Origin of the sequence: Streptomyces sp. NPDC021622, assembly GCF_040640795.1 — a bacterium.
Classification (GTDB): Bacteria; Actinomycetota; Actinomycetes; order Streptomycetales; family Streptomycetaceae; genus Streptomyces.
Genome location: NZ_JBFACK010000012.1, coordinates 1 through 56,159, shown reverse-complemented (window position 1 = coordinate 56,159; position 56,159 = coordinate 1). Strand labels below are relative to the sequence as shown.

The 56,159-nt window shown below is 69.5% G+C and carries 53 protein-coding genes, 2 pseudogenes and 1 riboswitch (1 of these 56 running past the window's edge); of the genes and pseudogenes, 24 read left to right on the top strand and 31 right to left on the bottom strand.

What is annotated here, in order from left to right:
* The 5 genes from rpsB to AB0G47_RS23825 form a co-directional block, all read left to right on the top strand.
* A protein-coding gene (gene rpsB, locus AB0G47_RS23845; protein ID WP_360773365.1) for a 30S ribosomal protein S2 crosses the window boundary here: on the top strand, positions 1-816 show its 3' portion. It extends 105 nt beyond the left edge of the window; only the last 816 of its 921 coding nucleotides appear in the window; the start codon falls outside the window, past its left edge; the stop codon is at positions 814-816.
* Positions 817-909: 93 nt separating this feature from the next.
* Positions 910-1,746, top strand: coding sequence for a translation elongation factor Ts (tsf, locus tag AB0G47_RS23840; protein ID WP_266871129.1), 837 nt, complete (start codon positions 910-912; stop codon positions 1,744-1,746).
* A 186-nt stretch (positions 1,747-1,932) separates the two neighbouring features.
* The gene (gene pyrH, locus AB0G47_RS23835; protein WP_266871130.1) at positions 1,933-2,694 is read left to right on the top strand and encodes a UMP kinase; all 762 of its coding nucleotides are present in this window, start codon (positions 1,933-1,935) and stop codon (positions 2,692-2,694) included.
* Between the two features lie 149 nt (positions 2,695-2,843).
* On the top strand, positions 2,844-3,401 hold the full coding sequence (frr, locus tag AB0G47_RS23830; RefSeq protein ID WP_360773361.1) for a ribosome recycling factor: 558 nt from the start codon (positions 2,844-2,846) through the stop codon (positions 3,399-3,401).
* A gap of 33 nt (positions 3,402-3,434) precedes the next feature.
* Positions 3,435-4,490: a phosphatidate cytidylyltransferase gene (locus AB0G47_RS23825; protein ID WP_360773359.1), complete on the top strand. Its 1,056-nt coding sequence runs from the start codon at positions 3,435-3,437 to the stop codon at positions 4,488-4,490.
* Positions 4,491-4,566: 76 nt separating this feature from the next.
* On the opposite strand, the gene AB0G47_RS23820 is transcribed toward AB0G47_RS23825, so the two are convergent.
* Positions 4,567-5,031: a hypothetical protein gene (locus AB0G47_RS23820; protein ID WP_360773356.1), complete on the bottom strand. Its 465-nt coding sequence runs from the start codon at positions 5,029-5,031 to the stop codon at positions 4,567-4,569.
* A 149-nt stretch (positions 5,032-5,180) separates the two neighbouring features.
* Here AB0G47_RS23820 and AB0G47_RS23815 point away from each other — a divergent pair, with 149 nt between their 5' ends.
* Positions 5,181-6,035 carry an endonuclease/exonuclease/phosphatase family protein gene (locus AB0G47_RS23815; RefSeq protein ID WP_360773354.1) on the top strand — a complete coding sequence of 285 codons (855 nt, stop codon included), beginning with the start codon at positions 5,181-5,183 and terminating at the stop codon, positions 6,033-6,035.
* Between the two features lie 247 nt (positions 6,036-6,282).
* Here the strand turns inward: AB0G47_RS23815 and AB0G47_RS23810 are convergent, their stop codons facing one another.
* From AB0G47_RS23810 to AB0G47_RS23735, 16 genes and pseudogenes are all read right to left on the bottom strand, one after another.
* Positions 6,283-6,603, bottom strand: coding sequence for a hypothetical protein (locus AB0G47_RS23810; RefSeq protein ID WP_360773352.1), 321 nt, complete (start codon positions 6,601-6,603; stop codon positions 6,283-6,285).
* 3 nt (positions 6,604-6,606) lie between these two features.
* Positions 6,607-6,909: a hypothetical protein gene (locus tag AB0G47_RS23805; protein WP_360773350.1), complete on the bottom strand. Its 303-nt coding sequence runs from the start codon at positions 6,907-6,909 to the stop codon at positions 6,607-6,609.
* A 158-nt stretch (positions 6,910-7,067) separates the two neighbouring features.
* Positions 7,068-8,333, bottom strand: a complete 1,266-nt coding sequence (locus tag AB0G47_RS23800; RefSeq protein WP_360773348.1) for a site-specific integrase — start codon at positions 8,331-8,333, stop codon at positions 7,068-7,070.
* Between the two features lie 88 nt (positions 8,334-8,421).
* On the bottom strand, positions 8,422-8,664 hold the full coding sequence (locus tag AB0G47_RS23795) for a helix-turn-helix domain-containing protein (RefSeq protein ID WP_360773345.1): 243 nt from the start codon (positions 8,662-8,664) through the stop codon (positions 8,422-8,424).
* A 169-nt stretch (positions 8,665-8,833) separates the two neighbouring features.
* Positions 8,834-9,979, bottom strand: coding sequence for a DUF3631 domain-containing protein (locus AB0G47_RS23790; RefSeq protein ID WP_360773343.1), 1,146 nt, complete (start codon positions 9,977-9,979; stop codon positions 8,834-8,836).
* Positions 9,976-10,404 (bottom strand): hypothetical protein, encoded by a 429-nt coding sequence (locus AB0G47_RS23785; RefSeq protein ID WP_360773340.1) that lies wholly within the window; start codon positions 10,402-10,404, stop codon positions 9,976-9,978. The genes AB0G47_RS23790 and AB0G47_RS23785 overlap by 4 nt, the downstream gene beginning before the upstream one ends.
* Positions 10,401-11,279, bottom strand: a pseudogene (locus AB0G47_RS23780) (bifunctional DNA primase/polymerase). Before AB0G47_RS23780 ends, AB0G47_RS23785 begins: the two are co-directional and overlap by 4 nt.
* A gap of 118 nt (positions 11,280-11,397) precedes the next feature.
* A complete protein-coding gene (locus tag AB0G47_RS23775) occupies positions 11,398-11,874 on the bottom strand; it encodes a hypothetical protein (RefSeq protein WP_360773338.1) in 477 nt (158 codons plus the stop codon).
* A gap of 204 nt (positions 11,875-12,078) precedes the next feature.
* A complete protein-coding gene (locus AB0G47_RS23770; RefSeq protein WP_360773336.1) occupies positions 12,079-14,208 on the bottom strand; it encodes an ATP-binding protein in 2,130 nt (709 codons plus the stop codon).
* A 68-nt stretch (positions 14,209-14,276) separates the two neighbouring features.
* Positions 14,277-14,594, bottom strand: coding sequence for a hypothetical protein (locus tag AB0G47_RS23765; protein WP_360773333.1), 318 nt, complete (start codon positions 14,592-14,594; stop codon positions 14,277-14,279).
* A 9-nt stretch (positions 14,595-14,603) separates the two neighbouring features.
* Positions 14,604-15,002: an RRQRL motif-containing zinc-binding protein gene (locus AB0G47_RS23760; protein ID WP_360773329.1), complete on the bottom strand. Its 399-nt coding sequence runs from the start codon at positions 15,000-15,002 to the stop codon at positions 14,604-14,606.
* Positions 15,002-15,895, bottom strand: a complete 894-nt coding sequence (locus AB0G47_RS23755; protein WP_360773326.1) for a DUF2637 domain-containing protein — start codon at positions 15,893-15,895, stop codon at positions 15,002-15,004. The genes AB0G47_RS23760 and AB0G47_RS23755 overlap by 1 nt, the downstream gene beginning before the upstream one ends.
* Positions 15,892-16,341 carry a Pycsar system effector family protein gene (locus AB0G47_RS23750; protein WP_360773324.1) on the bottom strand — a complete coding sequence of 150 codons (450 nt, stop codon included), beginning with the start codon at positions 16,339-16,341 and terminating at the stop codon, positions 15,892-15,894. Before AB0G47_RS23750 ends, AB0G47_RS23755 begins: the two co-directional genes overlap by 4 nt.
* A complete protein-coding gene (locus AB0G47_RS23745) occupies positions 16,338-16,601 on the bottom strand; it encodes a DUF6284 family protein (protein ID WP_360773321.1) in 264 nt (87 codons plus the stop codon). The genes AB0G47_RS23750 and AB0G47_RS23745 overlap by 4 nt, the downstream gene beginning before the upstream one ends.
* A 127-nt stretch (positions 16,602-16,728) precedes the next feature.
* Complete coding sequence (locus AB0G47_RS23740; protein WP_360773320.1) at positions 16,729-16,896, bottom strand: pRL2-8; 168 nt, start codon at positions 16,894-16,896, stop codon at positions 16,729-16,731.
* On the bottom strand, positions 16,893-17,042 hold the full coding sequence (locus AB0G47_RS23735) for a hypothetical protein (protein WP_360773317.1): 150 nt from the start codon (positions 17,040-17,042) through the stop codon (positions 16,893-16,895). Before AB0G47_RS23735 ends, AB0G47_RS23740 begins: the two co-directional genes overlap by 4 nt.
* Before the next feature lie 419 nt (positions 17,043-17,461).
* Between AB0G47_RS23735 and AB0G47_RS23730 the strand changes: the two genes are divergently transcribed.
* The gene (locus AB0G47_RS23730; RefSeq protein ID WP_360773314.1) at positions 17,462-17,854 is read left to right on the top strand and encodes a winged helix-turn-helix domain-containing protein; all 393 of its coding nucleotides are present in this window, start codon (positions 17,462-17,464) and stop codon (positions 17,852-17,854) included.
* 216 nt (positions 17,855-18,070) lie between these two features.
* On the opposite strand, the gene AB0G47_RS23725 is transcribed toward AB0G47_RS23730, so the two are convergent.
* Both AB0G47_RS23725 and AB0G47_RS23720 read right to left on the bottom strand, forming a co-directional pair.
* Positions 18,071-18,613: a flavoprotein gene (locus tag AB0G47_RS23725; protein WP_360773858.1), complete on the bottom strand. Its 543-nt coding sequence runs from the start codon at positions 18,611-18,613 to the stop codon at positions 18,071-18,073.
* 17 nt (positions 18,614-18,630) lie between these two features.
* Entirely contained in the window at positions 18,631-19,866 is a 1,236-nt protein-coding gene (locus AB0G47_RS23720) for a helix-turn-helix domain-containing protein (protein ID WP_360773311.1), read from the bottom strand.
* A 290-nt stretch (positions 19,867-20,156) separates the two neighbouring features.
* Between AB0G47_RS23720 and rlmN the strand changes: the two genes are divergently transcribed.
* The 5 genes from rlmN (at position 20,157) to AB0G47_RS23695 (ending at position 26,194) form a co-directional block, all read left to right on the top strand.
* On the top strand, positions 20,157-21,263 hold the full coding sequence (gene rlmN, locus AB0G47_RS23715; RefSeq protein WP_360773309.1) for a 23S rRNA (adenine(2503)-C(2))-methyltransferase RlmN: 1,107 nt from the start codon (positions 20,157-20,159) through the stop codon (positions 21,261-21,263).
* A 39-nt stretch (positions 21,264-21,302) separates the two neighbouring features.
* A riboswitch (TPP riboswitch) is annotated at positions 21,303-21,420 on the top strand.
* A gap of 83 nt (positions 21,421-21,503) precedes the next feature.
* The gene (locus AB0G47_RS23710) at positions 21,504-22,592 is read left to right on the top strand and encodes a thiamine ABC transporter substrate-binding protein (RefSeq protein WP_360773306.1); all 1,089 of its coding nucleotides are present in this window, start codon (positions 21,504-21,506) and stop codon (positions 22,590-22,592) included.
* A complete protein-coding gene (locus tag AB0G47_RS23705; RefSeq protein WP_360773303.1) occupies positions 22,568-24,256 on the top strand; it encodes an iron ABC transporter permease in 1,689 nt (562 codons plus the stop codon). The genes AB0G47_RS23710 and AB0G47_RS23705 overlap by 25 nt, the downstream gene beginning before the upstream one ends.
* Positions 24,256-25,320, top strand: coding sequence for an ABC transporter ATP-binding protein (locus AB0G47_RS23700; protein WP_360773301.1), 1,065 nt, complete (start codon positions 24,256-24,258; stop codon positions 25,318-25,320). Before AB0G47_RS23705 ends, AB0G47_RS23700 begins: the two co-directional genes overlap by 1 nt.
* Positions 25,321-25,402: 82 nt before the next feature.
* Complete coding sequence (locus AB0G47_RS23695; protein ID WP_360773298.1) at positions 25,403-26,194, top strand: maleylpyruvate isomerase family mycothiol-dependent enzyme; 792 nt, start codon at positions 25,403-25,405, stop codon at positions 26,192-26,194.
* A 237-nt stretch (positions 26,195-26,431) separates the two neighbouring features.
* Here the strand turns inward: AB0G47_RS23695 and AB0G47_RS23690 are convergent, their stop codons facing one another.
* The 6 genes from AB0G47_RS23690 to AB0G47_RS23665 all read right to left on the bottom strand — a co-directional run bounded on the left by AB0G47_RS23690 (position 26,432) and on the right by AB0G47_RS23665 (position 32,207).
* On the bottom strand, positions 26,432-27,604 hold the full coding sequence (locus tag AB0G47_RS23690; protein ID WP_360773295.1) for an LOG family protein: 1,173 nt from the start codon (positions 27,602-27,604) through the stop codon (positions 26,432-26,434).
* A gap of 37 nt (positions 27,605-27,641) precedes the next feature.
* On the bottom strand, positions 27,642-28,046 hold the full coding sequence (locus AB0G47_RS23685; RefSeq protein ID WP_266871149.1) for a VOC family protein: 405 nt from the start codon (positions 28,044-28,046) through the stop codon (positions 27,642-27,644).
* 128 nt (positions 28,047-28,174) lie between these two features.
* Positions 28,175-29,353, bottom strand: a complete 1,179-nt coding sequence (locus AB0G47_RS23680; protein WP_360773292.1) for a hypothetical protein — start codon at positions 29,351-29,353, stop codon at positions 28,175-28,177.
* Complete coding sequence (locus AB0G47_RS23675; RefSeq protein WP_360773289.1) at positions 29,335-30,150, bottom strand: ATP-binding cassette domain-containing protein; 816 nt, start codon at positions 30,148-30,150, stop codon at positions 29,335-29,337. Before AB0G47_RS23675 ends, AB0G47_RS23680 begins: the two co-directional genes overlap by 19 nt.
* 180 nt (positions 30,151-30,330) lie before the next feature.
* Positions 30,331-31,710: an aspartate aminotransferase family protein gene (locus AB0G47_RS23670; protein WP_360773287.1), complete on the bottom strand. Its 1,380-nt coding sequence runs from the start codon at positions 31,708-31,710 to the stop codon at positions 30,331-30,333.
* Positions 31,695-32,207 carry an Lrp/AsnC family transcriptional regulator gene (locus AB0G47_RS23665; RefSeq protein ID WP_360773284.1) on the bottom strand — a complete coding sequence of 171 codons (513 nt, stop codon included), beginning with the start codon at positions 32,205-32,207 and terminating at the stop codon, positions 31,695-31,697. The genes AB0G47_RS23670 and AB0G47_RS23665 overlap by 16 nt, the downstream gene beginning before the upstream one ends.
* A 157-nt stretch (positions 32,208-32,364) precedes the next feature.
* Between AB0G47_RS23665 and AB0G47_RS23660 the strand changes: the two genes are divergently transcribed.
* From AB0G47_RS23660 to AB0G47_RS23640, 5 genes are all read left to right on the top strand, one after another.
* Positions 32,365-33,804: a gamma-aminobutyraldehyde dehydrogenase gene (locus AB0G47_RS23660; protein WP_360773280.1), complete on the top strand. Its 1,440-nt coding sequence runs from the start codon at positions 32,365-32,367 to the stop codon at positions 33,802-33,804.
* A gap of 272 nt (positions 33,805-34,076) precedes the next feature.
* Positions 34,077-36,716, top strand: coding sequence for an MXAN_6230/SCO0854 family RING domain-containing protein (locus AB0G47_RS23655; protein ID WP_360773277.1), 2,640 nt, complete (start codon positions 34,077-34,079; stop codon positions 36,714-36,716).
* Between the two features lie 128 nt (positions 36,717-36,844).
* Positions 36,845-38,008: a spermidine/putrescine ABC transporter substrate-binding protein gene (locus AB0G47_RS23650; protein WP_360773275.1), complete on the top strand. Its 1,164-nt coding sequence runs from the start codon at positions 36,845-36,847 to the stop codon at positions 38,006-38,008.
* Positions 38,009-38,179: 171 nt separating this feature from the next.
* Positions 38,180-39,004, top strand: coding sequence for a hypothetical protein (locus AB0G47_RS23645; RefSeq protein ID WP_360773272.1), 825 nt, complete (start codon positions 38,180-38,182; stop codon positions 39,002-39,004).
* A complete protein-coding gene (locus AB0G47_RS23640) occupies positions 39,001-39,678 on the top strand; it encodes a class F sortase (protein WP_360773269.1) in 678 nt (225 codons plus the stop codon). The genes AB0G47_RS23645 and AB0G47_RS23640 overlap by 4 nt, the downstream gene beginning before the upstream one ends.
* Positions 39,679-39,717: 39 nt before the next feature.
* Here the strand turns inward: AB0G47_RS23640 and AB0G47_RS23635 are convergent, their stop codons facing one another.
* From AB0G47_RS23635 to AB0G47_RS23615, 5 genes and pseudogenes are all read right to left on the bottom strand, one after another.
* Entirely contained in the window at positions 39,718-40,182 is a 465-nt protein-coding gene (locus AB0G47_RS23635; RefSeq protein WP_360773267.1) for a hypothetical protein, read from the bottom strand.
* A 28-nt stretch (positions 40,183-40,210) separates the two neighbouring features.
* Entirely contained in the window at positions 40,211-44,761 is a 4,551-nt protein-coding gene (locus tag AB0G47_RS23630; RefSeq protein ID WP_360773264.1) for a DUF6531 domain-containing protein, read from the bottom strand.
* Positions 44,762-44,978: 217 nt separating this feature from the next.
* Positions 44,979-45,125, bottom strand: a pseudogene (locus AB0G47_RS23625) (winged helix-turn-helix transcriptional regulator); the annotation flags it as partial.
* Between the two features lie 240 nt (positions 45,126-45,365).
* Positions 45,366-46,052, bottom strand: a complete 687-nt coding sequence (locus AB0G47_RS23620) for a glycerophosphodiester phosphodiesterase (protein WP_360773262.1) — start codon at positions 46,050-46,052, stop codon at positions 45,366-45,368.
* Between the two features lie 33 nt (positions 46,053-46,085).
* The gene (locus tag AB0G47_RS23615; RefSeq protein ID WP_360773259.1) at positions 46,086-47,144 is read right to left on the bottom strand and encodes an adenosine deaminase; all 1,059 of its coding nucleotides are present in this window, start codon (positions 47,142-47,144) and stop codon (positions 46,086-46,088) included.
* A 291-nt stretch (positions 47,145-47,435) separates the two neighbouring features.
* Between AB0G47_RS23615 and AB0G47_RS23610 the strand changes: the two genes are divergently transcribed.
* Positions 47,436-48,095 carry a DUF4190 domain-containing protein gene (locus tag AB0G47_RS23610; protein ID WP_360773257.1) on the top strand — a complete coding sequence of 220 codons (660 nt, stop codon included), beginning with the start codon at positions 47,436-47,438 and terminating at the stop codon, positions 48,093-48,095.
* A 9-nt stretch (positions 48,096-48,104) separates the two neighbouring features.
* Here the strand turns inward: AB0G47_RS23610 and AB0G47_RS23605 are convergent, their stop codons facing one another.
* On the bottom strand, positions 48,105-48,662 hold the full coding sequence (locus AB0G47_RS23605) for an NADAR family protein (protein WP_360773255.1): 558 nt from the start codon (positions 48,660-48,662) through the stop codon (positions 48,105-48,107).
* 207 nt (positions 48,663-48,869) lie between these two features.
* On the opposite strand from AB0G47_RS23605, the gene AB0G47_RS23600 reads away from it, so the two are divergent.
* The 6 genes from AB0G47_RS23600 (at position 48,870) to AB0G47_RS23575 (ending at position 56,081) form a co-directional block, all read left to right on the top strand.
* Positions 48,870-50,372, top strand: a complete 1,503-nt coding sequence (locus AB0G47_RS23600; protein WP_360773252.1) for a gamma-aminobutyraldehyde dehydrogenase — start codon at positions 48,870-48,872, stop codon at positions 50,370-50,372.
* Between the two features lie 55 nt (positions 50,373-50,427).
* On the top strand, positions 50,428-51,672 hold the full coding sequence (locus tag AB0G47_RS23595) for an extracellular solute-binding protein (protein ID WP_360773250.1): 1,245 nt from the start codon (positions 50,428-50,430) through the stop codon (positions 51,670-51,672).
* A gap of 71 nt (positions 51,673-51,743) precedes the next feature.
* Positions 51,744-52,904 carry an ABC transporter ATP-binding protein gene (locus AB0G47_RS23590; protein ID WP_360773247.1) on the top strand — a complete coding sequence of 387 codons (1,161 nt, stop codon included), beginning with the start codon at positions 51,744-51,746 and terminating at the stop codon, positions 52,902-52,904.
* Complete coding sequence (locus AB0G47_RS23585) at positions 52,901-53,830, top strand: ABC transporter permease (protein ID WP_360773244.1); 930 nt, start codon at positions 52,901-52,903, stop codon at positions 53,828-53,830. The genes AB0G47_RS23590 and AB0G47_RS23585 overlap by 4 nt, the downstream gene beginning before the upstream one ends.
* The gene (locus tag AB0G47_RS23580; RefSeq protein WP_360773241.1) at positions 53,830-54,633 is read left to right on the top strand and encodes an ABC transporter permease; all 804 of its coding nucleotides are present in this window, start codon (positions 53,830-53,832) and stop codon (positions 54,631-54,633) included. Before AB0G47_RS23585 ends, AB0G47_RS23580 begins: the two co-directional genes overlap by 1 nt.
* Positions 54,634-54,659: 26 nt before the next feature.
* Positions 54,660-56,081 carry an FAD-dependent oxidoreductase gene (locus AB0G47_RS23575; protein ID WP_360773238.1) on the top strand — a complete coding sequence of 474 codons (1,422 nt, stop codon included), beginning with the start codon at positions 54,660-54,662 and terminating at the stop codon, positions 56,079-56,081.
* Positions 56,082-56,159: the final 78 nt, after the last annotated feature.

Below are 56,159 nucleotides of genomic sequence, written 5' to 3'. Positions count from 1 at the left end.
AACGGCATCTACATCATCGACCTGCTCCAGTCGCTGTCGTACATCGACCGCGCCTACGAGTTCGTCAAGGAGACCGTCGCCCACGGCGGCACGGTCATGTTCGTCGGCACGAAGAAGCAGGCGCAGGAGGCCATCGCCGAGCAGGCCACCCGCGTCGGCATGCCCTACGTCAACCAGCGCTGGCTGGGCGGCATGCTCACCAACTTCTCGACCGTCTACAAGCGCCTGCAGCGCCTGAAGGAGCTCGAGCAGATCGACTTCGAGGATGTGGCCGCCTCCGGCCTCACCAAGAAGGAGCTGCTCGTCCTCTCCCGCGAGAAGGCCAAGCTCGAGAAGACCCTCGGTGGTATCCGCGAGATGTCCAAGGTGCCCAGCGCCGTCTGGATCGTGGACACCAAGAAGGAGCACATCGCTGTCGGCGAGGCCCGGAAGCTCAACATCCCGGTCGTCGCGATCCTCGACACGAACTGTGACCCCGACGAGGTCGACTACAAGATCCCGGGCAACGACGACGCGATCCGCTCCGTCACCCTGCTCACCCGCGTGATCGCCGACGCCGTCGCCGAGGGCCTCATCGCCCGTTCCGGCGTCGCCACGGGCGACCAGAAGCCGGGCGAGAAGGCCGCCGGCGAGCCCCTCGCCGAGTGGGAGCGCGACCTGCTCGAGGGCGAGAAGAAGGCTGACGAGCCCAAGGCCGACGAGCCGAAGGCCGCCGAGGCCGAGGCCGAGGTTCAGAAGTCCGCCGAGACGGAGAAGGCCGCCGACGCCGAGCAGGCCGACGCCCCCGCCGCCGCCGCGGAAGCCGAGCAGGCCTGACCTTCACAGGTTCGGTAGTTGACGGCGGGGGCCCACAGGCCCCCGCCGTTCACCCGTAGATCTTTCAGACCTCCGAAAGAGAATTTCAGGATCATGGCGAACTACACCGCCGCTGACGTCAAGAAGCTCCGTGAGCTCACGGGCGCCGGCATGATGGACTGCAAGAAGGCGCTCGACGAGGCCGACGGCAGCGTCGACAAGGCCGTCGAGGCCCTGCGCATCAAGGGCCAGAAGGGCGTCGCCAAGCGCGAGGGCCGCTCCGCCGAGAACGGCGCCGTGGTCTCCCTCATCGCCGACGACAACACCTCCGGCGTCATCGTCGAGCTGAAGTGCGAGACGGACTTCGTCGCCAAGGGCGAGAAGTTCCAGGCCGTCGCGAACTCGCTGGCCGCGCACATCGCCAAGACGTCCCCGGCCGACATCGAGGCGCTCCTCGCCTCCGAGATCGAGGCCGGCAAGACCGTCCAGGCGTACGTCGACGAGGCCAACGCCAACCTCGGCGAGAAGATCGTCCTGGACCGCTTCGCGCAGTTCTCGGGCGCCTTCGTCACCGCGTACATGCACCGCACCATGCCCGACCTGCCCCCGCAGATCGGTGTTCTGGTCGAGCTGGACAAGGCCGACGCCGACCTGGCCAAGGGCATCGCCCAGCACATCGCCGCCTTCGCGCCGAAGTACCTCTCCCGCGAGGACGTCCCGGCCGAGGTCGTCGAGTCCGAGCGCCGCGTCGCCGAGGAGACCACCCGCGCCGAGGGCAAGCCCGAGGCCGCGCTGCCCAAGATCGTCGAGGGTCGCGTCAACGGCTTCTTCAAGGAGGCCACCCTCCTCGGTCAGCCGTACGCGCTCGACAACAAGAAGTCCGTCCAGAAGGTTCTGGACGAGGCCGGTGTCACCCTGAAGCGCTTCTCGCGCATCAAGGTCGGCATCTGAGTCCGTACCGCGATCGACGGTAGACCCCGCTAGGGTCGACAGCGGTCGCCCGCGTACCCCACGCAGTACGCGACGTACGACCGCAGATCTGACGAGGAGGCCATTGCCGAGCATGGGTTGCGAACAACACCCCACCGGCAGTGGCCTTCTTCGTATGTGCGCCGAGCAAAAAGAAGCGAGAACTCCATGACCACCAAGGCCGACACAAAGAGCGACGACGGCAAAGTAGCCGGTCGTTTCCTGCTGAAGCTCTCCGGCGAGGCATTCGCCGGCGGGGGCGGCCTTGGCGTCGACCCCGATGTGGTGCACGCGATCGCCAAGGAGATCGCGGCCGTCGTACGTGACGGAGCCCAGATCGCGGCCGTCATCGGCGGCGGCAACTTCTTCCGCGGCGCCGAGCTGCAGCAGCGCGGCATGGACCGGGCCCGTTCCGACTACATGGGCATGCTCGGCACGGTCATGAACTGCCTTGCCCTGCAGGACTTCCTGGAGAAGGAAGGCATCGACTGCCGCGTGCAGACCGCCATCACGATGGGGCAGGTCGCGGAGCCGTACATCCCGCTGCGCGCCGTCCGGCACCTGGAGAAGGGCCGTGTCGTCATCTTCGGCGCCGGTATGGGCATGCCGTATTTCTCCACCGACACCACGGCCGCGCAGCGCGCCCTGGAGATCGACGCCGAGGCCCTGCTCATGGGCAAGAACGGCGTCGACGGGGTCTACGACTCCGACCCGAAGACCAACCCGGACGCGGTGAAGTACGACGCGCTCGGCTACGGCGAGGTCATCACCCGCGACCTGAAGGTCGCCGACATGACCGCGATCACGCTGTGCCGGGACAACAAGCTGCCCATCCTCGTCTTCGAGTTGCTCTCCGCAGGCAATATCGCGCGCGCCGTCAAGGGTGAGAAGATCGGCACGCTCGTGGGTGACCACGGCACCCGGGTCTGACCCAGGCACGTCCCCCGAGGGATGGACAAAGCCCTGCCTGTCGGACACGGTGCAGGGAAAGAGACGCGACGCAGCCGACGCCCCATGGACTCCCCCTACTTCACCGTGTGGGGGCGCCCCCAGCCCACTCACAAACGCAGGAGCAAGTGGTGATCGAAGAGACCCTCCTCGAGGCCGAGGAGAAGATGGAGAAGGCCGTCGTGGTCGCCAAGGAGGACTTCGCCGCGATTCGCACAGGCCGTGCGCACCCGGCGATGTTCAACAAGATCGTGGCCGACTACTACGGCGCCCTGACGCCGATCAATCAGCTGGCCTCGTTCTCGGTGCCCGAGCCGCGGATGGCCGTGGTGACCCCGTTCGACAAGAGCGCGCTGCGCAACATCGAGCAGGCGATCCGCGACTCCGACCTCGGCGTCAACCCGAGCAACGACGGCAACATCATCCGGGTGACCTTCCCGGAGCTGACGCAGGACCGCCGCAAGGAGTACATCAAGGTCGCCAAGACCAAGGCCGAGGACTCCAAGATCTCGATCCGCTCCGTCCGCCGCAAGGCCAAGGAAGCGATCGACAAGGCGATCAAGGACGGCGACATCGGCGAGGACGAGGGCCGTCGCGCGGAGAAGGAGCTCGACGACACCACCACGAAGTACGTCGCCCAGGTGGACGAGCTGCTCAAGCACAAGGAAGCCGAGCTGCTCGAGGTCTGAGTGCTCGGGTCCAAGGACTGAGGAATCCGATCCGTGAACGACTCTTCCTGGGGGGCGCCTCCCAGAGCCGGGTACTGGGGGCCGCCCGACCAGGGCCCTGCTCAAGGGGCTGCCCCGGCAGGTCCCGCGTACGATGCGCATGACGCCCTGTATCCAGCAGAGACGCAGCCCATGCCCATCGTGCCCGACGTGCCTGATGTACCCCAGGAGCCCATGCCCAACGCACCACAGCCCGCCCCCGAAGCGCCTCGTGCGCCTCAGGCGCCGCAGAAGAAGAGCGCGGGCCGTGACCTCGGGGCGGCCATAGGAGTCGGTGTCGGGCTCGGCGCGGTGATCGTCGCGTCGCTCTTCATCGTGAAGGCCGTCTTCATCGGCGTCATAGCGGTCGCCGTGGTGGTCGGCCTCTGGGAGCTCACCTCGCGGCTCGAGGAGCGCAAGGGCATCAAGGCGCCGCTCGTGCCGCTCGCGGTGGGCGGCGCGGCGATGGTCGTCGCCGGGTACGTCCGCGGGGCCGAGGGCGCCTGGGTCGCGATGGCGCTCACCGCGCTCGCGGTGCTCGTCTGGCGCATGACCGAGCCGCCCGAGGGCTATCTGAAGGACGTCACCGCGGGGGTTTTCGCCGCGTTCTACGTCCCGTTCCTCGCGACGTTCGTGGCGCTGATGCTCACCGCGGACGACGGCCCGCAGCGGGTGCTCACGTTCCTGCTCCTGACCGTGGTCAGCGACACCGGGGCGTACGCGATCGGCTGGCGCTTCGGCAAGCACAAGCTGGCGCCGCGCATCAGCCCCGGCAAGACCCGCGAGGGCCTGCTCGGCGCGGTGACGTTCGCGATGGCGGCCGGCGCGCTGTGCATGGAGTTCCTGATCGACGACGGCAGCTGGTGGCAGGGGCTGCTCATCGGCCTCGCGGTCGCCGCGAGCGCGACGCTCGGTGACCTGGGCGAGTCGATGATCAAGCGGGACCTCGGGATCAAGGACATGGGCACGCTGCTCCCGGGCCACGGCGGCATCATGGACCGCCTCGACTCGCTGCTGCCGACGGCCCCGGTCGTCTGGCTGCTGCTCGTCATCTTCGTGGGTTCCGGCTGACCCGCGTCCGTGTACGAGAGGGGCTCGCCGTCCACTGGACGGCGAGCCCCTTTTTCGCGTGAGCTTCGTATGCCGCTTACTTCAGCTTGTGGCACGCCTTCGAGAGGTCCTTCCACTGCACGCAGACCTGCGTGCCCTTGCGGAGCTTGGGCCCCGTGGTGGTCCCGGTCTTGCCCCAGTCGACCTCGGCGGCGTTGCCGTGCGGGACCGAGTCGGCCTTGCGCCAGTTCTTGCCGACGTGGGTCGAGCCGCCCGGCTGCTTGTACAGCCAGCGGGCCTTGCCCGCCTTGTACGGAGACCTGGCCGTCTGGACATAGTTCAGGCCACGCATGGTGGCCCCCTTCTTGTTCCAGTAGAAGAAGGAGACCGAGTACACGCAGGTCCTGCCGCTCTGCTTCACGCAGCGCACCTCTTGGTGCTTGCTCACGCTCGCGGCGGCCTTGGCCTGGGCCCCGGTCTGGGCGTTGGCCGGTGCGGCGGTCGTGACGGCGAGCGCTGCGGTGGCGCCGATCAGAAGCGCCTTCCCCGTTTGATTCAACACGTGCTGATTACCTCCAGCGGAGTTGATGTTGTCAGGGGAGACTGTAGTGATCAATGGCAGGATCATGACAGCAGTTTGGTCGCAGTCCTGGCATAGCCTCGTTTCAGGAGATCTCACATGCTGCCGTGTGTCTCCACTCCGAGGAGGCGATGGTGAGCGGAACCGGGGCGCGGTTACTCGCGGGCGCCATGATCGTGACCTGCGTGGCGCTCCTCGGCCCCAGTGCACCGAACGGTGCGCACATCGCCAGGCCACTGCCGGCAGGCGCCCCCGAAGAGGTCGTACCGAACCGGGTCATGACGTGGAACATCTGCAACCCCTGCAACGCGAGCGGGCAGAACGTCGGCCGGGCGGCGGAGATCGCCACGTACGCGCCGCAGGTCGTCGGCCTGCAGGAAGCGTGTGTCCGGGACGTCGAGAGCATCCGGGATCATCTGCAGTACCAGTACGGGCTGGTGTACCACGTCGAATACGGGTCGGTTCTGCGCAACTGGGGCCGCTGCGGGGGACTGCCGTGGAGCCCGGGCGCCTTTGGCCAGGCGGTCCTCTCGGCGGCGCCGATGACGGACCGTACGAGCGTGGAATATCCCGACGGCGGATCCGAGGACCGCGGGTACATGGCCGTCACCACCCTCGTGGACGGCCGGCCTGTCCGGGTCTTCAACACGCACCTGGCCCATCGGCACCAAGAAGCGGTCCGGTCCGCACAGGTCGGCGTGCTGGCGGCGGAGGTCGCCCGGCACGACCGCGCGATCGTGCTCGGCGACTTCAACGCGGTGCCGGCTGCCGCCGAGCTCACCGGGATGTGGGGCCTGGCCGCGGACGCGGACCCCGAGTGCGGTCCCTCGGCCACCGGTGTCTGCGAGACGACCACCGATTGGCACACCAAGTTCGACTACGTCTTCCTGCGGGGCTTCGACCGGCTCGAACACGGTGTGCATCCCACCCGGTACTCGGACCACAGCCTGCTCCACGCCGACGTGGGGCCGAAGCAGCGGCCGTGACCTGGCCGGGCCCCCGCCGTCTGAGACACTGGATTCACCATGCCTGTACCCGGAGAACTGGCAGCATTTCGACGCTAGCAATCGCTCTACCTGGGCTTTTTATGCTGGCAGTTGACCTGCTGAGTTCCGCTGGGCCGTCGCTGGGCCGTGGGCAGCCATGGGATGGCCGTATGCGTATGCCCAAGGCCCCGCGTTGGGGCAAGGTGCGAGGCCCGAGTCTGTTCGTCCCGGGCCTCGCGTTCGTGAGCTACAGGTGCGGCCCGATCACCAATACTGTGATCACGGGGACCTCGTTACCCTGTTCGTCCTTCTCGTTGGGGCCATACATCCAGTAGATGCGCCAGGCTGATGCGGTCTGGTTCTCGACGTATGAGTCCCATACCTTCTCGTTCGGCAGGTTCGGGAAGTTCTCGTACAGGTGCGACCGCAGGCCGGGGTACCTGGGGTCCGTCTGAAGGCGTCCGAGCGTGCGGTTCACCTTCTTCAACTTCGAGAAGGTGGCGTTGCCGCCAGCGATCAGCCGGTCACGCGTTTGCTCGGCGTCGTCGGTAAAGCGAAGGGTGAACACGGGCTAGTCCTCGGTTTCGTCCTCCGCGAGGTACTGGGTGAAGTCGCCGAGGTCTTTGGTCTTCCCGTCCCTTGCCTGCTCCACCCCGCGGCGCACGCGATCTGCCACTTCGTGGTCTGTCCAGACCAACATCTCGCGTTCAGGGATGGATACGACGGGGGTCAGCAAGAGCACGCCGTCCGGGTCGGCCTCCACCCTGTAACGCCTGCCTGGCTTGGCTCCGGCGCGACCGAGGGAGATGCGGCCCCTGGCGTCGACTTCGGTCTCTGCGACGACTTCAAACTCCTCGCGTGTGCTGGTTTCCATAGCGCGGGCTCCTTGTGGTCCGACTTTCGGCGCCTGTCGGTCAGCGCCACGAGGGTGAAACGGCCGAGTGCGGGCTGAGTCTCGTGGTAACGCCCAGCTTACCTCACAGGGGCAGAGGGGCAATACCCACTTTCCCCCAAGTGGATTGCGGCTCGCGGCTAAGCCGCTTGGGCCGTTGCTGTACTGCCTTCGCCCTCGCTGGTGGCCTGATAGAGGCCGTCGATGGCCTTTCGCGTACGGGACTCGCTGCTCGGCATGAGGTGCGTGTAGACACGCAACGTGAAGCCGGGGTCCGTGTGCCCGAGGTAGTTGCTCAGCGCCCTGATGTTTTCCCCGGCGTCCAAGAGCACTGAAGCGTAGAAGTGCCGAAGTGCGTGCATCCCGTGCTCGCGCGCGGAGGGCAGGGGGCCGCCGTCCTCCGGCTGCTGGATGAGCCCTGCCCCGGCGAGGGCGGGTTTCCATGGGTTGATGTTGAAGTTGCTCCGGTAGACGTGGTTGCCCTGCGGACCCGAGAAGATGAGTCGCTTGGTGATGAGCGGGCCGTCGGGCCTCATCCACGGAAGGGTGATATCCACGGGCGGGTGCTGCTTCACGTGGAGAGCGAGCGCCTGGCCGACTTGCTCAGGCAGCGGCACGTCACGCTCCTTATCGCCCTTCGGCAGGCCGAAGTACGCCTTGCCCTTCACTACTTTGATCTGAAGTCCGACGTGCAGCCATCCCGTAAGGAACCCCACTGCGGCCAGGGGCAGACCGAAGATCTCGCCTTGCCGCAAGCCGCACCCTGCCCCGAGATCCACCATGGCTCGGTAGCGCGCCGGCAGAGCCTCACGAACGGCGAACGTCTGCTCTGCGGTCCACGGGGTGACGCGCTCACCGCTTGGCTTCGGGGCTGTCACTGAGCTTGCACGGCAGGGGTTGCGAGGGATGAGCCCGTCATCCACAGCCGCGGTGAGCACGGCGGAGATGTTCGCGAAGATGCTGCGGCGATACGACGACGCGAGGCCAGCGTCTTCCAACTGACGGAGCCAAGTGCGGATGTGGCTCGGCCTGAATGACGCCAGAGGGCGTGAACCGATGTACGGGAAGGCGTGGAGCCTCAGCCGCGTCTCTGCCGTGGTCCGCGTCGCCACGTCCGTGGACTGAGCCGCGATCCAGCGTTCTGCGTACTGCTTGAACGTCGTTCGGGCGGCGGCGGGATCCATGTACTGACCGCGCGACATGTCGGCCTCGATCTGGGCCAGCCACTTGTCTGCCAGCCGCTTCTGTCCGTCACGGAAGGACTTGCTCTTCTCGGTGCCGTCGGGGCCGACGTAGCGGGCGCGGTAGCGCATCCCGCAGCCGTGGCGGTTGGTCTTGACGCGGCAGGTCTTGCCGGTGGCGTCGGTTTCGGTCTTGAACCAGCGGTCTTGGATGTGGCCGGCCATGGGGCGGCGGTCCTTTCGCAGAGCAGTGCAGGGCAGGGCCATGTGGCCCCGCCCTGCGAGTGGTTGGACGTGTTTGGTGGGGTTGCAGTCAGGCGGCCGTGTCGGTGGCCATGCGTTGCGTGGTCCAGTCGCGTACGGCGGTGGGGTCGTAGCGGACGTACTTGCCGACGCGGAAGCCGGGCGGGCCGGTGCGCTTCTTGCGCCACTGGTAGACGGTCTCCAGCGGCACGGAGAAGAGGCTCGCGACGTCTTCGGGTGTGAGGTAGCGGTCGGGCAGCCCCGCCCGGAGAGTGGCGAGTGGATCGGGTGATGTGCGCGAAGGCGTACTCATGGGGTGTGCCTCCTCAGCAAGGTGTCTCGGACCCTTCCGGGAAGTCCGCTACTTCCGCTACCGCCGCTACCGCGCAGGTCAGGGGCTTGTTGGAGGTAGCGGGAAGGGGTAGCGGTAGCGGATAGGTAGCGGCAACCGCTCCCGGTTGCCGCTACCGCATCACTGCTGGTCAGGCCAGGTTTTCGGTGCCGGGTAGCGGAGGTAGCGGACTTTCCGGGGGAGGGGGGCAGTAGCGCGCCCACGCGTCCCAGAGGTCGGCGGCGTAGTAGCCCTTGAGGACGCTTCCGGCGGTCTTGATGTTGCGGGAGGCGATGGGCTCGTTGTCGCCGGTCATGTACTCGGCGAGCATCTTTGACAGGCGCCGGTTGTCGAGCGGCTTGCCGTGGAGGTCGGCCCACGGTGCGTCGTCCAGGGCGTTGAGCCTGTCGAGGATGGCGATGGTGGGTAGGCGATCGATGCCGACCATGACGTGATCGCGGAGATCGGTCAGCAGCCGTACGCCCAGGCTGCCTTTGTCGTTGGCCTTGGACGCGGTCACCAACGTCACGCATGCCTCGCGCGCCCTGGTGGGCCAGGCGCCGCCGGCGGCGTCAGCGATGGCGAGCAGGGGTTCCCACACGTCGGCGGGGCGGTCGGTGACGCCGTCGGGCATCTGCGGCCACGCTCCCATGACCGAGTCGCGTGCCTGCTCCGTCCACTGTGCGAGCCGGTCGCGAAGCTTGTGCCCCTCGGCCTCGTGGAGGCGGGCGCGGAAGGCTTCCACAAGCTCGTTGCGGGCCCGGCGGCGCATCCGGATCACGACCGAGCGGGTCATGATCGTGTCCGGCAGTGCTCCGAGTCCGGCGACCGCGACCGCGCAGTACGACGGGAAGGCTTGCACGGTCTGGTTGCCGCCATCGCCGATGCACCGGTAGGTCACTCCGGTGCGGCGGTGGCCGGCGTTGAGGAAGCCGCGCAGTTCCTCGTTGTCCCCAGCCTTGGGGCCAAAAATCGTGTCGATCTCGTCGAACAGGATCGTCGGCCGCCCGTTGGGGTTCGACACGGAGCGGAACAGTGCGGCGGCGGACGCGTTCACGGCCGTCATGGGCTGCGGCACGAGGGTTTCCACGACTTCCAGGGCGCGCGATTTGCCGGATCCCGGCTCGGGGCTGAGGAAGGCGACGCGGGGGGTGGAGTCGAAGCAGTCGAGCAGGTGGGCGTGTGCGTCCCACAGGGCGACGGCCACGTAGGCGGCTTCGTGGGGGAAGACGTTGAAGCGGCGGTGGAAGGCTTCCACCTCGTCCAGCAGTGCGGCGCCGTCGGTGTGGTCGGTCATGCGGCGGCCCTTCCTTCCTCGTGCGGTGCGGGGGTGCCGGTGCAGGTGGCGCGGTGCACGTCCCAGAGGGCGACGAGTCGGGCGACCTGTCGGGCCCCGGCGGCGGTGTCGGTGAGTCCGCAGGGACAGGCGAACGCGGCGTCGGGGGTGTCACCGTGGCGCGTGGACCAGCGGGCACCGTCGTAGTGGTCGCGGTAGACCGGCGGGGCGTAGATGCGGATACCGGGCTGTTGCGGCGTCGGGTCATCCGGGTTGTGGCGTACCTGGCTGGTGGACTGCTGGTCAGGGCGAAGGGCAGTGACGACGCCCTGACGGGCGGCGTCTTTCGGCTCGCCCACCGCCGCAGCGTCCACAGGCCGCGGCGCGTCCTGCGGTGCGTCCAGGGCGGGGACGCTCTTCAGCGGGGGATGGGGGTGGGTGCTCATGCCGCATCCCGCCTTGCGGTGTTGTGGGCGATGGACCAGTTCAGAGCGCTGCGCAGAGTCGAGCGGCACTCGGACGCGGACAGGCCGACCCGTTCCCCCGCCTCCTGAAGAGCAGCCTCGACGGTCGACCGCGGAAGGTCGCCCCACGCGATGAACCGTCCCAGGGCTCGCGCTGCGGTGAACAACTTCGCCTCGCGCTCGCCGAGTTGAGCCCCACAGACGTTGCGGGTCTCATTGGCGAGCGCAATGTCGGCGTATCAGCGGGATTGTGCCGTTACGGCCACTGAGGGGGTCTGGTGAGGCTTGGGGGCGGGCTTGAGGATGCTCAGCAGCCATCCGGGCAGTGAGGCCGCCACAGAGCCGCCCACGGCTTCGTACCGTCCGGCGGCGGTGATGCTGCCCGCCCCGACGACGTAGCCGCCCCATGCGCGGGTGTCGACCAACGGCGCGATGGTGCCCGCTGTGTTGCTCAGCCGCACGCCGGACGGAGCAGCGAAGTACAGGTGTTGTCCGCTGCTCGCGGTCCGCGTCCGGCAGGTAGCCGGGACGGGGTGACCGGTGCGCTCGCAGAGCGCCTTGAAGGTCGTCACGCCGCAAGGCGTGTCCGAAGTGCCCTTGTCCTTGGGCATGTCGAGATCGATGACGAGCAGCCCAGAGGGGCCGGTGGCGATGCCGACGTTGAACGCGCCGTGCGACCAGGTGGCGCGGATACGGTCCGCGTCGGTGGTGGCGCGCTGCTCCCACTTGCGGTGACCGCTCGCGCAGACTCCAGTGCGGGGGCAGGAGGCTTCGCCGTGCAGCGCGGGCCGCTTGGTCTCGGGCCGGAGCGGGAAGACGTGCCATCCGCGAGCGGCAGCATCTAAGGCGGCGGCCATCAGGCCCTCTCGCCGGTTGGCGGTCGGTTGCGTCATGCTGGGTTCCTCCACAGGTCTGTTGCGGGCAGGTGGACAAGGGCGGCCCCGGACTTTGGCGAGACGGGGGCCGCCCTTGGCGCTACGGCTGGTTGGTGTTCCTGGCCCACACACCGGTGGTACGGCTGTGGACGGTGCGCCGGTCCTGGTGGACGGGGCCCTGGTAGTGGTGGTGGATGTCCGGGGCGGGCTTGGCGCGCTTGGCGAGCCGGGCCAGGGCGAGCACGAGGGCGGTCGGGGCGCCGAACACGAGGCCGCACACGATCGGGTCGGCGAACTGCGACACGTACATGAGCACGGCCGCCGTGCCGCCGACCATGACGGTGGTGGTGCCGCCGGCGAGCAGGAGCACGCTGGCATCGGTGGCGCCCTGGCTCATCGGGGGCCGTCCGGGCTGGACGACGGCCGGAGCATCGCCGTGGGCGGGCAGCGGGGTGTCATCGCGGTAGGCGGTGGGCCGGTAGGCGTCGGCGATGATCCGGCGAGCCTCCGTTTCAGCCTGAACCTCGCTCAGTCCGGCGCTCACGGCGACCGATTCAAGGGTGGTGTCGGAGTACATGCGGAATCCCTTCTCGGAGGTACTCAGGGAGGCGAAGGCACCCCCTACCGGGGGCGCGTGGGAGGGGGTTTCGAGGAGGTGACCTGCGGCGCCTCCCTGCCTCCCTGAGTGATCATTCGTGCAGGTCAGGGCCAGGGAGGCGGGTCGGGGAGGCGGTCAGGGAGTTCTCCCTGCCTCCCTGACCCCGGCAGGGTGCGCCTCCCTCTACTCGTTGGCGGAAGCGGAACCGTCGTCGAGGCGTTCGACGCGGGCACGGGCGAGGCGCTCGCGGCCCACGACCATGACGCCGTCCGACTTGTAGGGCTCGGCCCCGGTGCCGTCGAGGACGCGCTTGAGATCGAGGAAGGACCACTTGCCGTACGCGTCCTCGTTGAGCGCGGCGAGCCGCTTGAGGACGTCCTGAGTGCGTACCCGTGAGGCATCCCCGAGGACGGAGAAGATGTCGGCGAGCGGGTCGCGCTGCTCACCGGTGTCGATGCTGTGCACGGTGGCCACCCCGTCGCGCAGCAGCTTGGCCCGTTCGGCGATCACCTTGGCGTCGTCGGTGCTGATGTAGTGCGTGCGCACCGTGATGGACGATTGTCCGGCGGGAATGTCGATGCCGTCGGAGGCGATGACGAGAGTGCCCTTGTCCAGGCCCTGCCGCAGCAGGTGCGGGGCCGCGCCGCCGTCAACGGCCTTGTCCCCCAGCGCCATACGGGCCTGCGACTCCGTGCCCAGGGCGAGCGAGGCGCGGGTGTGGGCGCCCTCGCGGACCAGCTTGGGCAGGTTCTGGTCGGTGGGGTCCTGGGTGCCCTGCCACAGCAGCACGTTGACCGCGCGGCCCTGGTTGTGGACCTTGCGGCAGGCCATGAAGTACCGCGAGGTGGCCTTGGAGCCGCCGTAGGGCCGCTTGTCCTCATCCATGAGCGGGCACATGAACGCGACCTGTGCCTCATCGACCACGAGCAGCAGGAGGGGGAAGACCGTGCCGGGCGGTGCCTGAAGGCGGCGGTTCATCTCCTCCACACCGGACTCGACCATCTCGGTCGCCTCGATCACGTGCTCATCGGTCGGCCCCTGAATCAACACGGTGGCCAGGCCGTCGAACATGGCCCAGTCACCTGCCCCCTTGAGGTCGGCGATACGAAACTCCACCGACCGGCACAGGGCGAGCCACAGGACCAGCGCCCGCAGTGCGGCGGTCTTGCCCTGGTTGGACAGACCCGTGATCAGCAGCATGCGCTGAAACAGGCTCAACAGGGCGGCATCCCCGCGCAGATCCTGCCCCCACGGGGCGCGCCCCTTGGCGTAGTCGGCGGTCAGACTCTCGTCGGTGACCAGCGGAGACGGGCCGATCGGCTCATCCAGCGCCCCGGAGTCGGCGATCCACAGCCGGACCGTGCGGGCCGCCTCCGGGAGTGTGATGAACACCTCGTGCTCGTGCCGGGTCAGGTTCTCCGCGAGCTTGCGGCGCTTGTTCTGCACCTCCACCGTGGACACCCCGGAAGGGAGGGTCACGTCGACTTCCACACCGCATCCGGCGATGCGGATCGGACCCAGCATGGCGGCGCCGGCGTCGCCCATCTCCTTGATGGCGTTCTTCAAGGCGGGCACCCCGAGGTCGCGCAGGGCCTTGACCACGATGGACGGGGTGATTGGCTCGCCTTCGCCGTTGCGGACGTTGTCCGGGAGCGCCCAGTTAGGTGCGGCCTGTTGCTTGCGGCCGACGGCCCACAGGGCGAGCAGCGCGAGGAACGGGCCGACCGTGAGCGCGGGACCCCACACGACCTGCACGATCCGGATGAGCAGAGCGATGAAATCAATCGTGGCGGCGAGCGGGGTGACGACGTCGGCGACGTCCCCGTTGTTGATGGCCATCACGATGCCGAGCGCGACCAAGGTTCCGATGCCCATCCCGGTGCCGACCGCCACGCCCTTGGCCGCGTCGACCGGAGAGTGCAGCAGGTCCATGCGGCGGCGGTGGCGGGCATCGCGGAAGCGCTGAAGGCGCTCCTCCCACTCCTCGGCCACCTCATAGTTGCCGGCCGCTTCGGCGGCGCGAAGCATGCGCTCGTAGCGGGCCCCGGTGCGGCCGTCCCACGTGCGGCGGGCCATGACCCTCGTGCCACCGACCACGTACATGCTGTGGCGGACCGCCAACCGGCCCGCCTCCTTGGTGCGTTCGTGCGTAACGGCCGTCTTGATGGCGCGTCCGGAGCGCACCCACAGCGGTACCGCCGGGACGGGCGGAGTCGTGGGCATGGGCGGGACCACGGTCAGCGTGGTCACGGTCGCGGTGTCGGCGGTGGGTGGGTCGGGGTTCTTGTGCAGGTGAACGACGTTCTCGCTCATGACGGAAAGGACTCCTGACTACCCCTACAGGGGCGGGAAGTTGAGGGGACGGTGCGCCTGCGGGCGGGTCACCACCAGCCGGAGGACTTCTTGGCGGCCTTGGCGGTGGCGGCCTCGTTCACGACGCGCTGCCGCTCGCTCTGCAGCGCGGTGATCTCCGCCTGAAGGCGCGTGACGGCCGCGTCCCAGGCCGTGTCCGCCCGCTCCTCGTCGCGGTCGCCGCTCTTGTGCCGCGCGACCTTCATCGAGCCGCTCGCGGCGGCAGAAAGGAGGGCGCGGCGCTCGCGGCCGGTCAGCGGCCACAACTGCCGCTCCCGGGCGGCCTCCAGCTTGCGGGTGGTCACCCGGATCTCACGGTCCAGGCGGCGGGTGTCGGGCTTGCCCATGTCCAACTCCTAGAACTGGTAGAAGGGGAGCGCGGAGGGCTGTTCCTCGCGGCGGATGCAGGGCTCGCAGGCGCCGCGGGAGGTGCGGATGACGTATCCGGCATCAGTGCCGCAGCGCGGGCATGTGCGGCGGGGCCGCATCATCGCCTCGTGCGCCCGCCAGCGGGCCGGGGTCATCGGCCGTACGGGCTTGGCCCGGTCGATGCGGTAGAGGTAGGCCACCCCCAGACCGCGCGACCAGCGCCACAGCACCTGAGCGGCGATGTCCTGCCCGCCGGGCCGCAGGCCCCGCGCCCGCAGCTGCTTTCGGGTCGCCAAGCCGTCGGGGGCGCAGTGCAGCGGGTAGGTGGGGATGCCGTACTTCTCGCCGTCCGGATCGAAGTACCGGGCCAGCGAGCGGGCGGCCATCAGGCCACCGCCGCAGCGTGCTGAGCGCGTTCGGCCCGAAGCGTGTCCCGCAGCATCCGGGCGTTCTTCGGCGAGGTGTGCACCGCCAGGCGGATGCCCTCAGCGGTCAGCTTCGCCTCAGGCCAGTCGGCCGTCACCGTGCGCGCCTCATCGAGCAGCTGCTCCGGGGTGCGCTTGGGGCGAGGTGATCGGGCAGCGTCGGGGACGCGGCCGGTGGCCCCGCGCGGGCGGGTCGATTCCGCCGCCACCGCGCGCGGCTCGATCGGGGCGACCGGGGTCGGCTCGATCGCCGGGAGCGGCTTGAGCGGGAGGGCCGACTTCAGGAAGCCGACCGGCACCGGATTCGGCAGCGCCACCCGGTTCACGGTGATCGGCGTGGGGGTCGATACCGGCAGGTCAGCCGTAGACCGATTGCTGATGGTCTCGGTAGATTCCTCCGCATTTGCGGTCGGAGGGTCGATCGGGGCGGGCCGGTGGTGCAGGACCTTGGCGACCAGATCCGATCCGAAGTAGATCGACCCGACCGGCAACGAGGTGGCCAGCAGCACCAGCGCCCAGTTCGCCGGATCCCAGTCCGCGAGCCGACCCCAGCCGACCGTCCGACCGTGCAGCTCGGGCACGAGGCCGTGCACGTAGTTCAGGACCAGCGAGGCGAGGGTGTACGTGCCGAGCACGCGCAGCGCGAACGTCCGGTCCCGCCCGGCGAGCACGAGGGTGGCGACCAGGGCGAGCGCCATCAATCCGTCGACCACGAAGGGGTAGAGCGTCGCGGCCGTGTGGTCCGCGCCGACCGCGTTGGCGATGTCTCGCAGCGCGTTCCACGAGACGCGGAAGGCCATGGCGACCACGACGACCAGCGCAGTGACCAGGAGGATCTTTCCCTTGCGGTTCATGCCAGTGCACCCCCGACCTGGATGAGGGCGGCGAGGATGAGCAGGGCGCCGCCCGCGCGGGTCAGGTCGATCGCCCGCTGAAGGCTGGTGAACTTGACCACCGCGATGCGGGACAGGCCCGCGATGTCGGCGCTGAGGTCGGTGGCCAGGGTGGCGCTGATCTCCTCGGCCGTGAGCGTGGCCCACAGCGGGAAGCCGTGGCTCCCGCCCAGGTTGGGGCGCACCGACTTCAGCAGCAGCGCGGCCGCCGCGAGCAGCAGCGCCGTGCCGAGTCCGCCCGCGATGTAGGCGGGCAGCGAAAGGGGCGCGTCCTTCGCGACCGTCCACGATCCGGCGAGCAGCGCGCCGATGAACGCGAGCAACAGGCTGGTCTTGGTGTCGGTGCGTGCGATCTCCGCCTTCACTTCGGCGTGCGCAGCCCGCAGGTTCGACTCAGTGGCACTCACGCGCCCACCCCCGCGGTAACCGTGGCGGCGTTGGCGAGCGTCACGCGGGCGGCGAGGGCCTTGCGGCGGGCCCGGCGAAGGCGCCGCTCGTCCAGCTCGTTCGGCGTGCGGTCAAGGGTGATGATCTGCGCGTCCAGCAGCTCGACGTCCGCCAGGATGACGGGCATCTCCAGCTCGATGGACTCCAGCTCAGCGGCCGTGGGCTCCATGAACGGCTCGAACGCGGTAACAGCTTCTTGAACAGTGACGATGTCTTGCATGGGTCGTGACTCCTTAGGGGTGGAACGGCCCGAACAGCGGCTCCTGGGAGGCACCCCAGGAGCCGCGCGCCGTTAAGTGAGGAAAGCCGCGTCTCTTCGCGCGGCACGGTCGCCGGGGCGACCGCGGTCACCACCAGCTGGACTGCTTCTTGGGCGCCTTGCCCTCGGGCGGGCAGCCGTTGTGCAGGTGGTCCAGGCACGGCCCGCAGTCCTGGCCGGGCTTCAGACGGCGGTGGATGCTCTTGTCGTAGGCGTGCGTCCAGCACTGCCGGCACTGACCGGGCGGCGGCTTCATCGGTTGGCCTTCTTGTGTTGCTGGGCGATGTTGGCGGCGGTGAGTTCGTTGCGTCCCGCGTACTTGCGGAACCCGCAGCGGCACTTGACGACCCACGTGCCGTCGCGTGCGGTCGAACGCTGGATGGACGTGGAGTGCTTCGCCATGGCAGTCCCCTCGGGAAGGAGTTCGGGTCTCTCCCGGCTCCCCTCAGCCCCGCCCGTACGACCACGTGAGCGGCCGGACGGGCGAAGGAGGCAACCGGCGCGACCGACAGGCCGCGAGGGAAGTTGAGATGCGCTGTTCCGTGCACGGAGACAGGACCCGTGCACGTCCGCCCTCTTGCTTGCCGAGGTGGGGCGGACTGACCTTCAACCCATCGACCGCCCGTGTTCAGGCGGCTGGGTCGGCACTCTGTTCAGTTCTCAAGGCCCAACCAGCGCGGGGCTCGTGGCGCGCGACCGGAGTCGCCTTCCTGCCGAGCAATCCCGTTCCGGCGTCTTCAGATTGACCCAGGTCAATCTGACTGTCAAGAAGCTTCGCCGAAGGATCTGAGATTGACCTAGGTCCGGTTACCCTCGGGGGCATGGATCTGAGCCCCGAAGCGCCCAAGCCAACGGCCAAGGAGATCGCTGCTGAGTACCGCGCGAAGATTGCGGACCCGGACAACGAGGACTACGCACCGGGGCAGCGGCTGCCAGCCGCTCGCCCGCTCGCCAAGAAGCTTGGTGTGCAACTCATGACCGTGCAGAGCGCGTACAACCAACTCCGCGATGAAGGCTTGGTTCTCACCCAGCAGGGGCGCGGGACGTTCGTTCGTGACCCATCGGCGCCTCTCGGTACCGAGCCGGGTAGCAGTCCCGCTTTCACCGCCCTGGCGGGAGAGCTCAGCTCGATCCATGACGCTCTCCGACTCCTCGGAGAGCGCCTGGACCGGCTTGAGCAGATCGTGAGTAACGAGACGCCACCTTCGCAGTGAGAACGTCGGCGCGCTTCACCAGTCTTTCTGCCGTAGCGCGCGCCTCGCCCAAACTCGCTTTGATCAGCGCGAGTTCAGCGGGAGTAAGGCCCGCTAGCTCGTTCCTTTGCTCGTTGATCCCTGGCATGCAAATGAGCATGAGACCGCGAACGGCAGAGGACCCGGACAGACTGTCCGGGTCCTCTTTCCTTGCAGGTCAGGGGCGTTGACGAATCGTCATCGGGATACTTCGTCCACGGCATCCAGTACCGCAGCCCATGGAAGCTTCCGCCCTGACGGTGCGTCACGGGGTTCGTACAGTGGCCATACGTCCGGCCCGTAGACCAGCCGTACACCGGCGTCGCGCAGGGCCTCGATGTGGCGCTGCCACGCTGGGTGGCGAGCATGCGCCGCGTTCACGCGGGGGAAGACGACTACCGGCAAGTCGAGAGTCCCGATGGCTTCGCCCACCTGCGTCAGGGCCTGGTTGTCCATGAGGCCGCTCGCGAGCTTCGCGACCATGTTGGCCGACGCCGGGGCCACGACGTAGCAGTCAACGGCCGGGTGCGGCCGGGCCTCGCCAGGAAGGCGGGGTTCGTCGCGGACGGGGAGCCCGGTCAGCTTCTCCAGCCGCTGGGTCTCCCCGCTCATCCGGAGCCAGCTTCCCGCCGTCGGTGTCAGTGTCACGGCTGCCTGCCAACCACGTTCCATCGCGGGCTCGACAAGGCCCGTGCGGAGTGACTCGACTCCGCCGGCCGCCGACCCGACGACTCCCAGCACCCCGCGCTTGCTCGAACTCACTGCACCGCCCTGCACCGTTGGGCCATCACGAACACCTCGGACGAGCGAGAGCTGCCGCTCACGGGTGACTGCTTGATCAGGTCCCGCAGCGTCTCGCGCACCCTGGGATTGTTGCGCACGAGCTGCGGCGCCGTGCGTTCGGCGGTACGCAGCTCGGTGAACGCCTCATCACCGTGCCCGGCGAGCGAGAGGGCGCGGCTGTAGTCGATGCGGTGCGAGACGCTGCGTTCCAGCGGCATGTGGTCCACATCGATCCGGCCGTTCTCCACCACGTACGACACGTTGTCCAGGTCAAGCTCGATGGACAGGCGGTGCAGGATCACGTTCGTCGGCCCGAACCCGGTTTGCCAGTAGTTCTCGTCTGAACCGAGGTCGTCGGCGAGCCCCTCGGCACGGTCCAACAGGCGGGTCGCCGTCGGGCGGTCCTGGTGCCGAGCCGCCGCGACTGCGGCCCGAAGGTGGATCATGCCGAGCAAGCTCAGTGCAGACGGGTCGCTCTCCGCGACCTGGGAGGCCAGCCACGTCGCCGTGGTGTTGCCCAGCTCCATCGCAGCCTCGTAGCGGCCGTTGGCGAGCAGCGCGTGCGTGCCGGACCGTGCGGCTGAGGCGAGAACTAGGGGATCGTCGGACTCGTCCGCCGCCCGCATCGCACGCTCTGCGGCCAACCATGAGACGTCGGACTCTCCGACCTTCGCGAGCGTCGTGGCCGCGAGGTGGTGAGTGCGGGCAGAGACAGCCCAGCAGTCGCGGCGGTCCTCTCCCCGGCGTCCCGCACGGTCCTCTAGCTCCTGCGCCGTCTGGAGGAGTGCCGGCAGTGCAGCGATCACGCTGCCGAGCCGCCCGCCCTGATAGTCGTTCCAAGCGTGCTCCACACGCACGGCGACCGGCGCGGGAGTGGGGAGCTGCACGTCGGCCTCTGGCCCGAAGAGCAGGCGTGAGAGCCGCCGGGGGCTCATGAGCGCGTCACGTACAGCCGGTACGTCGTCCTGGTGCTTCTCATCCTCCACTAGAAGGGTCTGACCGAGCAGGTCGCCAAGCGGCACGCGCAGGATCCGAGCCAGCTCCGCGAGCATGTCGATCCGCGGCGGCTTCCTGCGGCCCGTCTCTGCCTTCGCGAGCCAGTCAGTACTACGGCCGACCAGTCCGGCCAGCACCTCTTGCGTGTAGCCGCGACGCTTCCGGTAGAACGCGATGCGCTCGCCGATGCTGAGGTGATCTCCAAGACCACGCATAGGGTGCTGCCTCCTGCTGCTGGTAGGGGCGTATTTCACGTTACAGAGCCGGTCAGGCGGCGGGTAGACGCTCTTGATGCCCGCCGTCGCCAGTACGAGCTTGATGGGCCCAAGGGGGCAGGACCCGGACGGAATGTCTGGGTCTCTTTTCGCAGGTCAGCTGCGGGAGTGCCGGGCCGTCTATGGGCCGTCGGAGGGTGGCCCACAACGGCCAATGGCGACCAATGACGACCGGCACCAGTGAGCGCTGAGCTGGTCACACTCCGACCGTCTGAGACACTGGATTCACCATGCCTGTACCCGGAGAACTCACCTTCGTCGCGCCCCGCGGAGCCAAGAAGCCGCCGCGGCATCTCGCCGACCTCACGCCCGCCGAGCGCAAGGAAGCCGTCGCCGCCGCCGGCGAGAAACCGTTTCGCGCCAAGCAGCTCTCGCAGCACTACTTCGCGCGGTACGCGCACGATCCGGAGCAGTGGACCGACATTCCCGCCGGGTCCCGCGGCAAGCTCCAGGAGGCGCTGCTTCCCGAGCTGATGTCCGTGGTGCGGCACATCAGCTGTGACGACGACACCACCCGTAAGACGCTGTGGCGGCTCTTCGACGGGACGCTCGTCGAGTCCGTGCTCATGCGCTATCCGGACCGGGTGACGATGTGCATCTCGTCGCAGGCCGGGTGCGGGATGAACTGCCCGTTCTGTGCGACGGGGCAGGCCGGTCTCGACCGGAATCTGTCGACCGCCGAGATCGTGCACCAGATCGTGGACGGGATGCGTGCGCTCAGGGACGGGGAGATCCCTGGGGGGCCCGCGCGGCTGAGCAACATCGTCTTCATGGGGATGGGCGAGCCGCTCGCCAACTACAACCGGGTGATCGGGGCGATCCGCAGGCTGACCGACCCCGAGCCGGACGGTGTCGGGCTCTCGCAGCGCGGCATCACCGTGTCGACCGTCGGGCTCGTGCCCGCCATCCACCGGTTCGCCGACGAGGGCTTCAAGTGCCGCCTCGCGATCTCCTTGCACGCGCCCGACGACGAGCTGCGCGACACCCTCGTACCCGTCAATACGCGGTGGAACGTGCGGGAGGTGCTGGATGCCGGCTGGGAGTACGCGGCCAAGTCCGGGCGCCGGCTTTCCATCGAGTACGCGCTGATCAGGGACATCAACGACCACGCGTGGCGCGGTGACCGGCTCGGGCGGCTGCTCAAGAACAAGCCCGTGCATGTGAACCTGATCCCGCTGAACCCGACGCCGGGCTCGAAGTGGACGGCATCGCGGCCGGAGGACGAGAAGGCCTTCGTGGACGCCATCGCCGCTCATGGGGTGCCTGTCACGGTTCGTGACACCCGTGGCCAGGAGATCGACGGGGCGTGCGGTCAGCTCGCCGCGGCGGAGCGTTAGGCTGGCCGAAACACAACTTCACAGCCGGAACACATCTTCATATTCCGACAGGGGAGCGCCACAGCGCTGAGAGTGCGGCAGCCAAGGACAGGTTGGCCGCAGACCCTCTGAACCTTGCCCGGGTCATTCCGGGTAGGAAGTTCGGACATCACTCAAGCTGTTGCGCCCTGCCCGCGGACCCTTCCGGTCCGTGGGCAGGGCCGCGTCTCTTCCTGGTCACCCCCAGGAGGATTGAATTCAGTGAGCACCACCAAGAAGGTCACGGTCACCGCCGTCGCGGTGACCTTCGGGCTCGTCGCGCTCTCCGCTTGCGGCAGCTCCGACGGCAGCGGCGACGAGGCCGCAGATTCCAAGAACGTCACGCTGGTCAGCCATGACTCCTTCAGCGTCTCCAAGGACGTACTGAAGGAGTTCGAGAAGCGGTCCGGCTACAAGGTCAGCGTCCTCAAGGACGGGGACGCCGGCGCCGCCGTGAACAAGGCGATCCTCTCCAAGGACAACCCGCAGGGCGATGTCTTCTTCGGCGTCGACAACACCCTGCTGTCGCGGGCGCTCGACAACGACCTCTTCCAGTCGTACGAGGCCAAGGGCTCGGACCAGATCGCCTCGCAGTTCCGCGTCGATCAGGACAAGCACCGCGTGACGCCCGTCGACAGCGGCGACATCTGCGTCAACTACGACAAGAAGTACTTCGCCGACAAGAAGCTGGCGCCGCCGAAGTCCTTCGACGATCTGGTCAAGCCCGCCTACAAGAACCTCCTCGTGACCGAGAACGCGTCGACCTCGTCGCCCGGGCTCGGCTTCCTGCTCGGCACCGCCGCCCAGTACGGCGACGACGGCTGGCAGGGCTACTGGAAGAAGCTCAAGGCCAACGGCGTCAAGGTCGTCGACGGCTGGGAGCAGGCCTACAGCGAGGAGTTCTCCGGCTCCACCGGCGGCAAGAAGGCCAAGGGCGACCGGCCGCTGGTCGTCTCCTACGCCTCGTCGCCGCCCGTCGAGGTGCTCTACGCGAAGCCGCAGCCCAAGGAGGCGCCGACCGGCGTCGCGACCGGCACCTGCTTCCGGCAGGTCGAGTACGCGGGTCTGCTCGGCAACGCCAAGAACGAGAAGGGCGGCAAGGCGCTGCTCGACTTCCTGATCAGCACCGAGTTCCAGCAGGACATGCCGCTGAACATGTTCGTGAACCCGGTGCGGGAGGGCGTCGAGCTGCCCGAGCTGTTCGTCAAGCACGGCGTGAAGGTCGACGAGCCGGAGACCATGGCCCCGAAGAAGATCGCCGACAACCGTGATCAGTGGGTCAAGTCGTGGACCTCGCTCGTACTGAAGTAAAGGCCCCCGCTCGTAAGGGGTTCACACGCGGGAGCGCGGCGCGGCTCGGTCTCATGGCCGTGCCCGTCGCGTTCTTCGCGGTCTTCTTCGCCTATCCGGTCGCCGCGATCGTCGCGCGCGGCCTGAAGGTGGACGGTGAGTGGCAGTTCGGGCGGATCGCGGAGGTCATCGGGCAGTCCGACGTGCGGCACGTGCTGTGGTTCACCACCTGGCAGGCGCTCGCGTCGACCGCGCTCACGCTCCTGATCGCGCTCCCCGGCGCGTATGTCTTCGCGCGCTTCGAGTTCAGGGGCAAGCAGGTGCTCCGGGCCGCCGTCACCGTGCCGTTCGTGCTGCCGACGGTCGTCGTCGGGACCGCGTTCCTCGCCCTTGTCGGGCGCGGGGGGCTGTTCGACGAGATGTGGGGCCTGCGGCTCGACACGACCGTGTGGGCGATTCTGCTCGCGCACGTCTTCTTCAATTACGCCGTCGTCGTACGGACCGTCGGCGGGCTCTGGTCGCAGCTCGACCCGCGCCAGGAGGAGGCCGCGCGGATGCTCGGCGCCTCGCGCTGGAGGGCCTGGCGGACGGTGACGCTGCCCGCGCTCGGCCCCGCGGTCGCGGCGGCCGCGCTCATGGTCTTCCTGTTCACCTTCACTTCCTTCGGCGTCGTACAGATCCTCGGCGGACCCGCGTACTCGACGCTCGAAGTCGAGATCTACCGGCAGACCGCCCAGCTCCTCGACCTGTCGACGGCCGCCGTCCTGACGATCGTGCAGTTCGTGGCGGTCGGCCTGATCCTCGCCGTGCACGCATGGACCGTGCGCAGGCGGGAGACCGCCCTGAAGCTGGTCGACGCCTCCACGGTCGCCCGGCGGCCGCGCGGCGCCGGGCAGTGGGCGCTCCTCGGCGGTGTCATGCTCACCATCGCCGTGCTGATCCTGCTGCCGCTCGGCGTGCTGATCGAGCGGTCGCTGAGCGGCCCGGACGGCTATGGCTTCACCTACTACCAGGAGCTGACATCGGCGGAGGGCGGCGCCTTCCTGGTCCCGCCGATCGACGCGGTCTGGAATTCCCTCCAGTACGCGCTCGCCGCCACCGCCATCGCCCTGGTGATCGGCGGTCTCGCCGCGGCGGCGCTCACCCGGAAGGCCGGCCGCCTGGTGCGCGGCTTCGACGCGCTGCTCATGCTGCCGCTCGGGGTGTCCGCGGTGACGGTCGGCTTCGGGTTCCTGATCACGCTGGACGAGCCGCCGCTCGACCTGCGCTCCACCTGGATCCTGGTGCCGCTGGCGCAAGCACTGGTGGGCGTGCCCTTCGTCGTACGCACCATGCTTCCCGTCCTGCGCGCGGTCGACGGACGGCTGCGCGAGGCGGCGGCCGTGCTCGGGGCGTCGCCGCTGCGGGCGTGGCGCGAGGTCGACCTGCCGATGGTGCGGCGGGCGCTGCTGATCGCGGCCGGGTTCGCCTTCGCGGTGTCCCTGGGCGAGTTCGGCGCGACCGTGTTCATCGCGCGGCCGGACAATCCGACGCTGCCGGTCGCCGTTGCCCGGCTCCTCGGGCGGGCCGGGGAGCTCAACTACGGGCAGGCGATGGCCCTTTCGACGATCTTGATGGTGGTGTGCGCGGTGTCGCTGCTGCTGCTCGAACGGCTCCGTACCGATCGCACGACTGGGGAGTTCTGATGGGTGAGGCCGCGGGTGTGGCTGCGGGTGCGGCTGCTGGTGTGGGGCTGCTGACGCTGACGGATGCGACGGTGCGGTTCGGGGCGCGGGCCGTGCTCGACCGCGTCGGCCTCGAGGTCGCCGAGCACGAGATCGTGTGCGTCCTCGGGCCGAGCGGCAGCGGCAAGTCGACGCTGCTGCGGGCGGTCGCGGGGCTGCAGGAGCTGGACGGCGGGCAGGTGCTGCTCGACGGACGGGACCAGCGGGGGGTGCCCGCGCACAGGCGGGGCGTCGGCCTGATGTTCCAGGACCATCAGCTCTTCCCGCAGCGCGACGTGGCGGGCAATGTCGCCTTCGGGCTGCGGATGCACGGCGTGGCGCGGGGCGAACAGGCCCACCGGGTGGCCGAGTTGCTCGACCTCGTGGGGCTTCCGGGTGCGCAGCGGCGGGTCGTCGCCTCGCTCTCCGGCGGCGAGCAGCAGCGCGTCGCCCTCGCGCGTGCGCTCGCGCCGAGGCCGCGGCTGCTCATGCTGGACGAGCCGCTCGGGCAGCTCGACCGCTCGTTGCGGGAACGGCTCGTGGTCGAACTCCGGGAGCTCTTCGACGAGTTGGGTACGACGGTGCTCGCGGTCACGCACGACCAGGGCGAGGCGTTCGCGCTCGCGGACCGGGTCGTCGTGATGCGCGATGGGCGGATCGCCCAGTCCGGTACGCCACTTGAGGTGTGGCGGAACCCGGCGGACGAGTTCGTCGCGCGGTTCCTCGGCTTCGACAACGTCGTCGACGCGACGGTGGCCGGTGACGTGGCGGACACCGCCTGGGGCAAGATCCCGGTGCCTCCGGGGGTACGGGACGGCCGGTGCCGGCTCCTGGTGCGGCCCGCCGGGGTGCGGCTCGTGCCCGCCGACGAGGGGCTGCCCTGCATGGTGACGGCGCGGACCTTCCGGGGCACGCATGTCGCCGTACACCTGGAGCCCGGGGCGGGGCCGAGGCTTGAGGCGGCCTGTGCGTTGCGGGATGCGCCTGGGGTGGGGGAGACGGTGGGGGTTGCCTTTGACGTGGGGGATGTCGTGGTTCTGGGCTGAGGTGGCCTGGGGGCGTGGGGGCGTGGGGCGTGGGGGCGAAACTCGGGTGCCCGGGTTGCGCGGTCGATCTAGGGTGCGCCTCATGACGTCTTTGGATTACGACCGCCACTGCGCCGAAATCGCAGATCAGCTGGGCCAGTTGCGGGTCACCCTGGCCGGAGCCGACCTTTCGGCCACGGTGCCGACCTGCCCGGAGTGGTCCCTGGGGTACCTCGCCCGCCACGTCGGCGGTGCCGTGCGCTGGGCCGAGCAGCTGGTCGCCACCCGGGCCACGGACGACATCCCGGAGGAGAAGGTCCCGGGTATCCGTGGTCCCGAGGGCGACGACCCCGCCGCGCTCGACGCCTGGCTTGCGGAGACCGCCGAGCTGGCCTTGAAGACGCTGCCCGCCGTGAGCGCCGATACCCCGGTGTGGACCTGGGCCGAGCCGCGGAACGCCGGGTTCTGGGCGCGGCGTATGACGCATGAGGTGGCCATTCACCGTGCGGACGCGGCGATCGCCGCGGGGGTCCCGTATGAGGTCGCGGCTGATGTCGCTGCCGACGCGATCGATGAGTGGCTGGAGATCGTGCAGTACGTGCAGCGGTCCCAGCCGGGGGACAGTGCCGCTGAGCTGCGGGGTGCGGGCCGCAGCATCCATCTGCATGCGACTGATGCGCCGGCGGGGCTGAATGCGGAGTGGGTCATTGAGTTCGGTGAGGACGGGTTCAGCTGGCGGCGGGGGCATGAGAAGGCGACGGTTGCTCTGCGGGGGCCGCTTACTGAGGTGTTGTTGGCCTTCTATCGGCGGCGGTCTCTGGATGGCGGCGCTGTGGAGGTGCTGGGGGAGCGGGAGTTGCTGGAGTTCTGGCTGGAGCGGGCCTCGTTCGGGTGACTTGATTTCCCCAACCCCGCCCCTTCCCGAAAACCCGCTGCGCGGGGGCCTTGCGTGCCGTCATCACCGGCTTCGCCGAGTTCGTCCTCAAACGCCGGACGGGCTAGAAGGTTCGCGGGACGGGCTGGATGGTTCGCCGGGCGGAGTGGATGGTTCGCGGGGCGGGCTAGAAGGTTCACGGGGCGGGTTGGAAGGTTCGCCGGGCGGGCTGGAAGGCTGAGTGGCCGCCGGTCGGCGTCATGAGCTCGTCGCGCTCGGCCCGTCCGGCGGGAGGGATGCCAGTGCGGCCGGGACCTCCTCCACGCCCTCCACCAAGGCGATCGTCGGCCCCATCGAGCGGCCCTGCGCCAGCGCCTGCAGCAGGGGCCAGGCCGGGAGTGTCTGTGTCCAGTGCGTGCGGTTGACCAGGACCATCGGGGCCGGCTTGCCCCGGGACTCGTAGTAGTTGGGGGTCGCCGCGTCGAAGATCTCCTGGACCGTGCCCGCCGCGCCGGGCAGGAAGACGACGCCCGCGTTCGAGCGGGCGAGCAGACCGTCCTCCCGGGTGGCGTTGGCGAAGTACTTGGCCAGGTGGGTGGCGAAGGCGTTCGGCGGCTCGTGGCCGTAGAACCAGGTGGGGATGCCCACCGACGCGCCGCCGTCCGGCCAGCGCTCGCGGACGTCGAAGGCCGCCCGCGCCCACTCGGTGATCGACGGGGTGAAGGAAGGGGCCTTCGAGAGGAGTTCCAGTGCCTCGTCCAGCATCTCGTCGCGGAAGACTGACGCGTACGCGCCCAGGTTCGCGGCCTCCATGGCACCCGGGCCGCCGCCCGTCGCGACCACGAAGCCCGCGCGGGCGAGCGAACGGCCGAGCCGCGCCGCACCCTCGTACGCTTCCGTCCCACGGGCCATCGCGTGGCCGCCCATGACGCCCACCACCCGTGCGCCGACGAGCAGTTCGTCGAGGGCGTCGGAGATCGAGTCGTCGTGGATCGCGCGGAGCATCGAGGAGAAGATGTCCCCGTCCGCCTTGGTCTCCTGGAACCAGGCGTACGCGCGGGCGTCCGGCGTCGCGTCGTACCCGCCTTCGGCGAGCCCGGCGAACAACTCGTCGGGCGTGTAGAGAAGGCCTCGGTACGGGTCGAACGGCAGACCCGGCACCGGCGGGAACACCAACGCCCCCGCGGACCGCATCGCGTCGGCCGCGCCCTCTTCCATCGGGCAGCCGAGGAACACCGCGCCCTTGGCGTCGCAGGCCCGCAGCGCGGACGTGCGCTCCGTCAGATCTATGCCCTGGACGCGGCAGCCGGCCAGCGAGCCCCGCGCGGCGACCTCGTCGAACTCGGCGAGGGTCTCGATCTCACGGTCACCGCCCGGGAGTTGGGCGGGCGATGACGCGTGGGCGGATGCGGGTTCGGGAGTCGACTGCATCCGCCCATGCTAAGCAGGCACAGCCGGGCGGTCGTGCTCAGCCCTCGACGGCGGTCGGGTCCATCCACATGATCTCCCACGTGTGGCCGTCCAGGTCGTCGAAGCTGCGGCCGTACATCATGCCGTAGTCCTGCGTACGGCCCTCGGTGGCGCCGGCCGCCACGGCCTTGTCGACCAGTTCGTCGACCTTCTCGCGGCTCTCGGCGCTCAGACAGAGGAGCGCCTCGCTGGTCGTGGTCGAGTCCGCGATCTGCTTCGTCGTGAAGTCCTGGTAGCGCTTCTTGCCGAGCATCATCGCGACGATGGTGTCGCTGATCACGACGCAGGCGCAGTCGTCCGTGGTGAACTGCGGGTTGATCGTGTAGCCGAGCTCCGTGAAGAACTTCTTCGTGCTGTCGACGTCGTTCACGGCGAGGTTGACGAAGATCATCTGCTGGTACATGAGTGTCTCTCCCGTTGAGCTCTGTGTGGTTGGTGCGTCGTGTGCCGTACGGAGGGGTAGACGTCCGTTCGACGCGGAACTCATCGGAGGGCGCGAACTTTTTTCTCCGGCTCGGACGAGCGGCGGCCTCAGACGAGAGGCAGTGCCGCCAGCTCCGCCACCAACCACGTCAGCGGGCCGAACACGGCCGCGAGGGCGCCCGCGCGCAGCGCCGCCGAGCCGCGCAGCATCGTCACCGGAGCCCCCAGCTGCAGCAGCGCGGCCGTCGTGTCCGAGCGCGCGTTCTTCGCCTCGATCGCGGCCGTGGCCAGGGTGAGGACCGCGCAGCCCACGACGAGGAGCGAGCCGAGCGTGGTCAGCGGACCGATGTCGGGGCGGCTGCCGGAGTGCAGGGTCAGCGCCGCGTACCCGCCCGACGCCACCGCGCACAGCACCCCGAGCGGCCGGCCGATCCGCCGGGCCTCCTCCTGCAGCGCGCGCCCCGCGAGCAGCCGCATCGCGCCGGGCCGTACCGACTGCAGCATCCGTCCGCAGAGGTAGGTGAGGCCGGGGCCCGCGACCGCCAGGCCGAGCGCCGTGATTCCCCATCCGGCGAGCACACCCCAGGAGCCGCCGGTGAGGCCGCCCGGCATGGCGAGGGCTGACTCCCCGGCGGCCCCGCCCGCCCGGCTCGCGTACGTCTCCACGGCGAGACCCGCGGCGAGCAGCGAGACCCCCCAGGGCAGCCCGCTCGGCGCGGCAGCGGGCGCGTCCGGCCGTTCCGGGTCGTCCTGCTCCCGCTCGGCGGCGGGCTTCGCGGGGCTCGGCCGGAGCACGAGGGCGCTGGCAGCCGAGGCGCTCAGCGGCACCAGGGTGAGCAGGGTCAGCGCGGCGGCGAGCGGCAACGGCGCGTCGGCGGCGAGCAGTTCGGCCGCCGCGCCGTCCAACGGGAGCCCCGTCAGATCGCCCCGCAGATGCAGGAAGAACAGCAGCGCCGCCATCGAGCCGAGCGAGCAGGCCACGGCCGTGGAGATCGCGGCGAGCACCCTGAGCCGGGCCGGGCCGAGCCCCACGGCGGAGAGTCCGGAGCGCGGCCGCGTCGCCGGATCCGTACGGGCGACGGTGACGGCGAAGTACACGGTTGCGGCGATCGGCGCCACGCACCAGGCGAGCCGAAGGGCGGCCCCGCCGGACGCTTCCGGGTGGCCCATCGCGTACCCCAGCGTGCACAGCAGCAGGAAGCCGGTGCCCGCCGAAGCGGCGGCGACGAGCAGGCGGCGCAGCTGGACCAGGGGACGGGCGCCGCGGGCTAGACGGAGAGCGAGCACGCCGCCCGGCCTTCCGTGTCGGTGTCGCCCGCGACGGAGCCCTCACCCGAGCCCTCGTCGGCGTCCGCGTCCCCCCTGGTGGCCGGGGCGGCATCACCCGCCATTCCCGGCAGATGCACCGTGTTCACGCGCCGCCCGTCGAGCAGCGAGACCGTGCGGTCGGCGAGGGCCGCGACCTCCGCGTCGTGCGTGGCAAGGACCACCGTGATGCCGTGCGAGCGGGCCGCGGTCGTCAGCGTACGAAGGACGTGTGCGCGGTCGGCGCGGTGCAGGGGCGCGGTCGGCTCGTCGGCGAAGATCACCGACGGCATGGTGACCAGGGCGCGGGCGATGACGACGCGCTGGCGCTGGGCCTGCAGCAGGTCGTGCGGACGCTTGCGGGTGCAGTCGCCGATGTCGAGGCGCTCCATCCACTCCTGGGCGACGGTCCGGGACCCGCGGTTCGAGATGCCGCGCAGCATCAGCGGCAGCGCGACGTTCTCCCAGGCGGTGAGCTCGGGCACCAGGTGCGGCTCCGGGTCGATCCAGCCGAAGCGGTCGCGGCGCAGTCGCTCGCGGACCGCGAGGCGCATCGTGTGCACCGGCGTGCTGTTGAACCAGACCTCGCCCCGCTCGGGCAGGAGCTGGCCGGAGAGGCAGCGCAGGAGAGTCGTTTTGCCGCTGCCGCGCGGTCCGCTCACGGCGAGGATCTCGCCCTCGCGGACACCGATCGATACGCCGGTGAGCGCGGGCGAGCCGTTGTGTGTGACATGCAGAGCGCGTGCCCACAGCACATCGTTGTCCGGCGGGGCCACCATCACGTACACCTCGGTTCAGATCAGTTTGCCTCCCCCGTACGGGGGAACGAAGGCGGGGCCGATCGGTCACTGGGCACGCTAGGGATCCAGGCCGCGCTGCCTGGAAACGACGCGGCCCGGGGGCGCCCGTTCTCACTCGAACGGGCGCCCCCGGGGCCGGTGTTGATCCGTCTATACGGACTACAGCTTCGTCCAGGCCTCCGTGAGGACCTGCCGCAGGATGCCCTCGATCTCGTCGAAGGTGTCCTGGTTGGAGATCAGCGGCGGGGCCAGCTGGACGACCGGGTCGCCACGGTCGTCGGCGCGGCAGTACAGGCCGTTGTCGTAGAGCGCCTTGGAGAGGAAGCCGTAGAGCACGCGCTCCGTCTCCTCGTCGTTGAACGTCTCCTTGGTGGCCTTGTCCTTCACCAGCTCGATGCCGTAGAAGAAGCCGTTGCCGCGGACGTCGCCGACGATCGGCAGGTCGTGCAGCTTCTGCAGGGTCTGGTGGAACGCGCCCTCGTTGTCGAGCACGTGCTGGTTCAGACCCTCCTTCTCGAAGATGTCGAGGTTGGCGAGGCCGACCGCGGCCGAGACCGGGTGGCCGCCGAAGGTGTAGCCGTGCAGGAAGGTGTTGTCACCCTTGTAGAACGGCTCGGCGATCTTGTCCGAGACGATGCAGGCACCGATCGGGGAGTAGCCCGAGGTCATGCCCTTGGCGCAGGTGATCATGTCCGGGACGTAGCCGAACTTGTCACAGGCGAACATCGTGCCGAGACGGCCGAAGGCGCAGATGACCTCGTCGGAGACGAGCAGCACGTCGTACTTGTCGCAGATCTCGCGCACCCGCTGGAAGTAGCCGGGCGGCGGCGGGAAGCAGCCACCGGCGTTCTGCACGGGCTCCAGGAACACGGCCGCGACGGTCTCGGGGCCCTCGAAGAGGATCTCCTGCTCGATCTGGTCGGCGGCCCAGCGGCCGAAGGCCTCCGGGTCGTCGCCGTGTATCGGGGCGCGGTAGATGTTCGTGTTCGGCACCTTGTGCGCGCCCGGGACGAGCGGCTCGAAGGGGGCCTTGAGCGCGGGCAGACCGGTGATGGACAGGGCGCCCTGCGGGGTGCCGTGGTAGGCGACCGCGCGGGAGATGACCTTGTACTTCGTGTGGTTGCCGGTGAGCTTGTGGTACTGCTTCGCCAGCTTCCACGCGGTCTCGACGGCCTCGCCGCCACCGGTGGTGAAGAAGACCTTGTTGAGGTCGCCGGGCGCGTAGTCGGCCAAACGTTCCGCCAGCTCGACGGCCTTGGGGTGGGCGTAGCTCCACACCGGGAAGAAGGCCAGCTCCTGAGCCTGCTTGTACGCGGTCTCGGCGAGCTCGTGACGACCGTGGCCGGCATTGACGACGAACAGGCCGGAGAGGCCGTCGAGGTACTTCTTGCCCTTGTCGTCGAAGATGTAGGTGCCCTCGCCACGCACGATGGTGGGAACGGGCGCGTTCTCGTACGACGACATGCGGGTGAAGTGCATCCACAGGTGGTCGTACGCGGTCTGGCTGAGGTCCTTGCTCACGGCTATCGGGTTCCCCACATATAGGTCTGCTTCTTGAGCTTCAGGTAGACGAAGCTCTCGGTGGAGCGCACGCCGGGGAGGGCGCGGATGCGCTTGTTGATCACTTCGAGAAGGTGGTCGTCGTCCTCGCAGACGACCTCCACCATCAGGTCGAAGGAGCCCGCGGTCATCACCACGTACTCACACTCGGCCATGGCCGTCAGGGCCTCAGCGACGGAATCCAGATCGCCCTCGACATTGATGCCGACCATTGCCTGCCGTCGGAATCCCACGGTGAGCGGGTCCGTGACGGCGACGATCTGCATCACGCCCTGGTCGAGCAGCTTCTGGACGCGCTGCCGTACGGCTGCCTCGGACAGGCCCACGGCCTTGCCGATGGCGGCGTACGGACGGCGTCCGTCCTCCTGAAGCTGCTCGATGATCGCCAGGGAGACGGCGTCGATGGACGAAGAAGCGTTCCCGTGTCGGGAACTGCTGGAATCTGCGCTGCGACTGGCCACGACCCCATGGTGCACGGGACTCGACAGTTCCGCAAGGGCAGATCGATGAAATTCGTTGTTTGGAGCTTCGAACGTCACGGATTTCGCAGTTCTGGGCCTGCAGGTATGTTGAAAGCGTCTGTAGAACGACTAGGGTGGGTGTCTCATCCACTGGACATCAGGAGGGCAGGACGTGACCACCGAGCTGCGCCGTCTGCGTAACTACATCAACGGCGAATTCCGGGACGCCGCCGACGGCCGGACCACCGAGGTGGTCAACCCCGCCACCGGCGAGTCCTACGCCACCGCGCCGCTGTCGGGACAGAGCGACGTCGACGCCGCCATGGAGGCGGCCGCGGCCGCGTTCCCCGCCTGGCGTGACCTGACGCCCGCCGAGCGTCAGAAGGCCCTGCTGAAGATCGCCGACGCGTTCGAGGAGCGCGCCGAGGAGCTCATCGCCGCCGAGGTCGAGAACACGGGCAAGCCGATCGGACTCACGCGGTCCGAGGAGATCCCGCCCATGGTCGACCAGATCCGCTTCTTCGCGGGTGCGGCCCGGATGCTCGAAGGCCGCGCGGCCGGCGAGTACATGGAGGGTCTGACCTCCATCATCCGCCGCGAGCCGATCGGCGTCTGCGCGCAGGTCGCCCCGTGGAACTACCCGATGATGATGGGTGTCTGGAAGTTCGCCCCGGCGCTCGCCGCGGGCAACACCGTCGTCCTCAAGCCCTCGGACACGACCCCCGCGTCGACCGTCCTGATGGCCGAGATCATCGGCTCGATCGTCCCCAAGGGCGTCTTCAACGTCGTCTGCGGCGACCGTGACACGGGCCGCGCGATGGTCGAGCACCACACCCCGGCGATGGCCTCCATCACCGGCTCCGTGCGCGCCGGCATGCAGGTCGCCGAGTCCGCGTCCAAGGACCTCAAGCGGGTCCACCTGGAGCTGGGCGGCAAGGCGCCGGTCGTCGTCTTCGAGGACGCCGACATCGCCAAGGCCGTCGAGGACATCTCGGTGGCGGGCTTCTTCAACGCGGGCCAGGACTGTACGGCCGCCACGCGCGTGCTCGTCCACGAGTCCATCCACGACGAGTTCGTGACGGCGCTCGCCAAGGCCGCCGCCGACACGAAGACCGGCCAGCCGGACGACGAGGACGTGCTCTTCGGCCCGCTCAACAACGCCAACCAGCTGAAGCAGGTCTCCGGCTTCATCGACCGCCTTCCGGCGCACGCCAAGGTCGAGGCCGGCGGTCAGCGGGTCGGCGAGAAGGGCTACTTCTACGCCCCGACCGTCGTCTCGGGCCTCAAGCAGGACGACGAGATCATCCAGAACGAGGTCTTCGGCCCGGTCATCACCGTCCAGTCCTTCACGGACGAGGCGCAGGCCGTGTCGTACGCGAACGGCGTCGACTACGCCCTGGCCTCATCGGTCTGGACGCAGAACCACGCGCGCGCCATGCGCATGTCCAAGGTCCTCGACTTCGGCTGCGTCTGGATCAACACGCACATCCCGCTGGTCGCGGAGATGCCGCACGGCGGCTTCAAGAAGTCCGGCTACGGCAAGGACCTTTCGGCGTACGGCTTCGACGACTACACGCGCATCAAGCACGTGATGACGTCGATCGAGGGCTAGGCGCCTCGGGCTCAGCGGGAACCGGCCTGGCGGATCCGTCTGCCTCGTCGCTCGCCGTCGGCCTCCGCGGACCGTGGGGGCTGGTCGCACAGTTCCCCGCGCCCCTACGGGGCCCTCGGCGTTTAATCGTGTGACGCCTTATCCGCCCCCGCGTACCGTCAGGTACGCGGGGGCGGCTCCGTGATGTGCTTCCTTCTTTCTCTTCTCTGCAAAAGATCCGTAGCGCATCCACTCCCCGCCCCCGCCTTTCTGTACTACGGGGGTGTGACCTGATGACGGCGACAACGACGAACGACGACCTCGCGGGACTGCTGCTCCGCCGTCGGCAGAGTGTGTACGTTCCCGAAGGCGCCGGACGGTCCGCCGTGAGCGACGCCGCCGTCGTCGTCCTCGAAGCCGAACTCGCCGACCGCGGGCACCTGTTGACCGCCCCGCTGCGCCGCGCGCTGACCGCGCTGTCCGCCCAGGACCTCGCGGTGACCGGGCGGGGGCTGCTCGCCGATGTCGACGCCCTGATGGGCTCCGACCGTCACCATGCCCCGCTGTTCCGTCGGTTCCCCGACGAGATCCCCTACCAGCACGCGTACGACCGCTTCACCGCGACCGTCCTCGCACACCTCGCCGCCCAGCCGCACCAGCCCTGCATGAACTGCGCGGGCACCAAGGCCCGGGTGCGTGCGCTCGCGCCCTGCGCGCATCTGCTGTGCGACGACTGCCACCCGAAGATGCTGGACTGGGGCTGCTGCGAGGAGTGCTGCGTCTGGTACGGCTGCCCGATCTGCGAGCAGCGTTACGAGACGGACGGGCCCACCGATCCCTGGATCGACACAGGGGCGGGCCTTGGCGGTGACGGCGGCGAGATCCTGCGCGCGCTGCGCCTCGGCGCGCCGGGCGACGCAGCCGCCGAACTCGCCGCGCTGCTCGCCCGCCGCACGCCTCTCAACCCCCAGGACCACGACGACCTGGTCCTGCTCCTCGGGCACCTGGACCCGGCCGACGCCGCGAACTGGCTCCCGGCCGCCATTCCGCTGCGCGAGAGCAAGGCGCTCGCGCTCGCGCCGCTGCTCGATGTGCCCGACGTGCGCGCGCTCGTGGGGCGGTACGCCGATACCGCCACGGATGTGCTGCGCGTACTCGTCGTACGTTCCGGGGGCGACCCCGATCTGCTCGAACTGCCGCGCCTGCGGGGGCTTTCGCGGCCCGTGCGCCGCGAACTCCTCGCCCTGCTCGACGCGTTCGACTTCCGGCGCCTCGCCGAGGACATGGCCCGCCACCCGCGCGCGTGGAAGCGGGCCGGTGAAATCCTGCACCCCTTCGAGGGCGCCCACCGGCACGCGCGCGTGGCGCTCGCCTTCGCGGTCCTGCGCGGGACCCGCATCGGCGACGGCGCCCTCGGCGAGACGCTGCTCGCCGAGGCCGCCCGGCACGAGGACGTCCGCCTCGAAGGCGACCGGCTGCGCGTCGTCACCTGGCAGGGGCTCGTCGAGGAGGCGCTCGGCCGCTGGGACACCGAGGCCGCCGCCGGACTCCTTCGCGAGCGCCCCGGTGAACTCCTGCGCCGCCTCGACCTGTTGCTGGCCCGGTCGGGCTCGGCGACGCTCCCGGCCGCGGTGGGCGATGCGCTCGCCGACGCCCTGCCGCGCACCGCTCCCGGGCCGCTGCTCGGCGCGTACGGGCGGATGAAGGTCCGTTCCGTGCCGGGGCACCGCCGCGTCTTCTTCCCGCGCGGGCGGGTCACCAAGGCGTACGCGGTCGAGGACCACCGGCCGCCGCTGCCTGCCCGGGTGGCGGGCCGGGCCGGTGAGCTGATCGGGGCGGAGGCCGTGCGGCGGCTCGCGGCGCGCGAGGGGGAGCGGTACGACGTGGCCGTCCTGGACGCCTCGCTCGCCGACCTGCCGGTGCCGTTCGCCGAGCGGGCGTCGGCGGCCTCGCTGGTCGCGGTGCCGCGCGGCAGCTCACTGCCCATGCCGAAGGACAGCGAGACCGTGCGGCTCTTCCTGCACTGGCTGCAGCCCAAGGGCCTGCGCGTCGACCTCGACCTGTCCGTCGCGCTCTACGACGACCTGTGGCGCTTCGTCGGTCTCTGCGACTACACGCAGCTTGAGTACGCGGGCGGCGCCGCCCGGCACTCCGGGGACCTGACCTCGGCGCCGGCCCCGCACGGGGCCACCGAGTACCTGGACCTGGACCTGCCGCGGTTGGCGGGCACGGGGGTGCGGTTCGTGGTGCCCGCGGTCCTCTCGTACAACGACGTGCCGTTCGACGAACTCCCGGACGCCTTCGCGGGGTTCATGGCGGTCGAAGGTGTCGAAGGTGTCGAACGTGTCGAAGGTGTCGGGGGCAAGGGGCGGGCCGTCTACGACCCGCGCACCGTCCGCCAGCGCTTCGACCTCGCGGGCGACGCGACGCTGCGGGTGCCGATGATCGTCGACCTGCGGACGCGCCGCGCGTGGTGGGCCGACGTCACCCTCGCCACCACCGGCGGCAACCACGACGTGTGGCGTTACAAGCGGCAGCTCGCGCACATCGGCAACGACCTGCTCGACTCGTTCCAGCCGCGCGGCCGGGCCACCCTGTGGGACCTGGCCTGCTGGACGGCGGCGGCGCGCACCGAAGGCGACGTGTACGTACGCGGCCGCGGTCACGTCCTGTGGGGCTACCGCCGTGCCGAGGACGAGCCGCGCGCCGACTTCGCGCTGCGCATCCGCGACGGCTGGGAGCCGGACGCGCTGTGTGCCGAGCCGGAGCTGACCGGCCGCCGTGCCCTTCTCGCGCTTCTGCACGGCGAGTTGGCGGGCGCGGAGGACGCCGCGTCCGGCACGGCGTACCGCCTCTACCCGGGTCCGGTCGACGCCGCGCCGCTGGAGCGGATCACGGCGGGGGACCTGGCGGGGTGGCTGGAGCCCGCGTGATCGACGCGTGATCGACGCGTGATCGACAGGGTGTCGTGTCCCGACTGCTCGGCTCGACGCAGCGTCCATTGCTTGTACGAGGCACGCAGGCGCATGCTGCCGAGGTGCGAGCGAACCCGATACCCTCCGTGTCCCGCCGGTCCCTGCTGCGCGCCGTTGGCGGTGGTGCCGCGATCGGTGCGCTCGCGGGGTGCGGTGTGCCGGCCGCGTACATCGGGCCCGGTGAGCGGGGAGCGCCCGACCGGTCGAGGCAGGACAGGAAGCTCACCTTCGCCAACTGGCCGCTCTACATCGACACCGACGACGATGACGCGGCGAAGCGGCCCACGCTCGACGCCTTCGAGAAGCGGACCGGCATCGACGTCCGCTACACGGAGGAGATCAACGACAACGACGAGTTCTTCGGCAAGATCAGCCCGTCCCTGATGAACCACCAGGAGACGGGCCGGGATCTCATCGTCATCAGCGACTGGATGTGCGCCCGTTTCGTGCGCCTGGGATGGGTCCAGGCGATGGACCGGAGCAAGCAGCCGAACGTCGCCAAGTACCTTGACCCGCTGCTGCGTTCACCCAGCTTCGACCCGGGCCGCAAGCACACGGTGCCCTGGCAGTCCGGCATCACCGGCATCGCGTACAACAAGCGCAAGGTCGGCCGCGAGATCAAGCAGGTGTCCGATCTGTGGGCCGATGACCTCAAGGGCAAGGTCACGCTGCTCTCCGGGCTCGACGAGTCGTTCGCGCTCCTGATGCAGGGCGACGGCGTCGACATCACGAAGTGGAAGGCCGACGACTTCCACCGCGTGTGCGACAAGGTGGAGAAGCTGGTGGCGGCGAAGCACATCCGCCGGTTCACCGGCAACGACTACATCAAGGACCTCTCCAGCGGCGACGTCCTGGCCTGCCAGGCCTACAGCGGCGACGTGATCCAGCTCCAGGCGGACGACCCGGACATCGAGTTCGTCGTCCCCGATGAGGGCGCGGAGCTGTGGGCGGAGTCCCTGATGATCCCCAACCTGGCGGGCCACAAGCGGAACGCGGAGCGGCTCGTCGACTACTACTACGAGCCGGAAGTAGCCGCCGAGCTGGCCGCCTGGGTCAATTACGTCTGCCCCGTCCCGGCCGCCCGCGACATCCTCGCCTCCTCCAAGGACAAGGAAGTGGCGGCCCTCGCCGAGGACCCGCTGATCTTCCCGGACGACGCGATGCGGGGGCGGCTCGCGATCGCGCGGGACATCACTTCTGAGGAGCGGACGGAGTTCGCGAAGCGGTGGAACGCGATCGCCGGTCTGTAGCTCCTCCCTTTGAACACCCGAGAGCCTCGTTCCGTTTCATGGGTAACTGCCTCGCAGCCAAGGGGCAGTTGATGCCCATGTGACGTTCGGCGGATCGCTCGGGCATCGCCAGGAATTCCGTACGACATGCGGCCTTCCCGTCCTTTCGGGTGCCGCGGAAAAGGAATGAACGTGATGCCCAAGCGGACCGGCCTTCTCGCGGCGCTCGCCGCTCTGCCCGTCACCCTTCTCACCGTGGCCGTCTCGTCCCCGGTGTTCGCGGCGGACCCCCCGGCCTACCAGATCGACCTGGCGCAGCTGAACGGCTCCGGCTCCAAGGGAACGGCCCTCCTGAGCCTGCGCGGCAATGCGCTGACCGTATGGATCAAGTCCGAGGGACTGGTACCCGGCCAGCCCTCGGCACAGCACCTGCACGGATCCACCGACGGGCACGACTTCCAGTGCCCGGACGACAGTGCCGACACCAACGGCGACGGCGTCCTCGACAACACCGAGGCCACCGTCCACTACGGCGACATCAACATCTCGCTGACCGAATCCGGGGGCACCGACGCGGGCAGCGGCCTCGCCGTGGACCGGATGCCGGTGGCCGACGCGCAGGGCAAGGTCTCCTACAAGCGGACCATCACCGTGGGGCAGGACGTGGTGGACCAGATCAAGGACCTGCACATCGTGCAGCACGGCGTCGACCGCAACGACAACGGCAAGTACGACTTCGAGGGCGCGGGCAAGAGCGAACTCGACCCGAAGCTTCCCCAGGAGGCCACCGCTCCGACCAACTGCGGTGTGGTCAAGGGCGCGGCCGTCGGATCCGTCCCCGTCGGCGGGGTCGAGACCGGGGGCGGCGACGCGGGCGGCACGTCCCAGGGTGTGGTGATCGGTGCCGCCGGGGCGGCGTCGGCGGCGGCCGCTGGAGTGCTGCTTCTCGCGCGGCGGCGGATGGTGGCCGCTGCGGTTGCCGTTGCCCCGGCTGCGAAGACGGGGGATGCCGCGTGAGCCGCTCGGTCCGCAGGGTGTGGGCCCGCTTCCGCCATGGCTCCGCCGCAGTGATCGCCGCCGTCGCGGCGGCCCTGGTACTCACCGCATGCGCGGGCGAGGACACGACTGCCTCGTCGGCGTCCCCGCAGGGCCAGAGCACGGCGCGGGGCGGTGCGGCAGGTGACCAAACACCGGCGACGGGGTCGGGGTCGGGGTCGGGCCGGTCCGCCACAGCTCTGGACCGGTCGATGCCACAGCGGATCGCCATCCCCTCCCTGGGCGTGTCCAGCGAGCTGGAGACGCTGGGGCAGAACGCGAAAGGGGCGATGACGACGCCGAAGAACCCCGACCTGGCGGGCTGGTACGAACCGGGCCCCACCCCCGGCTCCCGGGGCCCGGCGGTGATCGCCGGACACGTGACCTGGAACGGCGCGGACGCGGTCTTCAAGAAGCTGAAGACGATGAAGGCCGGAGACACCGTCGAGGTGACACGCCAGGACGGGAAGACGGCCACCTTCACCGTGGACCGCGTCGAGGAGTACCCGAAGAAGAAATTCCCCACCCTGGAGGTGTACAAGAACATCGACTACGCGGGGCTCCGCCTGATCACCTGCGGCGGCGACTTCGACGCGGACCGGAACTACTACCCCAACAACGTCACGGTGTTCGCGAGGATGACGGGTGTCGCGTAGAGCCTGGGAAGGTGTTCTCGCGGTGCGGCTCTCCTCGCGTCAGCGGCGGCGGCTCAGGGCCTTTCGGGCGTCCTCGGCCGCGTACGTGATGTTCAGCCGCCAGGTCGCCAGTTTGTCCTTCACCTTTGAGGCGACCGTGCGCCACTTGAACCACAGCGGCAGCTTCCGGAACGGCACGTAGTCGAGGGTGTCGTCGACCGCGGTCTCGGCGAGGCCACCGTGCCCCTCCGCGCGCAGCGCGGCGTACAGCTCCGGGGTGAGTTCGCCGTTGACCCGTGCCGCCGTGCCGGCCGCGGTGTACGCGAATCCTCGCTGACCGCGGTCCGGCAACCGCATCGCCTTGATGATGCGGGGCGAGGCCTCCTCCAGGGGACAGTTGAAGGCGAGTCCGATCACCGCCGTGCCGAGGCGCTCCTCGCCGCGCTCGTAGGCCGCGTCCCACTCGGCGGGGTCGTCGATGCCCAACAGGCCTTCGCCGCTCTGCCAGTTCCATTTGGACGCCATGACCGGTACTTCCTGCTTCCTGCGTACGTCACCCGTCGCACTTCGGCGGCGGGAGCACCTTCTGCTTCTTCTTGTTGTTGATCATTTTGGCCCTCACCAGCTTGGTCAGAGTGTTCTCCTTGACCGCGCTCGACGGGTACGAGGCCTGCACGTGGCCATGGTAGATCTCCTTGACGATCTTGCCGTTCTTGTCGGTTTCGTACCTGTGCCGGTCGAGAACCACGATCTCGTTGTTCACGTGGTCCACGCCGACGCGCCGGAAGTCATCCGGGTTGGTGCCGTCGCCCCGGACGATGGACCGGTCAAGGGCGGCCTGGCCGTTCGCGGGCGCGCGGCCGATCTCGCCCTTGGCCGACGAAGAGGCGCCCGAACCGTGCTTGTCGTACTCCGAGTCGTCGTAGATACGGGTCGGAGTGTCGCCCTCAAGGCCGAGCGGGTCGCTCCAGCGCAGCGGGTTGTCGACGTACGCGTGGTGGTTCGGGGCAGGGGTCAGGCCCAGCGGGTCGGGGGAGAGGTAGCTCGCCGTGTCCGGGTCGTAGTAGCGGGACAGGTTGTAGTGCAGGCCTGTTTCCGGGTCGCGGTACTGGCCGGGGAAGGACAGCGGGCACAGGCCGTCGTCGGTGCCGGCCAGCGGCCTGCCCCACAGGCTGGTGGCGGAGCGCCAGGCGATCGCGCCGTCGTCGCCGACGAGTTCGCTGGGGGTGCCGACCAGGTCGGTGACGATCGCGTAGAACTGCCTGCTGACCTCGTCCGGGTCCGCGGTGCGCCACCGGCTGCGCACCTGGGCCGCCGCACGGTGGGTGCCCGGCTCCCAGTCCCAGGTGTCGGTCTGGGCCAGGCCGTCCCGGAGCGACGTCTGCTCCGCGAGGTTGCCGCCGTCCCAGGTGAAGAGGATCTCCTCGGCGACCGAACCGTCCTCGTTCAGGCGGGACTTGGCGGTCCGGCGGCCGAGCGCGTCATAGCGGTAGCGCCACACGCCGCTGTCCGGCGTCCCGGCCTCGGTGAGCCGGTCCTCGGCGTCCCAGGCGTACGTCCAGATGCGGCGCAGGCCGGACAGGGTCCGCCGGATCACACGGGTCACCCGCCCCTGGGCGTCGCGCTCGTACGTGCTGCGGCCCGCCGCGGTGACGTTCGTCCCGGAGTGGTGCGCCGGGCCCTGCGCGTCCTGACCGCCGGGGGCCGGGTGGTCGGCGGCGGTGAGGTTGCCGAGGTCGTCGTAGGCGTAGGTCTCGGTCCAGGTCCGGGCCGACACCCGGGTGACACGGCCCACGGGGTCTAGGTCGAACGTGCGGGCGCCGGCCAGGCGGTCCTCGACCCCGGTCAGGAATCCGTCCGCGCGGTAGGCGTAGGAGCGGGACTGCCGCACGGCCGTGCCGCCGCCGGTGCTCGCCCGGACGACCTGCTCGACGAGGCGGTGCCCCGCGTCCCAGGATTGGGTCAGCGTGGCCGCGGCGCCCAGGCCGCGGGCGGTCTCCCGGCCCGCCGCGTCATGCGCGAAGGTCAGCTCGCCGCCCGCGGTCACCAGCGAGGTGGGCAGGCCCGCGGAGTCGTACGACCAGTGCGAGGTGGCGCCGGACGGAGTGGTCCGCCGCACCCTCCTGCCCAGTGGGTCGTACGCGCTGGTGACGGTGCGGCCTTCGACGGTCTCGGCGACGATCCGGCCGGCCATGTCGTAGGCGTAGGCGACGCTGCCGAGGGGGCTCGTCGCCTCCAGGAGGCGCCCGGACGGGTCGTAGCGCAGCGAGGTGACCGTGCCGTCGTTGGTGCGTGAGGTCACCACACGGCCCGCGGCGTCGCGGGTCACCCGCACCGTCTGGCCGGTGCCGTTGGTCCGCTCGACCTGTTGTCCTGTCGGGTCGCAGGCATAGGTGAGCGTGCGGCCCTCGAAGTCCGTCTCGCCGATCAGGGTGCCCGCCGCGTCATAGCGGTAACTCCAGGTGTTGCCACGGGGGTTGAGCACTCCCGTGAGCCGCAGCTCGGAGTCGTGGGTGAAGCGGTAGCGGGTGCCGTCCGGGTCGGTCCTCGCGCTGGGCAGGTCGAATGCCCCGTACTCGAACGTGGTGGTGGACCCGGCCGCGTCGCGGTGCTCGGTGAGGTTGCCCTCCGCGTCGTACGACCAGGCCTCCCGGCCGCCGTCGGCGCGCTCCCGCCACAGCAGCAGGCCTTCCGGGTTCCAGCTCTGCCGGACCGTCCCGCCGACCGCGTCGTGGATCTCCACGGCACGGCCGAACGCGTCCCTGCGCACGGTGACGACACTGCCGCGCGGATCGACGACCCGCACCGGAAGACCGGCCCCGTCGTTCTCGAACCTGATGGTGTTGCCGAGCGCGTCGGTCTCGCTGACCCGGTATCCGCGCTCGTCATAGCCGTACGAACTCACCGCGCCCAGCGGGTCGGTGCTGGTGAGCAGGTTGCCCCGGTCGTCGTACGCGCCCTCCCAGCGCGCCCCGTCGGCCTCCGTGATGGCGACCGGCAGGATGCCGTCCGCGTACTCCACCTGGACGCTGGTGCCGTCAGGACGGTCCATGCGCACCGGCTGGCCGTGCGCGTCGAGGGTGAAGCGGGTCGTGCGGCCCAGCTCGTCGGTGCGGGACACCAGATGGCCGCGGGCGTCGTACTCGGTGTGCACGGCAAAGCCCAACGGGTCGACGACGCGGGTGAGATGGAGCCGCTCGTCGTGGTGGTACTCGGTGGTGTGGCCGAGCGAGTCGGTGTAGCGGGTGACGCGTTCGTCGGGGTCGTAGCCGATCACGCAGTCGAGGGCGGAGTCCGCGCCCTCGCCGCGGATGCAGCGGTCCTCTTCGTCGTAGGTGAACCGGAACCAGAAGTCGTTGCGGTCGGTCCAGGACGTGACGCGGGCGTGCTCGTCGTAGCCGAGCCGGTAGGGCAGTCCGGACGAGTTGTGGATCTCGCTCAGATTGCCGGCGTCGTCGTACCCGTAACGCAGCAGGGTCGTGCCGTCGGGACCGGCCTCGGCATCGCGCAGGCGAAGCCCGGACACCCGGCCGCCCTCGGTGTCGACGTCGATGTGGTAACCGCCCGAGTGGCGTACGGCGACGGGGGTGCCGTCGGTGGCCCGGTCGAAGTCGATGCGGTGGCCGTTGCCGTCCGTCACCGCGGCGAGCGGCATGGTGAACGCCTCGTCGGCGGCCGCGGCCCTGCCCGTCGGCGCGAAGTGGCGGGTGTGGCCGCTGTCCGGGTCGGTGATGCGGATCGGCGCACCGGGGGCGCCGTCCCAGTCCAGTGGCCAGCGCGGGCCTGCCACGGGCATGACCGAGGTGCCGGGCGCGGGCACCGGGTAGATGAGGATCATGCCGTCCTCGGTGGCGAACAGCGCGCCTTCGTGGTCGAGTTCGAGGCGCTCGTCCAGCGTGGATGCCCAGGACGGGCCGAACCAGCGGCCCGAGAAGTAGCTGGAGAGGTGGGTGCGGCGCAGGATCAGCGGCAGCAGGCCCGGCAGTTGGACGTCGGTCTTCTCCATGAGCATCTCGCCGGAGACCATGTCGATGGGGTCGCCGTTCTTGCAGCGGCCCTTGGCGGGCTTGCTGGTGGCCAGGTCGTCCCCGCCGCGCCGCAGGCCGTTCTTGAGGCCCTTGCCCATCCCCTTGAGGCCCTTCATCCCCTTGGCGAGCTTGGCGGCGGTGGTGAGGCCCTTGGCTCCCGGAATGCAGTCCATCGCGGCGAACGCGACGTCCATGAGGGTGGCTTGGCCTTTTGCGTATTTACTCAGGGTGTCGGCGAGGACGATCGCTCCGGCCACGATCACGATCGCGGCGAGAATGGGCCCGCCCACGATCATCGCAATCACGCCGACCACGGCGACGACGACCTTGCAGACCGCGATGATGGTGTCCCAGTTGTCGGAGACCCAGTCGCCGATCTCCTCCCACCACTTGCGGTTCTGGATGCCCGCGTCGGAGGCCTCGTCGATCTTCCGCTTGGCCGTCCCGGCGGCCTCCTGGCGCATCTTGCGCGCGTCCTCGGCCATCTTCTTCGCCGCATCCAGCGCACTCTGCGCCGAGGTGACATCACCCTGCGCGGTGGTCTGCGCCTTCTCGGCGGAGGCGGCGTTGCGGGTGGCGGCCTTGACCTTGTCCGGGTCCGGCTTGGGCACATCCTTGCCCTTGTTGCCGTCGTCGTCGTCCTTGTACTTGTCGGCTTCCTTGCCCGCCCGCTCCACCCACGAGTTCGCCGACGTCAGCTTGGACTTGGCACTGCTCAAGTCGGCCTGCGCCTCACGGCCCTTGACCAGCGCCTTGTCGGCGAGGGTCTGGGCGCGCTCCAGGTCCGGCCAGTACGCGGACAGGGCATCGCCGGCCATCTCGTAGCTCTTCTTGAGCTTCTTCAGCTTGGCGGGAGCATCCTCGAACTGCTCCGTGAACGCGTCCGCGGTTTTGCCCGCCCACTTCAGGATCGCGTCCTCGCCCGCCATCCCCTTGATGTCGCGCAGCACCCTGCCGACATCGTCGGAGAAGTCATGCAGATTCTTGGCGAGACTCCGCACCCGGTCCGGATCACCCGGAGTCGGATCCTTGTCCAAGTCCAGGACATGCCAATCCCGCGGCCTATGGCCCGCCATGTTGCAACCCCCGTCACACCTACATCATCAACTGCCCTGAGTACACATGAACGTACAAGGTCATGACGTCCGGCGGAAAGCCGACGGTTCCATGGCCGTCCCGTCCCTGCGGCCCAGGTCAGCGCTGGGCGGACCCCCGGACGGCAGGCTCGCCATGGCGCGTTGTCTACGCAGGCTCGCCCGACGCCCGGTCGGCTCGCTCCTGTGCCGTGCGGGAGACCAGGCCGTTGTACTCCAGGCGGCGCAGGGTCTCCGTGAGGATCTTGGGGCTGATGCCGCCGATGTGCGCGCGCAGGTCGCCGGGGCGGCGCGGGCCGTGCCGCAGGGCCCACAGGACCACGGCGTTCCAGGTGTTGGAGAGCAGATCGCGCGCTCGGTGCTCAGTGGGTGCCCGGCCCGGGAACTGGTGAAGGACATCGGCTGTGCGCCCTTCGTCGCCGGTGGCCTCGACCGCGCAGGGCTCGTGGAGGCGACGGCCGCGCTGCGTCATCGGGCAGGGGGTCCCCCTGCTCATGAAGAGCTTGGGGGAGGAGGGTGAGCGAGGGCGCGATCGCGCCGCCGCTCGCGTACGCCACGGGCGGGCGGTGACGCGGGTCCTTTGCCGTCAGGCGTGCGCCGCGAGGACCCTGTGGAGCACGTCGACGCGGTTCGTGGTGATCGCGTCGACGCCGATGTCGACTAGGCGGCGCATCGAGCGCTTCGTGTCCGGGGTCCAGGCCGAGACGAGGAATCCCTCGCGCTGCACCTCGACGGTCAGGTCGCGGTCGAGCAGCGTGAAGCGGTAGTTGAGCCAGCGCGGCTTGATCGCGTCGAGCACGGCGCGGCGCGGCGGGGCGAGGCTCGTCCAGGTCAGGGCGATCTCGGCGGCGGGATCGGCGGCGCGCACCGCGAGCATCGTCTGCGCGCCCGCGCAGTAGTACGCGCGCTCCGCCGCCCCGCAGTCGGCGATCATGCCGACGACCGTGCGTACGGACTCGGGCGTCGCGCCCGGCAGATCCACCATGAGCCGGTGTCCTTCGGTCGCCTCGATGGCCTCTTCGAGGGTGGGTACGCCGTACCCGGTGAGGCCGCGCACCTCGTCGACGGAGAGCGCGGACAGCGGGCGTTCGTGGTCCCAAAGGCGCTTGAGCGTCGCGTCGTGCAGCAGGACGGGGACGCCGTCACGGCTGACGCGGACGTCGATCTCCACCGCGTCCGCGCCCCGTTCGAGCGCGGAGCGCAGGGACGGGAGGGTGTTCTCGCGGACACGGTAGGGATCGCCTCGGTGGGCCACGGCTGTCACGGTGCGCATGAGCCCATTGTGGTGCCGCCCTGTGGTTCCGTCCTACGGAGCGAGCCAGGTGTCCGTGTACGTGTCGATCTCCGCGACGATCCTCGCCTTGCCCGCCGGGTCGAGGAACGACGCCTCGACGGCGTTCCTGGCCAGGGCCGCGATGCCCCGTTCGTCGAGGCCGAGGAGGCGGGCCGCGACCGCGTACTCGCTGTTCAGGTCGGTGCCGAACATGGGCGGGTCGTCGGAGTTGATGGTGACCGGGACGCCGGCGGCGACGAACTCCTTGATGGGGTGCTCGTCGATGGTGGTGACGGCGCGGGTCGCGATGTTCGACGTCGGGCAGACCTCGAGCGGAATGCGCTGCTCGGCGAGGTACGCGAGCAGCTTCGGGTCCTGGGCGGCGCTGGTGCCGTGGCCGATGCGCTCGGCGCCCAGGTCGGTCAGGGCGTCCCAGATCGTCTGCGGGCCCGTCGTCTCACCGGCGTGCGGCACGGAGTGCAGGCCGGCCGCGATCGCGCGGTCGAAGTACGGCTTGAACTGCGGTCTCGGTACGCCGATCTCGGGGCCGCCGAGCCCGAACGAGACCAGGCCCTCGGGGCGCAGCTTGTCCGTGGTCGCGAGCCGCAGCGTCTCCTCGGCGGACTCCAGGCCCGCCTCGCCGGGGATGTCGAAGCACCAGCGCAGTACGACGCCGAGCTCGTCCTGCGCCGCCTTGCGGGCGTCCTCGATGGCGTCCATGAAGGCGCGGTCGTCGATGCCGCGGCGCACGGAGCTGAAGGGGGTGACGGTCAGCTCGGCGTAGCGGATGTTCTGCCGGGCCATGTCGCGGGCGACTTCGTACGTGAGCAGGCGTACGTCGTCCGGGGTGCGGACCAGGTCCACGACCGAGAGGTAGACCTGGATGAAGTGCGCGAAGTCCGTGAACGTGAAGTAGTCCGCGAGGGCCTCCACGTCCGTCGGCACCTTGGAGTCGGGGTGGCGGGCGGAGAGCGCGGAGACGATACGGGGGGACGCCGAGCCGACGTGGTGCACATGCAGTTCCGCCTTGGGCAGTCCGGCGATGAAGGCATGTGGGTCACGCTGCTGCTCTGCGGTGCGCGGTTCGGTCACGGTTTCCTCCCCAGGAACGGGCTTGATCGGCTGATCGGTGGGTCGCGGAACATCGTAGGCGGCGGGATTCCGGTGGCGGGCTGGCGGCTGCCGGGCGGCGCCGGGGCCGTAGCATGACGGAACGTATGAAAGAGGTGACTCGCCATGTCCAAGGCCGAGGGGCCGGCGCCGGGCACCGGCGCCGAGCCTGAGCGGGATCCGTGGGCACCGCCGCCGGAGGATGCGCCGCGGGGGGCTGCGGGGTCACGGGGGGCCGCTGGGTCACCGGGAGCTCCGGGAGCGCCGGTTCCGTTGGAGAAGCGGGATCCGTGGGCGCCGCCCGAGGAGGTGCCGCCGGGTGCGGGGCGGGCTTCGGGGTGGTCGGCTCCCTCCGTGCACGATCAGTCGACGATCGCCGCGGGCGGTCCCTTCGCGCCGCCTCCGCCGCCGGCCGCCGGGGCGGGTGAGCCGGTGCCGCCGCCTCCGATCGGTCCCGAGGGGCCGGGGCAGATGCCGTACGGCTACCCGGGAGGTCCGGGTCACCCGGGAGGTCCGGGGCACCCGGGGTACCCGAGTCCGCAGGGATATCCCGGCTACCCCGGGTATCCGGGCCACCAGGGGCAGGGCCCGCCCGGGTACGGCTGGCCCGCCATGCCGATGGCGCCCGCCAACGGGATGGGCGTGACCTCGCTCGTCCTGGGGATCATCGCGGCCGCCGTCTTCTGCCTGTGGCCCCTGGCGATCGTCCTCGGCGTCCTCGCGATCATCTTCGGGGCGATCGGGCGCGGCAGGGCGCGGCGCGGCGAGGCGACGAATCCCGGGCAGGCGCTGGCGGGGATCATCTGCGGGATCGCCGGGGTCGTGCTGGGCGTGGGGCTCCTGGTGGCGCTGATCGTCATCCCGGACGACGCGTTCGAGGACGGCGCCTCGGGGGAGAGCGGCCACGCGGTGACCGTGGCCGCCGGCCCCTGAGCCGAACGCCTAGCGGAGCCGGTCCCTGGCCGCCATCAAGGCGAACCCCAGCAGATTCGGCCCCCGCCACTTCTCCGGATCCTCGATCCGGGGGTCGTCGGCTGCCAGGCCCACGCCCCAGATGCGGTCCACGGGGCTTGCCTCCACAAGGACCCGCGAACCCGTCCCCACGAGGAATCCGCGGAGCTCGTCCGTCGACGAGAACTTGTGGACGCTGCCCTCGACCACGATCCCGAAGCGCTCCCGCTCCCATATCGCCTCGTCGAAGCCCCGCACCAGGCGCCCCGCCTTCTTCGCCTCGGCGGGCGTCCGCGAGGCGAGGACCGCGCGCTCCGCCTCCGCGTCATCGAAAAGGCGGGCCTTGGCCGCCATCATCCAGTGCTCGGCCGTCCCGTACTCCACCCCGTCCACGGTGAACGGCGCGAGCCACCACTGGCTCAGGCAGCTGGAGCCGAGCGTGCCGTCCCTGCGCGGGGTGTGCCCCCAGAAATGGAGGTACTTCACCCGCTCGCCGTCGCCCTTCCGCAACGCCGCGACCAGCGCTTCCACCGAGTCGATCTTCGTCATGCATGCGAGTCTGGCACGCACCACTGACACTCCGTCCTGGGTTTTCCGGGACGACTCGACACCTGGTCGACAGATTCCGTCGCGTAACCAAAAGGCAACAACGGAATCACTTGTTGGAGCATCAGTGCTCTGTCAGGATCGGCACTCAAATCGATCTGGAGCTACGCCGACCCCTGCGGGACGGGGGCGACGGCGGAGGAGAGCGTCATGCACAACTTCCAGGCGCAGGACCACTTCGCGGAAGGCGCGCAGTACATCGCCGGACGGCTGACCGAGGGCACGTCGGGGAGAACCCAGGCGGTCGTCGACCCGGCCACGGGCGACACGGTCCACACATACGAACTCGCGGGCGAGAAGGACGTCGACGCCGCGGTCGCCGCGGCCGCGCACGCCTTCCCCGCGTGGGCGGGCGCCACGCCCGGCGAGCGCTCCGACGCCCTGCACCGCTTCGCCGCCGTCCTGGCCGACCGCGCCGAGGAGTTCGCCCAGGCCGAGTCGCTCCAGTGCGGCAAGCCGATCAAGCTGAGCCGGGAGTTCGACGTCCCCGGGACCGTCGACAACGCCGCCTTCTTCGCGGGGGCGGCACGGCATCTCCAGGGCCAGTCGGCAGGCGAGTACTCCGGTGACCACACCTCGTACATCCGCCGTGAGCCCATCGGCGTCGTCGGCTCCATCGCGCCCTGGAATTACCCGCTCCAGATGGCCGCCTGGAAGGTGCTCCCGGCCATCGCCGCCGGTAACACCATCGTCCTCAAGCCCGCCGAGCTCACCCCCTTCACCTCGCTCCTCTTCGCGCAGGCCGCCACCGAGGCGGGCATCCCCGACGGTGTCGTCAACATCATCAGCGGCGCCGGGCGGGACGCCGGAGAGCGGCTCGTCGGCCACCCCGACGTCGCCATGACCTCCTTCACCGGCTCCACCGGCGTCGGCAAGCGCGTCGCCGAGATCGCCACCGCCACGGTGAAGCGACTGCACCTGGAGCTCGGCGGCAAGGCTCCCTTCGTCGTCTTCGACGACGCCGACCTGGAGGCCGCCGTGCACGGCGCGGTGGCCGGCGCGCTCATCAACACCGGGCAGGACTGCACGGCCGCCACGCGCGCGTACGTACAGCGACCGTTGTACGACGCCTTCGTAGAGGGCGTCGCCGAGCTCATGGAGAGCGTGCGGCTCGGCGACCCGTTCGACCCGAGCACCGACCTCGGGCCGCTCATCTCGCACGTCCACCGCGACCGCGTCGCCGGTTTCGTCGACCGGGCCCGCTCCTACGCGCGCGTGGTCACCGGTGGCGAGGCGCTCGCCCACCCCGGCGCCTTCTACAAGCCCACCCTCATCGCCGACGCCGCGCAGGACAGCGAGATCGTGCAGTCCGAGATCTTCGGGCCGGTTCTTGTGGTGCTGCCGTTCGACTCCGACGACGAGGGCATCCGGCTCGCCAACGACACCCCCTACGGCCTCGCCGCCTCCGCCTGGAGCCGCGACGTCTTCCGCGCCAACCGCGCGACCCGCGAGATCAAGGCGGGCTGCGTCTGGATCAACGACCACATCCCGATCCTCAGCGAGATGCCGCACGGCGGATACAAGGCATCGGGCTACGGAAAGGACATGTCCGCCTACTCCTTCGAGGAGTACACGCAGGTCAAGCACGTCATGTTCGACAACACTGCGGTGGTCCGCAAGGACTGGCACCGCACGATCTTCGGGGACCGATAGCCAGTAGGCCGCCCGACCAGCGGCCGCACACCCTCCCGAAAGGGCAACCAAGCGCATGGAGCAGTACGAGCCCGAACGCCTGTCCCCGCCCCAACTGGCCGCCATGCAGCGCAGCTTCAGGAACGGCAGGGCAGCCCTCACCCGCCGTTCCCTGCTGCGCGCCGGCACCGGCGGCGCGTTCGCCATCGGCGGCCTCGGGGCACTCAGTGCCTGCGGGATCCCGGCAGCGAGCAAGGGTCAGGGCGATGTCTCGTCCGAGGACCACTCGGCCAAGGAGAAGCAGATCTTCTTCTCCAACTGGACCGAGTACATGGACGTCGACGACGACGAGAACCGCCCCACCCTGGACGCGTTCACCAAGCGGACCGGCATCAAGGTCAAGTACACCGAGGACATCAACGACAACGTCGAGTTCTTCGGGAAGATCAAGCCGCAGCTCGCGGCAGGTCAGGACACCGGACGCGACCTCATCTGCGTCACGGACTGGCTCGCGGCCCGGCTCATCCGCTTCGGGTGGGTCCAGAAACTGGACCCGGCCAACCTGCCCCACGCGTACGCCAACCTGGCGTCCCAGTTCCGCAACCCGGACTGGGACCCGGGGCGCGCGTACTCGTACCCCTGGACCGGCATCTCCACGGTCATCGCGTACAACAAGAAGGCGACCGACGGCGAAGAGATCACCTCGGTGTCGCAGCTCCTGGACAACCCCAAGCTCAAGGGCCGCGTCGGCTTCCTCTCCGAGATGCGCGACTCCGTCGGCATGACGCTCATCGACATGGGCAAGGACCCGGGGAAGTTCACCGACGACGACTTCGACGCGGCGATCGCCCGCCTCCAGAAGGCCGTCGACAAGAAGCAGATCCGCCGCTTCACCGGCAACGACTACACCTCGGACCTGGACAAGGGCGACCTCGCCGCGTGTCTGGCCTGGGCCGGTGACATCGTCCAGCTCAAGGCCGACAACCCGGACATCGACTTCCACATCCCGGACGCCGGTTACATCACGTCCACGGACAACCTCCTCGTCCCGAACAAGGCGCGCCACAAGCGCAACGCGGAACGGCTCATCGACTACTACTACGAGCCCGAGCCCGCCGCCCGCCTCGCCGCGTACATCAACTACGTCTGCCCCGTCGACGGCGTACGCCCCGAGCTCGCGAAGCTCGACAAGGACGCGGCGAACAACACGCTGATCCTCCCGGACAAGGAGATGGCGGCGAAGTCCCGCGGTTTCCGCTCGCTCACGCCGAAGGAAGAGACGGCGTACGAGGAGAAGTTCGCGAAGCTCACCGGCGCGTGATCCGGCTCCTGAGCGGCGCCTCGCGCCTCCTGTAGTCCCCCTTGACTCTCCCTCGACCCCCTGGACGCACCATGACGACTGCTACAGAACACAGCGGCGACGTCCGCCTCACCGGGATCAGCAAGACGTACGGCTCCTTCACCGCCGTGCAGCCGCTGGACCTGACCGTGCCGCAGGGCTCCTTCTTCGCGCTGCTCGGCGCATCCGGCTGTGGCAAGACCACGACGCTCCGCATGATCGCGGGACTCGAGGAGCCCACATCGGGCACCGTCCACCTCGGCGACCAGGACGTCACGGCACTGCCGCCCTACAAGCGGCCCGTCAACACCGTCTTCCAGTCGTACGCGCTCTTCCCGCACCTCGACATCTTCGAGAACGTCGCCTTTGGCCTGCGCCGCCGCGGCATCAAGTCCGTGAAGAAGCAGGTCGGCGAGATGCTCGACCTGGTCCAGCTCGGCGAGCAGGCCCGCAAGAAGCCGCACCAGCTCTCCGGCGGCCAGCAGCAGCGCGTCGCCGTCGCCCGCGCCCTGATCAACCACCCCAAGGTGCTGCTCCTCGACGAGCCGCTCGGCGCCCTCGACCTGAAGCTGCGCCGCCAGATGCAGCTCGAACTCAAGCGCATCCAGACCGAGGTGGGCATCACCTTCGTGCACGTCACGCACGACCAGGAGGAGGCCATGACGATGGCCGACCAGGTCGCGGTGATGAACGCGGGCCGCGTCGAACAGCTCGGCGCCCCCGCCGACCTCTACGAGAACCCGGGCACCACCTTCGTCGCCAACTTCCTCGGCACGTCCAACTTCATAGAGGCAGAGATCGCCGGACGCAGCGGCGACGACCTCACCCTGAAGGCGGGCGACGGCAAGCTCACGCTGCCGGCCGCGCGATGTTCGGCTTCCACGGCCACGGGCGGCAAGGTCCTGCTCGGCGTACGCCCGGAGAAGATCTCCCTCACGCACGCCGACGCGGCGGGGGAGATCCCCGACGGGCGCAACCGCATCACGGGCCGCATCGCCGACAGCAGCTTCATCGGCGTCTCCACGCAGTACGTCGTCGACAGCCCGCTCTGCGACTCCTTCGAGGTGTACGCGCAGAACATCGAGCGCGACACCCGCCTCGTGCCCGGCACCGAGGTCGTCCTGCACTGGAACCCGGCGCACACCTTCGGCCTGGACGCCGCGCAGGACGTCGAGGCGGGCGTCGAGAAGGTCGAGGAGGACGCCTCCGCATGACGACGACCCTCACCGAAGCGCCCCCGGAGAAAGAGCCCGAGGCGGCGCCCCGCAAGATCCGCAAACGCGGCCGCCTCGTCCCCTACTGGCTGCTGCTCCCCGGCATCCTCTGGCTCGTCGTCTTCTTCGCGCTGCCGCTGGTCTACCAGGCATCGACCTCGGTCCAGACCGGCTCCCTCGAGGACGGCTTCAAGGTCACCTGGCACTTCGCCACCTACTGGGACGCCCTGAACGACTACTGGCCGCAGTTCCTGCGCTCGGTGATGTACGCGGGCGCCGCCACGATCCTGTGTCTGCTGCTCGGCTATCCGCTCGCGTATCTGATCGCGTTCCGCGCGGGCCGCTGGCGCAACCTCATCCTCGTACTCGTCATCGCGCCGTTCTTCACCAGCTTCCTCATCCGTACGCTGGCCTGGAAGACGATCCTCGCGGACGGCGGGCCCCTGGTGGGCGCCCTCAACTCGCTGCACGTCCTGGACGTCACCAGCTGGCTGGGCGTCACGCAGGGCGACCGGGTCCTTGCCACACCCCTCGCGGTGATCTGCGGACTCACGTACAACTTCCTGCCGTTCATGATCCTGCCGCTCTATACGTCCCTCGAACGCATCGACGGGCGCCTGCACGAGGCGGCGGGCGATCTCTACGCCAAGCCGTCCACCACCTTCCGCAAGGTGACCTTCCCGCTCTCCATGCCGGGTGTCGTCTCCGGAACGCTGCTCACCTTCATTCCGGCGGCCGGCGACTACGTCAACGCGGATCTGCTCGGCTCCACCGACACCCGCATGGTCGGAAACGTCATCCAGACGCAATTCCTGCGCATCCTGGATTACCCGACGGCCGCGGCACTCTCCTTCATCCTCATGGCGGCGATCCTGGTCATGGTCACCGTCTACATCCGTAAGTCCGGGACGGAGGATCTCGTCTGATGGCTGCCTTCTTCCGCTGGCTCCGCGGCAAATTCGTCGTCATCGCTGGTCTGCTGACGCTCGCGTATCTGCTGCTCCCGAACATCGTCGTGACGGTGTTCTCCTTCAACAATCCGACGGGGCGCTTCAATTACTCCTGGCAGGAGTTCTCGCTCGACGCCTGGAAAGACCCGTGCGGTGTCGCCGACATGTGCGGCTCGCTCTCGCTGAGCCTGCAGATCGCCACCTGGGCGACGATCGGCGCGACGCTGCTCGGCACGATGATCGCCTTCGCCCTCGTGCGCTACCGCTTCCGGGCGCGCGGCGCGGTGAACTCGCTGATCTTCCTGCCGATGGCGATGCCCGAGGTCGTGATGGCCGCCTCGCTGCTCACGCTCTTCCTCAACATGGGCGCGCAGCTGGGCTTCTGGACGGTTTTGATCGCCCACATCATGTTCTGCCTCAGCTTCGTGGTGACCGCCGTCAAGGCGCGCGTCATGTCGATGGACCCGCGCCTGGAACAGGCCGCGCAGGACCTTTACGCGGGTCCCGTGCAGACGTTTCTGAGGGTGACGCTCCCGATCGCCGCGCCGGGCATCGCGGCCGGCGCACTGCTCGCCTTCGCGCTCTCCTTCGACGACTTCATCATCACGAACTTCAACGCGGGCTCCACCGTGACCTTCCCCATGTTCGTCTGGGGATCGGCGCAGCGGGGCACGCCCGTTCAGATCAATGTGATCGGTACGGCGATGTTCCTCGTCGCCGTGCTTCTGGTGCTCGCCGGAATGCTGCTCGGCAAGCGTCGCAACAGAACCGCCAAGTAAGTGAATTCCTGAAGGAGTTGGAAATCATGGCCCCAAGCGCCATGACCCCCCGTTGGACCAAGTCTCTCTCCGACGCCCAGCCGGTGTCCTACTGGCTGGACGACCCGGGCAAGCCGCACGCCGAGCCCGCCCTCACCGCCGACGAACAGTGCGACCTGCTCGTCGTCGGCGGTGGCTACAGCGGACTGTGGACCGCGCTCATCGCCAAGGAGCGCGATCCGCACCGCGATGTGGTCCTCGTCGAAGGCCGCGAGGCGGGCTGGGCCGCCTCCGGCCGCAACGGCGGCTTCTGCGCCGCCTCTCTCACGCACGGCATCTCCAACGGCCTGTCCCGCTGGCCCGGCGAGATCGCGAAGCTGGAGGAGCTCGGCGCCCGCAACCTCGACGAGATCGAGGCGGCCGTCAAGCGCTACTCCATCGACTGCGACTTCGAACGCACCGGTGAGATCGACGTGGCGACGCAGCCGCACCAGCTCGCCGAACTCCACGAAATGTACGGCGAGATGGCGGAGCACGGCCTCGCGGACGGGTCCGAACTCCTGGACGCGGACGCGGTGCGCGAGCACGTCGACTCGCCCACCTTCCTCGGCGGCCTCTGGGACCGCGAAGGCGTCGCGATGCTGCACCCGGCGAAGCTGGCCTGGGGCCTCAAGCGGGCCTGCCTGGAGAAGGGCGTACGCATCTACGAGCACACGCCCGCGCTCCAACTCGCCTCGTCCGGCGCCGGGATGGCGGTCCGCACCCCCTACGGCCGGGTCCGCGCCCGCCAGGTCGCGCTCGCCACGAACATCTTCCCGTCCCTGGTCAAGCGCCTGCGGCCGTACACGGTCCCGGTCTACGACTACGCGCTGATGACCGAACCGCTGAGCGAGGAGCAGCTGGCGGCCATCGGCTGGAAGAACCGCCAGGGCCTGGGCGACAGCGCCAACCAGTTCCACTACTTCCGGCTCTCCGCCGACAACCGCATCCTGTGGGGCGGCTACGACGCGATCTACCCCTTCGGCGGCAAGCTGCGAGCCGAGCACGACGACCGCCCCGAGACGTACGCGAAGCTGGCGGGCCACTTCTTCACCTGTTTCCCGCAGCTGGAGGGCCTGCGCTTCACGCACGCGTGGGGCGGCGCGATCGACACCTGCTCGCGCTTCTCGGCGTTCTTCGGCACGGCCCACGCGGGACGCGTCGCATACGCGGCGGGCTACACCGGGCTCGGTGTCGGGGCCACCCGCTTCGGTGCCGACGTGATGCTCGACCTGCTCTCGGGCGAGCGCACGGAACGCACCTCCCTGGAGATGGTCCGCACGAAGCCGCTGCCGTTCCCGCCCGAGCCGTTCGCGTGGACGGGCGTCGCGTTGACCAAGTGGTCCCTGGCGCGGGCCGACGAGAACGGCGGCAGGCGCAATCTGTGGCTGAAGACGATGGACAAGCTGGGCCTCGGCTTCGACAGCTGAGGCGCCCGCGGGGCGGGGGGGGGGGGTTGGCGGAGGCGCACCCGAACCACACCCCCCCCCCACCCCACAACACCCACA

Bases quoted from the DNA above. Each gene is read 5' to 3' on its own strand.
- AB0G47_RS23620 (WP_360773262.1), bottom strand. From the start codon at position 46,052: ATGCGCACCGTGACAGCCGTGGCCCACCGAGGCGATCCCTACCGTGTC.
- rlmN (WP_360773309.1), top strand. From the start codon at position 20,157: ATGCCTGTACCCGGAGAACTCACCTTCGTCGCGCCCCGCGGAGCCAAG.
- AB0G47_RS23785 (WP_360773340.1), bottom strand. From the start codon at position 10,404: ATGAGCACCCACCCCCATCCCCCGCTGAAGAGCGTCCCCGCCCTGGAC.
- AB0G47_RS23790 (WP_360773343.1), bottom strand. From the start codon at position 9,979: ATGACCGACCACACCGACGGCGCCGCACTGCTGGACGAGGTGGAAGCC.
- AB0G47_RS23585 (WP_360773244.1), top strand. From the start codon at position 52,901: ATGACGACGACCCTCACCGAAGCGCCCCCGGAGAAAGAGCCCGAGGCG.
- AB0G47_RS23730 (WP_360773314.1), top strand. From the start codon at position 17,462: ATGGATCTGAGCCCCGAAGCGCCCAAGCCAACGGCCAAGGAGATCGCT.
- AB0G47_RS23755 (WP_360773326.1), bottom strand. From the start codon at position 15,895: ATGAACCGCAAGGGAAAGATCCTCCTGGTCACTGCGCTGGTCGTCGTG.
- AB0G47_RS23775 (WP_360773338.1), bottom strand. From the start codon at position 11,874: ATGTACTCCGACACCACCCTTGAATCGGTCGCCGTGAGCGCCGGACTG.
- AB0G47_RS23740 (WP_360773320.1), bottom strand. From the start codon at position 16,896: ATGAAGCCGCCGCCCGGTCAGTGCCGGCAGTGCTGGACGCACGCCTAC.
- AB0G47_RS23765 (WP_360773333.1), bottom strand. From the start codon at position 14,594: ATGGGCAAGCCCGACACCCGCCGCCTGGACCGTGAGATCCGGGTGACC.
- AB0G47_RS23700 (WP_360773301.1), top strand. From the start codon at position 24,256: ATGGGTGAGGCCGCGGGTGTGGCTGCGGGTGCGGCTGCTGGTGTGGGG.
- AB0G47_RS23635 (WP_360773267.1), bottom strand. From the start codon at position 40,182: ATGGCGTCCAAATGGAACTGGCAGAGCGGCGAAGGCCTGTTGGGCATC.
- AB0G47_RS23595 (WP_360773250.1), top strand. From the start codon at position 50,428: ATGGAGCAGTACGAGCCCGAACGCCTGTCCCCGCCCCAACTGGCCGCC.
- AB0G47_RS23720 (WP_360773311.1), bottom strand. From the start codon at position 19,866: ATGCGTGGTCTTGGAGATCACCTCAGCATCGGCGAGCGCATCGCGTTC.
- AB0G47_RS23675 (WP_360773289.1), bottom strand. From the start codon at position 30,150: ATGGTGGCCCCGCCGGACAACGATGTGCTGTGGGCACGCGCTCTGCAT.
- AB0G47_RS23630 (WP_360773264.1), bottom strand. From the start codon at position 44,761: ATGGCGGGCCATAGGCCGCGGGATTGGCATGTCCTGGACTTGGACAAG.
- AB0G47_RS23800 (WP_360773348.1), bottom strand. From the start codon at position 8,333: ATGGCCGGCCACATCCAAGACCGCTGGTTCAAGACCGAAACCGACGCC.
- tsf (WP_266871129.1), top strand. From the start codon at position 910: ATGGCGAACTACACCGCCGCTGACGTCAAGAAGCTCCGTGAGCTCACG.
- AB0G47_RS23580 (WP_360773241.1), top strand. From the start codon at position 53,830: ATGGCTGCCTTCTTCCGCTGGCTCCGCGGCAAATTCGTCGTCATCGCT.
- pyrH (WP_266871130.1), top strand. From the start codon at position 1,933: ATGACCACCAAGGCCGACACAAAGAGCGACGACGGCAAAGTAGCCGGT.
- AB0G47_RS23695 (WP_360773298.1), top strand. From the start codon at position 25,403: ATGACGTCTTTGGATTACGACCGCCACTGCGCCGAAATCGCAGATCAG.
- AB0G47_RS23745 (WP_360773321.1), bottom strand. From the start codon at position 16,601: ATGCAAGACATCGTCACTGTTCAAGAAGCTGTTACCGCGTTCGAGCCG.
- AB0G47_RS23685 (WP_266871149.1), bottom strand. From the start codon at position 28,046: ATGTACCAGCAGATGATCTTCGTCAACCTCGCCGTGAACGACGTCGAC.
- AB0G47_RS23760 (WP_360773329.1), bottom strand. From the start codon at position 15,002: ATGGCCGCCCGCTCGCTGGCCCGGTACTTCGATCCGGACGGCGAGAAG.
- AB0G47_RS23770 (WP_360773336.1), bottom strand. From the start codon at position 14,208: ATGAGCGAGAACGTCGTTCACCTGCACAAGAACCCCGACCCACCCACC.
- AB0G47_RS23575 (WP_360773238.1), top strand. From the start codon at position 54,660: ATGGCCCCAAGCGCCATGACCCCCCGTTGGACCAAGTCTCTCTCCGAC.
- AB0G47_RS23815 (WP_360773354.1), top strand. From the start codon at position 5,181: ATGGTGAGCGGAACCGGGGCGCGGTTACTCGCGGGCGCCATGATCGTG.
- AB0G47_RS23655 (WP_360773277.1), top strand. From the start codon at position 34,077: ATGACGGCGACAACGACGAACGACGACCTCGCGGGACTGCTGCTCCGC.
- AB0G47_RS23805 (WP_360773350.1), bottom strand. From the start codon at position 6,909: ATGGAAACCAGCACACGCGAGGAGTTTGAAGTCGTCGCAGAGACCGAA.
- AB0G47_RS23735 (WP_360773317.1), bottom strand. From the start codon at position 17,042: ATGGCGAAGCACTCCACGTCCATCCAGCGTTCGACCGCACGCGACGGC.
- AB0G47_RS23600 (WP_360773252.1), top strand. From the start codon at position 48,870: ATGCACAACTTCCAGGCGCAGGACCACTTCGCGGAAGGCGCGCAGTAC.
- AB0G47_RS23605 (WP_360773255.1), bottom strand. From the start codon at position 48,662: ATGACGAAGATCGACTCGGTGGAAGCGCTGGTCGCGGCGTTGCGGAAG.
- AB0G47_RS23590 (WP_360773247.1), top strand. From the start codon at position 51,744: ATGACGACTGCTACAGAACACAGCGGCGACGTCCGCCTCACCGGGATC.
- AB0G47_RS23690 (WP_360773295.1), bottom strand. From the start codon at position 27,604: ATGCAGTCGACTCCCGAACCCGCATCCGCCCACGCGTCATCGCCCGCC.
- AB0G47_RS23795 (WP_360773345.1), bottom strand. From the start codon at position 8,664: ATGAGTACGCCTTCGCGCACATCACCCGATCCACTCGCCACTCTCCGG.